The sequence below is a fragment of the Geodermatophilus sp. SYSU D01036 genome, assembly GCF_054050435.1.
This window is the reverse complement of the sequence record NZ_JBJGZJ010000004.1, coordinates 114,663-171,878: the sequence shown is the minus strand read 5'-3', so window position 1 is coordinate 171,878 and position 57,216 is coordinate 114,663. Positions and strand designations below refer to the sequence as shown.

At 77.0% G+C, this 57,216-nt stretch carries 50 protein-coding genes and 1 riboswitch (2 of these 51 running past the window's edge); of the genes, 21 read left to right on the top strand and 29 right to left on the bottom strand.

Features of this window, described 5'->3' with window-relative positions:
- A protein-coding gene (locus tag ACI8AR_RS06865; RefSeq protein ID WP_457050326.1) for a lysylphosphatidylglycerol synthase domain-containing protein crosses the window boundary here: on the bottom strand, window positions 1-119 show its 5' portion. The gene continues 2,314 nt to the left of window position 1, outside the view; only the first 119 of its 2,433 coding nucleotides appear in the window; its start codon is at window positions 117-119; its stop codon lies off the left edge, out of view.
- 186 nt (window positions 120-305) lie between these two features.
- On the opposite strand from ACI8AR_RS06865, the gene ACI8AR_RS06860 reads away from it, so the two are divergent.
- The 3 genes from ACI8AR_RS06860 (at window position 306) to ACI8AR_RS06850 (ending at window position 3,864) form a co-directional block, all read left to right on the top strand.
- The gene (locus tag ACI8AR_RS06860; RefSeq protein ID WP_456927291.1) at window positions 306-710 is read left to right on the top strand and encodes a cupredoxin domain-containing protein; all 405 of its coding nucleotides are present in this window, start codon (window positions 306-308) and stop codon (window positions 708-710) included.
- Window positions 711-868: 158 nt separating this feature from the next.
- The gene (locus tag ACI8AR_RS06855; protein WP_457050325.1) at window positions 869-2,509 is read left to right on the top strand and encodes an FAD-dependent oxidoreductase; all 1,641 of its coding nucleotides are present in this window, start codon (window positions 869-871) and stop codon (window positions 2,507-2,509) included.
- Window positions 2,506-3,864 carry a sensor histidine kinase gene (locus ACI8AR_RS06850; RefSeq protein WP_457050324.1) on the top strand — a complete coding sequence of 453 codons (1,359 nt, stop codon included), beginning with the start codon at window positions 2,506-2,508 and terminating at the stop codon, window positions 3,862-3,864. Before ACI8AR_RS06855 ends, ACI8AR_RS06850 begins: the two co-directional genes overlap by 4 nt.
- 7 nt (window positions 3,865-3,871) lie before the next feature.
- Here the strand turns inward: ACI8AR_RS06850 and ACI8AR_RS06845 are convergent, their stop codons facing one another.
- Window positions 3,872-7,126, bottom strand: coding sequence for an ATP-binding protein (locus tag ACI8AR_RS06845; protein WP_457050323.1), 3,255 nt, complete (start codon window positions 7,124-7,126; stop codon window positions 3,872-3,874).
- A 237-nt stretch (window positions 7,127-7,363) separates the two neighbouring features.
- On the opposite strand from ACI8AR_RS06845, the gene ACI8AR_RS06840 reads away from it, so the two are divergent.
- The gene (locus ACI8AR_RS06840) at window positions 7,364-8,248 is read left to right on the top strand and encodes a hypothetical protein (protein ID WP_457050322.1); all 885 of its coding nucleotides are present in this window, start codon (window positions 7,364-7,366) and stop codon (window positions 8,246-8,248) included.
- Between the two features lie 14 nt (window positions 8,249-8,262).
- Complete coding sequence (locus tag ACI8AR_RS06835; protein ID WP_457050321.1) at window positions 8,263-9,351, top strand: serine hydrolase domain-containing protein; 1,089 nt, start codon at window positions 8,263-8,265, stop codon at window positions 9,349-9,351.
- Window positions 9,352-9,387: 36 nt separating this feature from the next.
- Here the strand turns inward: ACI8AR_RS06835 and ACI8AR_RS06830 are convergent, their stop codons facing one another.
- From ACI8AR_RS06830 to ACI8AR_RS06820, 3 genes are read right to left on the bottom strand one after another with little or no spacing between them, the layout of a single operon-like run.
- A complete protein-coding gene (locus tag ACI8AR_RS06830) occupies window positions 9,388-10,239 on the bottom strand; it encodes an SDR family NAD(P)-dependent oxidoreductase (protein ID WP_457050320.1) in 852 nt (283 codons plus the stop codon).
- Window positions 10,236-11,210 (bottom strand): alpha/beta fold hydrolase, encoded by a 975-nt coding sequence (locus ACI8AR_RS06825; protein WP_457050319.1) that lies wholly within the window; start codon window positions 11,208-11,210, stop codon window positions 10,236-10,238. The genes ACI8AR_RS06830 and ACI8AR_RS06825 overlap by 4 nt, the downstream gene beginning before the upstream one ends.
- Complete coding sequence (locus ACI8AR_RS06820; protein ID WP_457050318.1) at window positions 11,207-12,715, bottom strand: flavin-containing monooxygenase; 1,509 nt, start codon at window positions 12,713-12,715, stop codon at window positions 11,207-11,209. Before ACI8AR_RS06820 ends, ACI8AR_RS06825 begins: the two co-directional genes overlap by 4 nt.
- Before the next feature lie 102 nt (window positions 12,716-12,817).
- Between ACI8AR_RS06820 and ACI8AR_RS06815 the strand changes: the two genes are divergently transcribed.
- A complete protein-coding gene (locus ACI8AR_RS06815; protein WP_457050317.1) occupies window positions 12,818-14,065 on the top strand; it encodes a PucR family transcriptional regulator in 1,248 nt (415 codons plus the stop codon).
- 101 nt (window positions 14,066-14,166) lie between these two features.
- Entirely contained in the window at window positions 14,167-18,792 is a 4,626-nt protein-coding gene (locus ACI8AR_RS06810) for an HAD-IC family P-type ATPase (RefSeq protein WP_457050316.1), read from the top strand.
- Here ACI8AR_RS06810 and ACI8AR_RS06805 read toward each other — a convergent pair.
- Window positions 18,699-19,583 (bottom strand): bile acid:sodium symporter family protein, encoded by an 885-nt coding sequence (locus ACI8AR_RS06805; RefSeq protein ID WP_457050315.1) that lies wholly within the window; start codon window positions 19,581-19,583, stop codon window positions 18,699-18,701. The two genes, ACI8AR_RS06810 and ACI8AR_RS06805, sit on opposite strands and share 94 nt — an antisense overlap.
- A 248-nt stretch (window positions 19,584-19,831) precedes the next feature.
- On the opposite strand from ACI8AR_RS06805, the gene ACI8AR_RS06800 reads away from it, so the two are divergent.
- The 3 genes from ACI8AR_RS06800 to ACI8AR_RS06790 all read left to right on the top strand — a co-directional run bounded on the left by ACI8AR_RS06800 (window position 19,832) and on the right by ACI8AR_RS06790 (window position 23,509).
- Window positions 19,832-21,658, top strand: a complete 1,827-nt coding sequence (locus ACI8AR_RS06800) for a protein kinase domain-containing protein (protein WP_457050314.1) — start codon at window positions 19,832-19,834, stop codon at window positions 21,656-21,658.
- Between the two features lie 44 nt (window positions 21,659-21,702).
- Complete coding sequence (locus ACI8AR_RS06795; RefSeq protein ID WP_457050313.1) at window positions 21,703-22,290, top strand: DNA-directed RNA polymerase subunit alpha C-terminal domain-containing protein; 588 nt, start codon at window positions 21,703-21,705, stop codon at window positions 22,288-22,290.
- A gap of 105 nt (window positions 22,291-22,395) precedes the next feature.
- Window positions 22,396-22,546: riboswitch (cyclic di-AMP (ydaO/yuaA leader) on the top strand.
- Between the two features lie 45 nt (window positions 22,547-22,591).
- Window positions 22,592-23,509, top strand: coding sequence for a hypothetical protein (locus ACI8AR_RS06790; RefSeq protein WP_457050312.1), 918 nt, complete (start codon window positions 22,592-22,594; stop codon window positions 23,507-23,509).
- Window positions 23,510-23,535: 26 nt separating this feature from the next.
- Here the strand turns inward: ACI8AR_RS06790 and ACI8AR_RS06785 are convergent, their stop codons facing one another.
- Entirely contained in the window at window positions 23,536-24,477 is a 942-nt protein-coding gene (locus ACI8AR_RS06785) for a YihY/virulence factor BrkB family protein (protein WP_457050311.1), read from the bottom strand.
- 150 nt (window positions 24,478-24,627) lie between these two features.
- Between ACI8AR_RS06785 and ACI8AR_RS06780 the strand changes: the two genes are divergently transcribed.
- A complete protein-coding gene (locus ACI8AR_RS06780) occupies window positions 24,628-25,428 on the top strand; it encodes a sulfite exporter TauE/SafE family protein (protein WP_457050310.1) in 801 nt (266 codons plus the stop codon).
- 115 nt (window positions 25,429-25,543) lie between these two features.
- Entirely contained in the window at window positions 25,544-26,440 is an 897-nt protein-coding gene (locus ACI8AR_RS06775) for a hypothetical protein (protein ID WP_457050309.1), read from the top strand.
- Window positions 26,441-26,480: 40 nt separating this feature from the next.
- Here ACI8AR_RS06775 and ACI8AR_RS06770 read toward each other — a convergent pair whose 3' ends face one another.
- Together ACI8AR_RS06770 and ACI8AR_RS06765 are read right to left on the bottom strand one after the other, a co-directional pair.
- Window positions 26,481-28,130 carry an AMP-binding protein gene (locus ACI8AR_RS06770; RefSeq protein WP_457050308.1) on the bottom strand — a complete coding sequence of 550 codons (1,650 nt, stop codon included), beginning with the start codon at window positions 28,128-28,130 and terminating at the stop codon, window positions 26,481-26,483.
- A 7-nt stretch (window positions 28,131-28,137) separates the two neighbouring features.
- Window positions 28,138-29,109 (bottom strand): cyclase family protein, encoded by a 972-nt coding sequence (locus ACI8AR_RS06765; protein WP_456936364.1) that lies wholly within the window; start codon window positions 29,107-29,109, stop codon window positions 28,138-28,140.
- 118 nt (window positions 29,110-29,227) lie between these two features.
- On the opposite strand from ACI8AR_RS06765, the gene ACI8AR_RS06760 reads away from it, so the two are divergent.
- Entirely contained in the window at window positions 29,228-30,499 is a 1,272-nt protein-coding gene (locus ACI8AR_RS06760; RefSeq protein WP_457050307.1) for a hydroxyacid-oxoacid transhydrogenase, read from the top strand.
- A gap of 20 nt (window positions 30,500-30,519) precedes the next feature.
- On the opposite strand, the gene ACI8AR_RS06755 is transcribed toward ACI8AR_RS06760, so the two are convergent.
- The 3 genes from ACI8AR_RS06755 to ACI8AR_RS06745 form a co-directional block, all read right to left on the bottom strand.
- Window positions 30,520-30,936, bottom strand: coding sequence for a PaaI family thioesterase (locus ACI8AR_RS06755; RefSeq protein WP_457050306.1), 417 nt, complete (start codon window positions 30,934-30,936; stop codon window positions 30,520-30,522).
- Entirely contained in the window at window positions 30,933-31,505 is a 573-nt protein-coding gene (locus tag ACI8AR_RS06750; protein ID WP_457050305.1) for a dienelactone hydrolase family protein, read from the bottom strand. Before ACI8AR_RS06750 ends, ACI8AR_RS06755 begins: the two co-directional genes overlap by 4 nt.
- Before the next feature lie 74 nt (window positions 31,506-31,579).
- On the bottom strand, window positions 31,580-31,906 hold the full coding sequence (locus ACI8AR_RS06745; RefSeq protein ID WP_457050304.1) for a WhiB family transcriptional regulator: 327 nt from the start codon (window positions 31,904-31,906) through the stop codon (window positions 31,580-31,582).
- A gap of 262 nt (window positions 31,907-32,168) precedes the next feature.
- On the opposite strand from ACI8AR_RS06745, the gene ACI8AR_RS06740 reads away from it, so the two are divergent.
- Window positions 32,169-32,510: a YciI family protein gene (locus ACI8AR_RS06740; RefSeq protein ID WP_457050303.1), complete on the top strand. Its 342-nt coding sequence runs from the start codon at window positions 32,169-32,171 to the stop codon at window positions 32,508-32,510.
- A 3-nt stretch (window positions 32,511-32,513) separates the two neighbouring features.
- Complete coding sequence (locus ACI8AR_RS06735; protein ID WP_457050302.1) at window positions 32,514-33,785, top strand: RNA polymerase sigma factor; 1,272 nt, start codon at window positions 32,514-32,516, stop codon at window positions 33,783-33,785.
- A gap of 4 nt (window positions 33,786-33,789) precedes the next feature.
- Here the strand turns inward: ACI8AR_RS06735 and ACI8AR_RS06730 are convergent, their stop codons facing one another.
- From ACI8AR_RS06730 to ACI8AR_RS06710, 5 genes are all read right to left on the bottom strand, one after another.
- Window positions 33,790-35,052, bottom strand: coding sequence for a D-arabinono-1,4-lactone oxidase (locus tag ACI8AR_RS06730; RefSeq protein WP_457050301.1), 1,263 nt, complete (start codon window positions 35,050-35,052; stop codon window positions 33,790-33,792).
- Window positions 35,053-35,075: 23 nt separating this feature from the next.
- Window positions 35,076-36,416 carry a cytochrome P450 gene (locus tag ACI8AR_RS06725; protein WP_457050300.1) on the bottom strand — a complete coding sequence of 447 codons (1,341 nt, stop codon included), beginning with the start codon at window positions 36,414-36,416 and terminating at the stop codon, window positions 35,076-35,078.
- Window positions 36,417-36,518: 102 nt separating this feature from the next.
- Entirely contained in the window at window positions 36,519-36,986 is a 468-nt protein-coding gene (locus tag ACI8AR_RS06720) for a heme-degrading domain-containing protein (RefSeq protein ID WP_457050299.1), read from the bottom strand.
- Window positions 36,983-37,264 carry a YciI-like protein gene (locus ACI8AR_RS06715; protein ID WP_457050298.1) on the bottom strand — a complete coding sequence of 94 codons (282 nt, stop codon included), beginning with the start codon at window positions 37,262-37,264 and terminating at the stop codon, window positions 36,983-36,985. Before ACI8AR_RS06715 ends, ACI8AR_RS06720 begins: the two co-directional genes overlap by 4 nt.
- 158 nt (window positions 37,265-37,422) lie before the next feature.
- Window positions 37,423-37,626, bottom strand: coding sequence for a cold-shock protein (locus ACI8AR_RS06710; protein WP_012948522.1), 204 nt, complete (start codon window positions 37,624-37,626; stop codon window positions 37,423-37,425).
- Between the two features lie 544 nt (window positions 37,627-38,170).
- On the opposite strand from ACI8AR_RS06710, the gene ACI8AR_RS06705 reads away from it, so the two are divergent.
- Complete coding sequence (locus tag ACI8AR_RS06705) at window positions 38,171-38,995, top strand: alpha/beta hydrolase (RefSeq protein ID WP_457050297.1); 825 nt, start codon at window positions 38,171-38,173, stop codon at window positions 38,993-38,995.
- Window position 38,996: 1 nt separating this feature from the next.
- Here the strand turns inward: ACI8AR_RS06705 and ACI8AR_RS06700 are convergent, their stop codons facing one another.
- Both ACI8AR_RS06700 and ACI8AR_RS06695 read right to left on the bottom strand, forming a co-directional pair.
- Complete coding sequence (locus ACI8AR_RS06700) at window positions 38,997-39,200, bottom strand: hypothetical protein (RefSeq protein ID WP_457050296.1); 204 nt, start codon at window positions 39,198-39,200, stop codon at window positions 38,997-38,999.
- Window positions 39,201-39,278: 78 nt separating this feature from the next.
- Window positions 39,279-41,522, bottom strand: a complete 2,244-nt coding sequence (locus ACI8AR_RS06695) for an MFS transporter (RefSeq protein WP_457050295.1) — start codon at window positions 41,520-41,522, stop codon at window positions 39,279-39,281.
- Between the two features lie 64 nt (window positions 41,523-41,586).
- On the opposite strand from ACI8AR_RS06695, the gene ACI8AR_RS06690 reads away from it, so the two are divergent.
- The gene (locus ACI8AR_RS06690) at window positions 41,587-42,198 is read left to right on the top strand and encodes a TetR/AcrR family transcriptional regulator (RefSeq protein WP_457050294.1); all 612 of its coding nucleotides are present in this window, start codon (window positions 41,587-41,589) and stop codon (window positions 42,196-42,198) included.
- Between the two features lies 1 nt (window position 42,199).
- Here ACI8AR_RS06690 and ACI8AR_RS06685 read toward each other — a convergent pair whose 3' ends face one another.
- Window positions 42,200-43,528, bottom strand: coding sequence for a cytochrome P450 (locus tag ACI8AR_RS06685; RefSeq protein WP_457050293.1), 1,329 nt, complete (start codon window positions 43,526-43,528; stop codon window positions 42,200-42,202).
- Window positions 43,529-43,733: 205 nt separating this feature from the next.
- Here ACI8AR_RS06685 and ACI8AR_RS06680 point away from each other — a divergent pair, with 205 nt between their 5' ends.
- Together ACI8AR_RS06680 and ACI8AR_RS06675 are read left to right on the top strand one after the other, a co-directional pair.
- Window positions 43,734-44,123: a DUF4326 domain-containing protein gene (locus ACI8AR_RS06680; protein ID WP_457050292.1), complete on the top strand. Its 390-nt coding sequence runs from the start codon at window positions 43,734-43,736 to the stop codon at window positions 44,121-44,123.
- Window positions 44,124-44,160: 37 nt separating this feature from the next.
- On the top strand, window positions 44,161-45,186 hold the full coding sequence (locus ACI8AR_RS06675; RefSeq protein ID WP_457050291.1) for an aldo/keto reductase: 1,026 nt from the start codon (window positions 44,161-44,163) through the stop codon (window positions 45,184-45,186).
- Window positions 45,187-45,212: 26 nt separating this feature from the next.
- Here ACI8AR_RS06675 and ACI8AR_RS06670 read toward each other — a convergent pair whose 3' ends face one another.
- A complete protein-coding gene (locus ACI8AR_RS06670) occupies window positions 45,213-46,388 on the bottom strand; it encodes a DUF222 domain-containing protein (RefSeq protein WP_457050290.1) in 1,176 nt (391 codons plus the stop codon).
- A 480-nt stretch (window positions 46,389-46,868) separates the two neighbouring features.
- Window positions 46,869-48,041, bottom strand: a complete 1,173-nt coding sequence (locus ACI8AR_RS06665; RefSeq protein WP_457050289.1) for an MFS transporter — start codon at window positions 48,039-48,041, stop codon at window positions 46,869-46,871.
- A 61-nt stretch (window positions 48,042-48,102) separates the two neighbouring features.
- Between ACI8AR_RS06665 and ACI8AR_RS06660 the strand changes: the two genes are divergently transcribed.
- Window positions 48,103-48,588 (top strand): cupin domain-containing protein, encoded by a 486-nt coding sequence (locus ACI8AR_RS06660; protein ID WP_456927253.1) that lies wholly within the window; start codon window positions 48,103-48,105, stop codon window positions 48,586-48,588.
- 34 nt (window positions 48,589-48,622) lie between these two features.
- Here ACI8AR_RS06660 and ACI8AR_RS06655 read toward each other — a convergent pair whose 3' ends face one another.
- The 5 genes from ACI8AR_RS06655 to ACI8AR_RS06635 form a co-directional block, all read right to left on the bottom strand.
- Complete coding sequence (locus tag ACI8AR_RS06655) at window positions 48,623-49,558, bottom strand: alpha/beta hydrolase (RefSeq protein WP_457050288.1); 936 nt, start codon at window positions 49,556-49,558, stop codon at window positions 48,623-48,625.
- 78 nt (window positions 49,559-49,636) lie between these two features.
- The gene (locus ACI8AR_RS06650) at window positions 49,637-50,485 is read right to left on the bottom strand and encodes an ABC transporter permease (protein ID WP_456936386.1); all 849 of its coding nucleotides are present in this window, start codon (window positions 50,483-50,485) and stop codon (window positions 49,637-49,639) included.
- Window positions 50,482-51,444, bottom strand: a complete 963-nt coding sequence (locus ACI8AR_RS06645) for an ABC transporter ATP-binding protein (RefSeq protein WP_457050287.1) — start codon at window positions 51,442-51,444, stop codon at window positions 50,482-50,484. The genes ACI8AR_RS06650 and ACI8AR_RS06645 overlap by 4 nt, the downstream gene beginning before the upstream one ends.
- Entirely contained in the window at window positions 51,441-52,523 is a 1,083-nt protein-coding gene (locus ACI8AR_RS06640; protein ID WP_457050286.1) for a hypothetical protein, read from the bottom strand. The genes ACI8AR_RS06645 and ACI8AR_RS06640 overlap by 4 nt, the downstream gene beginning before the upstream one ends.
- On the bottom strand, window positions 52,507-53,016 hold the full coding sequence (locus tag ACI8AR_RS06635) for a sigma-70 family RNA polymerase sigma factor (RefSeq protein ID WP_457050285.1): 510 nt from the start codon (window positions 53,014-53,016) through the stop codon (window positions 52,507-52,509). The genes ACI8AR_RS06640 and ACI8AR_RS06635 overlap by 17 nt, the downstream gene beginning before the upstream one ends.
- 222 nt (window positions 53,017-53,238) lie before the next feature.
- Between ACI8AR_RS06635 and ACI8AR_RS06630 the strand changes: the two genes are divergently transcribed.
- Entirely contained in the window at window positions 53,239-54,441 is a 1,203-nt protein-coding gene (locus ACI8AR_RS06630) for a cation:proton antiporter (RefSeq protein ID WP_457050284.1), read from the top strand.
- Between the two features lie 25 nt (window positions 54,442-54,466).
- Here the strand turns inward: ACI8AR_RS06630 and ACI8AR_RS06625 are convergent, their stop codons facing one another.
- Window positions 54,467-55,873 (bottom strand): ATP-binding protein, encoded by a 1,407-nt coding sequence (locus ACI8AR_RS06625; protein ID WP_457050283.1) that lies wholly within the window; start codon window positions 55,871-55,873, stop codon window positions 54,467-54,469.
- Window positions 55,874-55,964: 91 nt separating this feature from the next.
- On the bottom strand, window positions 55,965-57,216 hold the 3' portion of the coding sequence (locus ACI8AR_RS06620) for an alpha-amylase family glycosyl hydrolase (RefSeq protein WP_457050282.1). It continues 62 nt past the right edge of the window; only the last 1,252 of its 1,314 coding nucleotides appear in the window; its start codon lies beyond the right edge, outside the window — the gene reads right to left on this strand; its stop codon occupies window positions 55,965-55,967.

The following is a 57,216-nucleotide window of genomic DNA, read 5'->3' as shown; positions in this document are numbered from 1 at the left end:
TCCTCCTCGGAGGGGTCCGCGCCCCGGAGCGCGGGCGGCGCGGCCGCCGGCACCGGGCGAGGCGCCTCCGCCACCGGCGCCGCCGGGCCGCCCGTCCGGGGCGCTCCGGGACCGGGCATCGCTGGCTCCTCCGCACGTCGGGGCAGGGCTCGCGGCGGGCCACAGTGTGGCCCGCCGCGCGGGCGCGGGGACCGGACGGCGACGTCCCCTCGGACGGGCGCGGGCGTACTACCGTTCCCCTGCTGCGGCACCACGTCGGGACGCAGGACCGCCCCGGTGCCGGAGCGGGGTGCCGGGTGATGGCGATGAGGACTCCAGCAGCAGCTCCCCTGGCGGTGCTCCTCCTGGTGGCCGCGTGCGGCGGCTCCGGGGGCGACGACGCGGAGGCCGCGGCCACCACGGTGGCCGGCGCGCCGACGCTGCAGGGCAGCGTCGGGACCGAGGACTCGCCGGACGCCTTCGAGATCGCCCTGGTCGACGAGGACGGCGCGCCGGTGACCGAGCTGCCCGCCGGCGAGTACAACGTCGTCGTCACCGACCACAGCGACGTCCACGACTTCCACCTCGACGGCGGGGACGGCGCGGTCGACGAGAAGACCGGCGTGCTCGGCACCGGCGAGACCGTCTGGGTCCTCGACCTCCAGCCGGGCGAGTACCGCTACCTGTGCGATCCGCACCCGAGCATGAACGGCACGTTCACCGTCACCTGACCGGACGGCAGGAGCGCTGTTCGGGCCCCCCGTGATCCTCCTAGACTCCGCGCCCAACGGCCGCCAGCCACTCCACCGGGAGGTGGGCCCGTGGACGCCCCGTCCGGCCCGGTCACCAGCCGCCGCGTGCACGCCCCACCGGTCCCGCGGGACGAGCCGTGAGCCGCCCCGCCCTGCTCGCCGTCGACGACGACGGCCCGGTGCTCGCCGCGGTCGAGCGGGACCTGCGGGAGCGCTACGGCGAGCAGTACCAGGTGTACGCGGCGTCCTCCGGGGACCAGGCGCTGGACCTGCTGCGCCGGCTGCGACTGCGCGAGGAGCCGGTGGCGCTGCTCCTGGTCGACCAGCGGATGCCCGGGATGAGCGGCGTCGAGCTGCTGGCCGCCAGCCGGCGGCTGTACCCGGACGCCCGGCGGGTGCTGCTCACCGCCTACGCCGACACCGACGCCGCCATCAAGGCGATCAACGACGCCGACGTCCAGCACTACCTGCTCAAGCCCTGGGACCCGCCGGAGGACCGGCTCTACCCGGTGCTCGACGACCTGCTGCAGACCTGGCGCCGGCCGCCGCCGGTGGCCAACCTGCGCCTGGTCGGCGACCGCTGGTCGCAGGCCAGCCACGCGGTCCGCGAGTTCCTCACCCGCAACCTGGTGCCCTACCGGTGGCTCGACGTCGAGACCGACCCGCAGGCCCGCGAGCTGCTCGAGGTGGCCGGCATCGACGCCGGCTCGCTGCCGGCCCTCGTGCTCGACGACGGCGAGGTGCTGGTGCAGCCGGACCTGCACGAGGTCGGCGCGCGGATCGGGCTGCGGGCGCGGGCCGAGCGCGCCGCCTACGACCTCGTGGTGGTGGGCGCCGGGCCGGCCGGGCTGGCCGCCGCGGTGTACGGCGCCTCCGAGGGCCTGGCCACGCTGGTCCTGGAGAGCAACGCGCCCGGCGGGCAGGCCGGCACGAGCAGCCGGATCGAGAACTACCTCGGCTTCCCGGTCGGGCTCTCCGGCGCCGACCTCACGCTGCGGGCCCGCGAGCAGGCCGTCCGCTTCGGCGCGGAGATCCTGGTGCCGGCGGAGGTGGTCGGCGTGCGCCGGGCCGACCCGTACACGGTGGTGCGCCTGGACGACGGCGGCGAGGTCAGCGCCGGCTCGCTGATCGTCGCCACCGGCGTCGAGTACCGCACCCTCGACGTCCCCGGCGCCGCCGGGCTCACCGGCGTCGGCGTCTACTACGGCGCCGGGCGGGCCGAGGGCGTGGACCACGCGGGCGGCCACGTGTTCGTCATCGGCGCGGGCAACTCGGCCGGGCAGGCCGCGCTGTTCCTCTCCACGTTCGCCTCGTCGGTGACGCTGCTGGTCCGGGGCGGGGACCTGGCCACCTCCATGTCGCGCTACCTGGTCGACCGGCTGGCCGCCTCGGAGAAGGTCGCGGTCGAGTACCACACGGAGGTGACCGGCGCGCTGGGCACGCGGCGGCTGGAGGGCCTGCGGCTGCGGACCGGGACGGAGGAGCGCGAGGTCGCCGCCGACGCGCTGTTCGTCTTCATCGGGCAGGCGCCGCGCACCGCGTGGCTGGACGGCCTGGTCCGCCGCGACGACGGGGGGTTCGTGCTCACCGGCATGGACGTCGGCACCTGGGCGCCGGAGTGGCCGCTGTCGACCCCGCCGCTGCCGCTGGAGACGTCGGTGCCGGGGGTGTTCGCCGCCGGCGACGTGCGGCACGGGTCGGGCAACCGGATCGCCGCGGCCGTGGGGGAGGGCGCGATGGCGGTCCGCTTCGCCCACCAGCGGCTGGGCGCCCGGTGATCCGCACGGTCCCCGGCGCCGCGGACGCGGACGTCGCCGCGGCGCTGCGGCGCTCGCGGCTGTTCGAGCACCTCCCGGAGGAGGACCTCGCCGCCCTGGCCGACGCCAGCCGCGGCGTCGACCTGGCCGCGGGGGAGGTGCTCATGGCCGAGGGCTCGCCGCCGGAGGCCATGTACGTGGTGCTGGAGGGCGACCTCGAGGTCAGCCGGGAGGTCGGCGGCTCCGAGGTGCTGCTCAACGTGTGCAGCGCCGGCGACCTGGTCGGCGAGCTCGGCCTCGCGCACCGCCGGCCGCGCTCGGCCACCGTGCGGGCGCGGACCCCCAGCCGCGTCCAGCGGATCGGCGCCGACGCGCTCGACCGGCTGCTCACCCACCCCGCGTCGGCCCGGGCGATGCTGCTGGCCGCCACCCGGCGGCTGGACCGCGAGGAGGGCCTGGTCCGCCAGCACGAGCGGATGGCCGCGCTCGGCGCCCTGTCGGCGGGCCTGCTGCACGAGCTCAACAACCCGGCGGCCGCCGTCCAGCGCGGCGTCGCCCGGCTGCGGGCCCTGCTGTCCGGCGACGACGACCCCGACGCCCCGCTGCGCGCGCTCGCCGGCGCGGTGCCCGTCCCGGACGACCCGCTGGCGCGCGGGGACGCCGAGCGGGCGCTCGCCGACGTCCTCGCCGCGGGGGGCGTCGACCGCGGCTGGGCCGTCGCCCCCGACCTGGTGCGGCTGGGCGTGGACCCGGCGGGCCTGGCCGGCGCGCTGGCCGCGCTGCCGGCCGCCGGGCGCGGCCGGGCGGTGCGCGGGCTGGCCCGCTCGGCCGAGGTCGCCGCCCTGCTGGAGGAGGTCTCGGCCGGCGCCGACCAGCTGTCCCGGATCGTCTCCGGGGTGCGCCCGCTGGCCTACTCCTCCGACCAGTCGCTGGCCGACGTCGACGTGCACGCGAGCCTGGAGCAGGCGCTGGTGCTGCTGCGCCACGCGGTGCCCCCCGGCGTCCGGGTGGTCGTGGACCTCGACCCGCGGCCGCAGACGGTGCAGGGCTGGGCCGCGGACCTGGCGCTGGTGTGGACCAACCTGCTCGACAACGCGCTCGCCGCGGTGGACCCGGACGGCACCGTGACGGTGCGGACCCGCGGGGAGGACGACGCCGTGGTGGTCGACGTGGAGGACACCGGTCCGCCGGTGCCCCCGGAGGTGCTCGCGCGCGCGTTCGACCCGTTCTTCACCACCAAGCCGGTCGGCCAGGGCACCGGGCTGGGCCTGGCGACGTCGCTGGCGGTGGTCGCCCAGAAGCACCGCGGCCGGCTGACGCTGACCTCCGAGGACGGCGTGACCCGCGCGCGGGTGGTGCTGCCGCGCCGCCGCTGAGCGCCGGTCAGCCGGCCGGCAGCGCGTCCGCCGCGGCCGTCTCGGGGATCGCCGTCGTGGCCGGCAGGTCCGCGCGCGCCTCCGCGACGAAGGTCCGCCAGTCCTCCGGCCGGACCTCCGCCGGCAGGCGGGCGAGGTCGAGGGCGGCGCGCAGCCGGGACAGCCGGGCGCCCTGCGCCGTCGCGATCCACAGCGCCTCGGTCAGGTCGGCCGCCGCCCGGGCGGGGTCGCCGCCGCGGGCGAGCGTGGACCGGGCCCGCTGACGCAGCAGCTCCGGCAGGTGGAGGTCCTCGCCGCTGTCCCGGGCCGCGGCGAACGCCGCGGCCAGGTGCTCGTCGGCCCGGCCCGGCTCGCCGGCCTCCTCGTCCAGCCGGGCGAGGAGAGCCAGGTGGCAGGCGACGAAGGCCCGCTGGCCGATGAGCGCCAGGGCCGCGAGGGACTCCTCGAGGAACTCCCGGTCCGGTGCGCCGCCGGGGGTGCCGGTGGCCGCCCAGGCCGAACCGAGCGCCGTCCACAGGGCGTAACCGTGCTCCCGGCCGATGGCGACGGCCTCCTGACCCAGGCGCCGGGCCTCCCCGTCGTCGCCGAGCAGACGACGGACCCAGGCGCCCCAGGCCACCCGGGCGAAGGCGCGGCTGTACGGACCGTGGGGAGGACCGAGCGCCTCGGCCGCCCGGACGGCCTGCTGCTGCACGCGCTCACCCTCGTCCACCTCGCCGCGCGCGGTGAGCACGGCGGCGAGGGCGGCGGCCACGCCGGAGACCGGGTCGTTGGGCAGCGGCCAGATCGGGGAGACCGGTCGCCCGGCGGGCCGGGCGGCGAAGCCGGCCAGCGCCTGCTCCAGGTGCTCCTGGGCCGTGACCAGGTGCCCCCGGTAGAACTCGTGGACGCCCGTGACCGCGTCCAGCTCCGGCCCGAAGCCGGCGAACGCGGGCTCGCGGACCATGGCGGTGAGCTGGTCGAGCACGCCGCGACCGGTGGTCAGCCGGCCGCTGGTGAGCCAGTACGCCCACAACGCGATCAGCGCGGGCAGCGCCTCCGGGCGCCCGAGCCGGGTGGCGAGCTCCTGGGCCCGCCGGTAGTCGGCCTCCACCTCGGGATCCGCATAACCCCGCATCGCGCTCCTGGACAGGCCGCGCAGCATCCGGGCGCCCAGCTCGGCCAGATCGCGCTCCTCGGACGGAGGCAGGGGCGCCACGAGCTCCAGCTCCCGGGAGAGCAGCCGCACCGCCTCGGCGTGGGCGCCCTGGGCCTGCTCGGCCTGCGCGGCCTCGACGTAGCGGCCCGCTGCGGGCATCGCCGCACCGGCCAGGTCCAGGTGCTGGGCGATCAGTGCCGGCTCGGCACCGCGCGCGGCCAGCGCCTCGGCCACGGCGGCGTGCGTCCGGCGCCGCACGTCGAGGACCTGGGTCTCGTAGGCGGCGTCGCGCATCAGCGCGTGCCGGAACCGGTAGGCGCCCGTCGCCAGCCCCGCCGGCTCGACGACGCCGAGGTCGGCGAGCACCGTCATCTGCTCGGCCACGACGTCCGGGTCGCCCACCGCCGCGGCGACGGTCGCCGGGTCGAAGGTGGGCCCGATCGTGGCGGCGGCCTGGACCACCCGCAGGTCGACCCCGGGCGCCTTGAGCCGCCAGGTCAGCAGCTCCTGCAGCCGCAGCGGGATCGGCTCGGCCCGCCGCGCCTCGATGCCGGAGCGGGTCAGCTCCTCGACGAACAGCGGGATCCCCTCGGCGTGGTCGACGATCGCCGACCGCACCGCGGCGTCGAGCTCCCGGCCGGCCGTCAGGTTGCCGACCAGCCGGCCGGCGGCCCGGTCGTCGAGCCGGCCGAGCGGGAGCACGCGGGCGGCGTCCCGCCACGGGACGACGGCCTCGTCGCGGCTGGTGGCGAGCAGGAGCAGGCCGGGCGGCCGCCGCGCGGCGACACGGCCCAGCAGGTCGACGGTCGAGGGGTCGGCCCAGTGCAGGTCCTCGGCCACGAGCAGGTGCGGCCGGCGGACGGCGGCCGCGGCCATCCAGTCGACGAGCCGGTCGAGGGTCTCGTCGAGGAGGGCGCCCGGGTCCAGCTCGGGTGCCGGGAACTCCGGCGTCGGGGGCAGCCCGGCCAGCGGGCCGATCAGCGGGACGACGGCCGCCGGGTCCAACCCGAGGGACTCCAGGTGCGCGACCAGCGGGCGCAGCCGGTCCCCGCCCTCGCCGGCCCGGCTCACCAGGCGCTCGATCATCCGCGCGATCGGCCACAGCGACACGTTGGCGTGGTAGGGCAGGCAGGCGGCGCCGACCACCCGGCCGCCGCTGGCCTCCACCCGGTCGAGGACCTCCGCCGCCAGCCGCGACTTGCCGATGCCCGGCTCGCCGACGACGAGGAACGCCGCGCCGGTGTCGCCCCGCCGCACGGCGTCCCACGCGCCCAGCAGGCGGGCGCGGGGCTCGTCCCGGCCGACCAGCCCGGCCTTGCGGTACCGCTCGGACTGGAAGCGGGCCGCGGCGTAGCGGGGGCGGTCGACGCGGAACACCTCGACCGGCCGGCTGATCCCCTTGAGCGCGCGCTCGCCCAGGGACTGCAGGTAGAAGTCGGCGTCGACCAGCTGCTGGGTGACGTCGCTGATGACGACCGTGCCGGGGTCGGCGGTCTGCTGGACCCGCGCGGCGAGGTTGGGCACCAGGCCGACGACGGAGTCCCGCTCGGCGACGGCGCCGTCGTCGACCAGGTCGGTGACCACCACCCGGCCGGTGTGGATCCCGACCCGGACGTCGAGGGCCACGCCGAACCGGTCGGTCAGCCGCGCCCGGGCGTCGTGCAGCGCCACCACCAGGTCCAGGCCCGCGAGCACCGCCCGCCGGGCGTCGTCCTCGTGCGGGACCGGGTGGCCGAAGCCGGCCAGGATGCCGTCGCCGGAGTAGTGCATGAGGGTGCCGCCGTACCGGTCGACGGCCTCGCGCGCCGCCGCGCGGTAGAAGGCGAACAGGTCCCGCAGCTGCTCGGGCTCGACCTGCTCGGACAGCAGCGTGGACCCGACCAGGTCCGAGAACAGCAGGGTCATGAGGGCCCGCTCGCCGGCCGGGCCGACCTGGCGGCGGGCCACCCGCTGCAGGACGAGCGCGGCGCGCCGGTTGTCGGGGTCGACCGCGCGCACCTCCTCGGCCGTGGTACGCGCGGGCTCGAGGTCGCCGGCGGCCAGCGACGCCTCGGCGGCGGTGAGCAGCCGCTCCAGCAGGCGCGCGAGCCGGGTCTCGGCCGAGAGCGCCACCCCGGCGGTCACGCCCGGCCGCCCGGGGGACCGGGGAGCGGTGGCGTCATCGGGATCCGCCTCGCTGCACGCGTCGAGCATCGCTGGGTGGAGCACTGCCGGGTCGAGCATCGGCAGGATGGCCCGCCGCGCCGTAGAGGCGTAGGTCCCGAGGGCGGTACCGGACGGGGACGGAAGTCCGGTGACAGTCCCCGGCGCCGGTGCTCCAATGGGGCGCGCACGGGGGCGGAGCGACCACGGAGGTCCGCGGTGGACCCTGCCCCCCCGGCCGTGCGGCGGCCTGCGACCGGGCGGCGCGAGCTGCTGCCGGCCATGCGGGCGCTGCTGCTGGCCTTCAGCGTCCTCACCGCGCTCGGCTTCGTCGCGCTGTTCGTCCTGTCGACGCGGACCAGCGAGAGCTTCGCGTGGACCATCGAGCCGCCGGCGACCGCGGCCTTCCTCGGCGCGGGCTACGCGGCCGGCTTCACCCTGGTGGTGCTGTCGTTGCGCGACCCGGTGTGGGCGCACAGCCGGGTGCCGGTGCTCACCATCCTGGTGTTCACCGTGCTCACGCTGGTCGCCACGCTGGTGCACGTCGACCGGTTCCACTTCCAGGCCGAGTTCGCCGCGGCGCCGGCCCTCGCCCGCGGCGCCGCCTGGTTCTGGACCGCCGTCTACGTGGTCATCCCGCTGGCGATGCTCGTCGTCCTGCCGGTCCAGGAGCGGGCGCCGGGCACCGACCCCCCGCGGACCCGGCCGGTGCCGGTCGTGCTGCGGGCGGCGCTGGCGGTGGAGTCGGTGGTCCTGCTGGCCGTGGGTGCCGCGATCTCGGTCGCCCCGTCGTCGGCGACGACGCTGTGGCCCTGGACGCTCACCCCGCTCACCGCCCGGGTGGTGGGCGCCTGGCTGGTCGCCTTCGGCGTCGCCACCGCGCTGGCCGCGCTGGCCGGGGACCTCGAACGGCTGCGCACCGCGGCGATCGCCTACACCGTGTTCGGTGTCCTGGAACTCGTGGTCGTCCTGCTGCACCGCGGCGACGTCGCGTGGGACCGGCCGGCTGCCTGGCTGTACGTCGCCGTCGCGGCCGCGATCGCGCTCACCGGCGCGACCGGCTGGCGCCTGGCCCCGCCACCCCGGGGGCTCCACCACTCCTGAGGGTCGTGGCCCTCGTGGCCGCTGCCGGGCTCCTCGCGGCGTGCACCTCCTCCGCGGGTGGCGACGGGGACGAGGCCGCACCGGCGACGGCGGCCGCACTCGAGGAGCAGGTCGCCCGCAGCGACGCGCTGCTCGAGGAGGTCCTCACCGCCGACGAGCCGGGCTGCTCCGCGGCGGTCGGGGTCGACGGCGAGGTGGTCTGGGCGGCGGCCCGGGGCCTGGCCGACACGGGAACGGGGCGTCCGCTCACCACGGAGACCACCTTCGACGTCGCGTCGGTGGGCAAGCAGTTCACCGCCACGGCCGTGCTCCTGCTCGAGCAGGACGGCGTCCTGTCGCTGGAGGACCCCGTCTCCCGGTGGCTGCCGGACCTCCCCGCATGGGCGGACGGGATCACCCTCGACCAGCTGGTGCACCACACCAGCGGCATCCCCGACTACCTCACCGACTTCGAGTCGGCCGGGATCGCGCTGACCGACCGGACGACGCAGGAGCAGGCGGTCGCGGCGATCGCCGCCCACCCGGAGCTGCCGACGACGGAGGGCTTCGCCTACTCCAACTCGAACTACGTGCTGCTGGCCGAGGTGGTCCGGGTCGCGTCCGGGCAGCCGTTCGCGGAGTTCCTCCGCAGTCGCGTCTTCGAGCCCCTCGGCCTCACCCTCGCGGTCGACCCCTCCGCGTCCTCCCCGGACGCCACCGACCCGGCCTCGGCGCGCGGCCACGTCAAGGACACCGCCACCGGACCGTGGCGGCCGGCCGGCTCGCGGTTCGAGCAGGTCGGCGACGGCGCCGTCCGGGCGACGCCGTCGGAGCTGGTGCGCTGGGCCGACGAGTACCGCACCGGCCGGCTCGGGGGCGAGGCCCTGCTCGCGGCCCGGCTCGCCGACCCCGCCCCGGTCAACACGGCGCGGGACTACGCCGCGGGGGTCTTCGTCACGCGGGCCGGGGACCTCGAGCACGGCGGCAGCTGGGCCGGGTTCCGCAGCGCCTTCCGCGTCTCGGCGGACCGGCACACCGCGGTGGCGGTCACCTGCAACGGCGAGGAGCCGGGCGTGACCGACCTCGACCGGATCTGGCGGGTCCTGCCCGGCGTGTGGCTCTGAGCCCCGGCCGCCGGGCGGCGGCCGGGGCCCCGGGCCTCAGGCGCGGCCGAACAGCTTCCGGTCGTACCAGGCGGACAGCACCGGGTACCGGGCCGGCAGCAGCCGGACCAGCCGGTCGACCAGGACGGCGTCCTTCCCGACCCGCACCCGCGGCTTCCCCGCCTCGACGCCGTCGACGACGATCCGCGCCGCCTGCTCGGCGGGCATCGTCAGCAGCTTCTCGTTGTAGACGCGGTTGCGGGTCAGCTCCGCGGGGGAGAGCTCGAGGCCCTGCGCCTGCGCCTCGGCCACCGTCGCCGACGCGATGTTGGTCTTGACCCCGCCCGGGTGGACGACGGTGACCTGCACCGGGTGCCCGCCGGCGATCATCTCGGTGCGCACCACCTCGGTGAACCCGCGGACGGCGAACTTGCTCGCGCAGTACGCCGACAGCGTGGGCTGGGCCATGAACCCGTTGAGGCTGGAGACGTTGACGACGTGGCCGTCGCCGGAGGCGATCAGGTGCGGCAGGAACGCCTTGGTGCCGTTGATGACGCCGTACAGGTTGACCCCGAGCGTGCGGTCGTAGGTCTCCCAGTCGGTGTCGAGCACCGAGCGGCCGCCGCCGGAGATGCCGGCGTTGTTGTAGACCTGGTGCACCACGCCGAAGTGCGCGGCCACCGCGTCGGCGTAGGCGACGACGGCCGCCCGGTCGCTGACGTCGAGCCGCGCGGTGTGCACCTCCGCGCCCAGCGCCTTCGCCCGGTCGGCGGTCTGGCCCAGGCCCAGCTCGTCGACGTCGGACAGCGCCAGCCGCGCCCCCCGCTTGGCCAGCTCGAAGGCCAGCTGCCGGCCGATGCCGGACCCGGCGCCGGTGACGACGGCGACCTTGCCGCGCACGCTGCTCATCGGTTCTCTCCCGTCAGGTGGGCGCCCGCTCCGCGGGCGGTGTCACTGCGGCCCGCTCCGCGGGCGAGGTCGGTGGTGAGCTCGACGAGCCGGTCGACGACGCCCGGCGCGAGGTGGTGGCCCATGCCGGGGATCTCGACGTGCCGGGCGCCGGCGATCGCGTCCGCGGTGGCCCGCCCGCCGCTGGGGTGGACCATCCGGTCGACGTCGCCGTGGACGACCAGCGTCGGCGCGGTGATCCGCGCCAGGTCGGCGGTGCGGTCGCCCGTGGCCTGGATGGCGCCGATCTGGCGGGCCACCTCCCGCGAGCGGTCGCCGCCGCCGCGCTCCCACACCGCGGCCGCCCAGGCGCGCTCGAGGTCGTCGTCGGGCGGGAAGCCGGGGCCGCCGATGTGGCCGAGCATCGCCAGGTGCCGCTCGACCGACTCCTCGACGGTGCGCGGCGCGGCCGTCGCCAGCCGCAGGACCGTGGAGCGGGCCGGCTGCCCGACCCGGCGCGACCCGGTGGTCGAGAAGATCGAGGTCAGGCTGGCCACCCGGTGCGGGTGCCGGGCCGCGACCACCTGGGCGATCATCCCGCCCATCGACATGCCGACCAGGTGCACGCGGCCGAGGCCGAGGGCGTCGAGGACGCCGACGGTGTCGGCGGCCATGTCGGTGAGGTCGTAGGCGTCCGGCCGGGGCCGGGCCAGCAGCTGCCGCGCGCGGCCCGGCGGCGGGGTGGCGATCCGGCCCGACCGGCCGGCGTCGCGGTTGTCCAGCCGGACCACGCGGAAGCCGCGGCCGGTGAACCCGTCGACCATCCGCCGCGGCCACGAGGTCAGGTCCAGGCCGAGCCCGGCGACCAGCACCAGCGGCTCGCCGTCGTCCGGGCCGTCGACGCGGTAGCAGATCCGCGGGCCGGCCGGCAGGTCGGCGAAGCGGTCCTCCGCGGCGGCCGCCGGACGGGCCGGCGCCTCGGCGGCGGTCACGCGGGCACCGCCTCGGCGGCGGTCACGCGGTCGGCCGCCCGGGTGAGCCGGAGCTCGGGGTCGACGACGCTGTCGGCCCGGAGCAGCTTGACGTCGGAGTGGTAGTCCATCGAGGTCAGCCACGGCATCCGGTCGCCCTGCCGCGGCAGCCGGCCGACGGCGCGCTGGATGTAGCCGGCGGCGAAGTCGAGGAAGGGCCGGGTGGGCATGTCCGGGTCGGCGAGCACCGGCCGCGCGGTGTCCAGGCCGCGCTCGTCCATGTGCCGCAGCAGCCGGACGAAGTGCTCGCAGAGCAGGCCGACCTTCAGCGTCCAGGACGAGTTGGTGTAGCCGATCGCGTAGGCGAGGTTCGGCACCCCGGACAGCATCATGCCCTTGTAGGAGACCGTCTCTGACAGCGTCACCGGCGCGCCGTCGACGGTGATCGCGACCCCGCCGAAGGCCTGCACGTTCAGCCCGGTCGCGGTCACGATCACGTCGGCGTCCAGGTGCCGCCCGGAGGCGAGCTGGATGCCGGTCTCGTCGAAGGCGACGACCCGGTCGGTGACGACGTCGGCCCGGCCCTCGCGGATGGCGCGGAACAGGTCGCCGTTCGGCACGGCGCACAGCCGCTGGTCCCACGGGTCGTACGGCGGGTTGAAGTGCGTGTCGACGTCGAAGCCCTCGGGCAGCTGCTTGGTGTTGACCCAGCGGATGACCTTGCGGGCGGCCTTCGGGTGCTTCTGGCAGAAGCTCCAGATCGCGCGCTGCTGGGCGATGTTCTTGCGGCGGGTCAGCGCGTAGCCGCGCTCGTCGCCGAACCACTTCCGCAGCAGCGCGGCCACCTTGTCCTCGCGCGGCACCGGCAGCACGTAGCTGGGGGTGCGCTGCAGCATCGTCACCGACGCGGCCGTGCCGGCGATGGCCGGCACGATCGTCACGGCGGTGGCGCCGGAACCGACGACGACGACCCGCTTGCCGGTGAGGTCGAGGTCCTCGGGCCAGGCCTGCGGGTGCACGATCTCGCCGCGGAAGCGGTCGCGGCCCTCGAAGACGGGGGTGAAGCCCTCGTCGTAGCGGTAGTAGCCGCCGGCGCAGAACACCCAGCCGGCGGTCAGCTGCAGCCGCTCACCGGTGTCGGTGCGCTCGACGTCGACCGTCCAGCGGGCGTCCTCGCTGGACCACGCCACCGCCAGCACCCGGTGGTGGTAGCGGATCTTCTCGTCCAGGCCGTTCTCGGTGGCGGTCTCCCGCAGGTAGGCCAGGATCTTCGGGGCGTCGGCGATCGACTGGCGGTCCCGCCACGGCTTGAACTCGTAGCCGAAGGTGGACAGGTCCGAGTCCGAGCGGATGCCGGGGTAGCGGAACAGGTCCCACGTGCCGCCGGAGGCGCCGCGCGCCTCGAGGATCGCGAAGCTCTTCGCGGGCAGCTCGGTGGTCAGGTACCGGCCGGCGCCGATGCCGGAGATCCCGGCGCCGACGATCAGCACGTCGAGGTGCTCGACCGGCGTCTGCGTGGTGGTCAATGCGGTGCTCCGTCCTCGGGACACGGGTGCAGCGGCCTACGAGACTGCGTGGTCCCGGTCACCCGGTGCAACGACGAACTGCACCGTCCCGATACTGGAGCGGTGCAGAGTGCTCCAGGGAGCGTCGAGTGGCCGGCCGTCTCGCCCCGCACGCGGGAGCTGTTCCGCCGGGGCGCGGAGGTGGCGCTGGACCCCCGCGCCGACTGGATCGAGGAGCTGCACCGCGCGTCGCTGGGCACCGAGCGGATGCGCCCGGTCGCCGAGGACCCCGTGCTCGCCGCCGCCACCCGCCGGGCCAACCTCGCGAACCTGCTGCACTGGGCGGCGGCCAACGTGCAGCACCCCGGCCGGCGGGTGCCGGCCAACACCGGCGGGGAGGTGCTGGACACCGCCCGCGACCTGGTCCGCCGCGGCCTGGACCAGAGCGGGCTGGACGCCTACCGGACGGCGCAGGGCGTGGCCTGGCGGCGGTGGATGGAGATCTGCTTCGAGCTGACCGGCGACCCGGCCGAGCTGCGCGAGCTGCTCGACGTCTCGGCGCTGTCGATCACCACGTTCATCGACGACACGGTCGCGGCGCTGTCCGAGCGGATGGCCGCCGAGCGGGCCGAGCTCACCCGCGGCGCGCACGCCGAGCGCCGGGCCACGGTCACCCTGCTGCTGGAGGGCGCGCCGATCGGCCGGGCCCGCGCGGAGGCGCAGCTGGGCTACGGGCTGACCGGGCCGCACACCGCCGCCGTCGTGTGGACCGGGTCGGGCAGCGCCGCGCCGGGCCAGCTGGAGGCCGCCGCGGAGGCGGTGATGCGCGCGGCGGGCGCGACCCGGCGGCTGACCGTCGTCGCCAGCGCGGCCGCGCTGTGGGTGTGGCTGCCGGTGGGCACCGCGCCGCGGGCGGCGGAGCTGGCCGGGCCGCTGGCCGCGCACCCCGACGTCCGGGTGGCGGTGGGCCGGCCGGGGCACGACGTCGACGGGTTCCGCCGCAGCCACCTCGACGCGGCGACGGCGCAGCGGATGCTGGCGCGGCTGACCTCCCCGCAGCAGGTGGCCCGCTTCGAGGACGTGCAGCTGGTGTCGCTGCTGACCACCGAGCCGACCCAGCTCGAGGAGTTCCTGGCCGGCACGCTCGGCCGGCTGGCGACCGCCGACGCCGACACCCGCCAGGCGGTGCTGACCTACGTGCGGGAGCTGGGCAACGCCTCCCGCACCGCCGAGCGGCTGTACACCCACCGCAACACCGTGCTGCGCCGGCTGGCCCGCGCCGACCAGCTGCTGCCCCGGCCGCTGGCCGAGAACGTCCTCGGCGTGGCCGCCGCGCTGGAGGTGCTGCGCTGGCGCGGAGCGGCGGACTGACGGGATGCGGACGACCGTGGACCGGTACCCGGTCGTGACTCCGGTCACATTCGGGTGGACGATGGGTGGACAGCAGGTGTCGTGCAGGGGGGAGCCCGCCGATGCGCGTCCTCCACCGCGCCGCCACCGCCCGGCGCGCCCTGGCCTCCACGGCGCGACTCGCGGTGACCGGCGCGCAGGTCGCCGCCGCGCCGGCCGTGCTCACCGCCGGCCTGCTCGGCGTCTCCACCCGCGCCGCGGTGCGCACGGCGGAGGGCCTGACCAGCCGGATCGCCGGCCGCCCGGTCGACCTCACCCAGGCCGCCGTCTCCGGCGTCCGGGCCGCGGGCACGCTGCTCACCGGCGCCGACCCGCTGCCCACCGGCCGGCTGCGGGAGCTCGCGCGGGTCGCCGCCGGCATGTTCGAGCCCGACGGCGGGCGGCAGACGCCGCGGGTGTGGGCCGACGCCGGCCTGCTGCAGGTCGAGCTGCCCGAGTGCGCCCCCGGCGCGCCGCCCGACGCCGGCCGCACGCTGCGCGCGCGCCTCGAGCGGCTCGACGGCGTGCAGTGGGCCACGGTCAACGAGGTCCTCGGCCGGGCACTGGTCGCCGTCGACACGCGGCGGGTGGGCGTGGACGACGTCCTCGGCACCGTGCGCACGCTCCAGGACGCCGGCGACCGGCGGGACGTCCTGCGCGAGGCGGCCGACCACCCCGCCGACCTCGAGCCGCTGCTGGCCACGGCGACCGCGCTGGCGGTGGACGCGCTCGGCGTGCTCACCGCGCTCACCGCCCGGGCGCTGCCCGTCCCCGCCCTGTCGCGGCACGCCACGCTCGCGGTCACGCTCATCGACACCCAGGACTGGATGACCGAGCTGCTCGCCCGGCGGATCGGCCGGTACGGCACCCGGCTGGTCCTCGAGGGGCTCTCCGCCGTGCTGCACTCGGCCACCCAGAGCCCGGTCATCCCCGCGCTCAACGCGGCCGCCTCCGCCCAGCAGGTGCTCGAGGTCCGCGCCCGGCGGCAGGTGTGGCGCCGCCGGGAGGAGCAGCTGTGCCGGCCCGAGCCGGACGGGGCCGAGCCGGAGGACGCGGCCCCGGCGGCCCGCGCCGGGGAGCGGCCGGTGCCGCTCCCGCCCGGCGTCGTCGACCGCTACCAGGGCCGGATGGGCCCGACGACGACCGGCGCCGTGCTGGCCGTCCTCGCCCTGACCGGCCGCCCCGGCCGCGCCGCCGACCTGGTCAAGGCGCTCACGCCCAAGGCCGCGCTGGCCGGACGCGAGTCCTTCGCCGCCACCCTGGACTGGCTGCTGTGCCGCGCCGGCGTGCTGCCCCTGGACGGCACGGCCTACCGCCGGCTCGACCGCGTGGACTGCGTGGTGGTCGACGGGGCGACCCTGTGCACCGGCCCGCCGGCCGTCCTGGAGGCCACCGCCGAGGCCGACGGGTGGGACCCCGCCGCCGTCTGGACGGCCGCGGCGCGGCTGCTGGGCGACGGCGGCGGCGCGGACGGCACCCGGCTCGGCCCGCCGCGGGAGGCGCCGGACGCGCCGGGGGCCGCGCTGCGGACGCTGTACGCCGGGCGCCGGCGGGTGGGCTCCGTGCTGGTCGCCCCCGAGCTCGACCCGCACGCCGAGGCGCTGCTGACCACCGCCGCCGGCACCGGCGCGCGCCTGGTGCTCACCCCGCACGCCGGCACCCGGGAGATCGCCGGCGTCGCCGGGGAGGTCGCGCCCGCGGACGAGCCGCCGGTCGCCGTCGTCCGCCGGCTGCAGGCCGACGGGCACGGGGTGCTGCTGGTCTCCTCCGGCGACGCGGCCGCGCTGCTGGCCGCCGACGTCGCGGTGGCCCCCGTGCGGCCGGACCGGGCGCCCGCCTGGGCGGCGGACCTGGTGACCGGGGCCGGCCTGGCCGACGCCTGCCGGGTGGTGCGGGCCGTGACCGACGCGCGGCGGCTGGCCCGCCGGTCGGTGCAGAGCGCGGTCACCGGCAACGTGCTGGGCGGGCTGCTGGCCGCCGTCGGCTCGGCCCGCGGCGGGCAGCGGCGCGCGACGACCCCGGGCAAGACCGCGGCACTGTGGACGATGCTCGACGGCACCGTGACGGCGGTCCGCGCCGCCCGCCGCCCCCCGCCGCCCCCGTCGGTGCACACGCCGTGGCACGCCCTCGACCCCGACGACGTCCTGCGCCGGCTGGCGGACCTGCCCCGGGACGAGGACGCCCCGCCCGGCCCGCTGACCCGCGCCTGGCAGCGGGGGACCGGCACGGCCGCGGTCCGGGTGCCGGTCCGGTTCGGCCGCACCGTCGCCGCGGAGCTCTCCGACCCGCTCACCCCGGTCCTGGGTGCCGGCGCCGGCGCCACCGCGGTGCTCGGCGAGACCGCGGACGCGTTCCTGGTCGGCGGGGTGACGGTCGGCAACGCGCTGCTCGGCGCGGCGCAGCGGATGCGCGCGGAGACGGCGCTGGCCTCGCTGCTGCTGCAGCAGGACGCTCCCGTCCGCCGCGAGACCGACGGCGGCGCGCAGGAGGTGCCGGCGAGCGCGCTGCGGGTGGGCGACGTGGTCCTCGTCGGGTCCGGCGACGTGGTGACCGCCGACGCGCGGCTGCTGGCCGCCGAGGACCTCGAGGCCGACGAGTCCAGCCTGACCGGCGAGTCGCTCGCGGTGGCCAAGTCGGTGGCGGCGACGCCGGGGGCCGAGGTGCCCGACCGGCGCTGCATGCTCTTCGACGGCACGACCGTCGTCGCCGGCACCGGCCGCGCGGTCGTCGTCGCCGTCGGGCCGGCCACCCAGGCGGGCCGGGCGGCGCGGGCGGCCGGGCGCGGGGCGCCGCCGGCCGGCGTCCAGGCCCGGCTGGCCGAGCTCACCCGCTCGGTGCTGCCGCTGACGCTGGCCGGCGGGGGGACCGTGGCCGCGCTCGGCGTGCTGTGGCGGCGGCCGCTGCGCGAGGCGGTCAGCTCCGGGGTCGCGGTCGCCGTCGCGGCCGTCCCCGAGGGGCTGCCGCTGGTCGCGACCGTCGCCCAGCATGCGGCGGCCCGGCGGCTGTCGCGGGACGGGGTGGTGGTGCGCAGCGCCCGGGTGCTGGAGGCGCTCGGCCGGGTGGACACCGTCTGCTTCGACAAGACCGGCACGCTCACCGAGAACCGGCTGCGGGTCGCCCGGCTGCTGCCCCTCGGGGACGGCACGGGCGGCGGGGGCGACGGCGAGGACGGCCTGCTGCGCCTGGCCGCGGCCGGGATCGGCGCCGGCGACACCGACGCGCACGAGACCGACCGCGCCGTCGACGCCGCCGCCACCGACCGCGGTGTCGCCGGCGACGGCGAGCCGGAGGCCTCGGTGCCCTTCGCCACCGGGCGCGGCTTCTCGGCGGCGCTGCGCTCGGGCCGGCTGGTGGTCAAGGGTGCGCCGGAGGTCGTGCTGCGGCTGTGCACCGACCCGGGTGACGCCGCGGACCGGGTGCGGGAGCTGGCCTGCGACGGGCTGCGGGTGCTCGCCGTCGCCGACCGCGCGGTCGACGGCCGCCCCGACGACCTCGAGGCGGCGGCGACCGGGCTGACCCTGCGCGGCCTGGTGGGCCTGGCCGACACGGTGCGCGGCTCGTCGGCCGCGGCGGTCGAGCAGCTGGCCGCGGCGGGCGTCCGGGTGCTCGTGGCCACCGGCGACCACCCGGAGACCGCCGCCGCGATCGCCGCCGAGGCCGGGGTCCCCGACGCCGGCCGGGTGGTCACCGGCGCGCAGCTGGCGCGGGCGTCGGAGTCCGAGCGGACCGCGCTGGTGCGCGAGGCAGCGGTGTTCGCCCGGCTGACGCCGGAGCAGAAGGTGCTGCTCGTGGGCGCGCTGCGCCGCGCCGGCGCCACGCTGGCCATGACCGGCGACGGCATCAACGACGCCGCCGCGATCCGGCTGGCCGACGTCGGGGTCGGCGTCGCCGGCGCCGAGTCGCCCGCCGCCCGCAGCGCCGCCGACCTGGTGATCACCGACCGGGACCTGACCCGGCTGGTCGACGCCGTCGCCGAGGGCCGCGCGCTGTGGTCCCGCGTCCGGGACGCCGTCGCCATCCTCGTCGGGGGCAACGCCGGCGAGGTCGCGTTCACCGTGCTCGGCTCCGCGCTGGGCGGCCGGGCGCCGCTGGGCACCCGGCAGCTGCTGCTGGTCAACCTGCTCACCGACATGTTCCCGGCGCTCGCCGTCGCCGTCGCCCGGCCGCGGGCGGCCGCCCCGGCCGCGGACGGCGGGCCGCTGGCCGGGCACCCGCTCGCGCCGGTGCTGCTCGCCGGACCGTACCGCGGCTTCGCCGACGCGGTGCGCCGCCTGGTCGCCGTCCGCGGGCTGGCCACCACCGCCGGCGCGACCGGCGCGTGGGCCACCGGCCGCGTCACCGGCCTGCGCCGGCGGGCCAGCACGATGGGGCTCGCCGCGCTGATCGCCACCCAGCTCGGGCAGACCGCCTGGGCCGGTCGGCGCAGCCCGCTGGTGCTGGCGACCGCCGCCGGGTCGCTGGCGGCCCTGGCCGCGGTCGTGCAGACCCCGGGGCTCAGCCGGTTCTTCGGCTGCACCCCGCTGGACCCGCTGGCCTGGCTGGTCGTCCTCGGCTGGGCCGCGGCCGGCACCGCCGGTGCGGAGGTCGTCCCAGCCCTGGTGCGCCGGCGGGCGGGTCAGGACGCGACGCGCTCCGGCGCCCCCGACCGGGAGGACCGGGTCATCGCCCAGCCGGCCAGCGCGGCCACCGGGAACATCAGCACGCCGTAGACCGCCGCGGGGACGGCCAGCTCCACGCTGCCGAGGACGCTGATCGCCACCGTGATCGCCAGCGTGCTGTTGTGCACGCCGATCTCGAAGGCGCAGGCGACCGCCTGCCGGTGGCCGACGCCCAGCGCGCGCGGCACGGCGAACCCGGCCAGCAGGCTCAGCGCGCAGAAGGCGAGCGCGACCAGCCCGACCTCCCGCAGGTACCCGGCCACGTTCTCCCGCTCGGCGACGACGGTCCCGGCGATCACCAGCGCGAGCACGACCGCGGACAGCACCCGCACCGGCCGGTCCATCCGCTCGGCGAACGCCGGCGCCGCCCGCCGCACGAGCATGCCGAGCGCCACCGGCACCAGCACGATCGCGAACACCTGCACGGTCTTGCCGAACTGCAGGCCGATCGACCCGGCACCGGGCGGGTCGAAGACGGTCACGGCGAGGTTTGTCACCAGCGGCAGCGTGACGACGGCGAGCAGCGAGTTGACCGCCGTCAGCGAGACGTTGAGCGCGACGTCACCGCGGAACAGGTGGCTGAACAGGTTCGCCGTCGTCCCGCCGGGCGAGGCGGCCAGCAGCACCATCCCCACCGCGAGCACGGGCTCCAGCCCGGCGGCGACCACGAGGCCGAGGCACAGCGCCGGCAGCACCAGCAGCTGCAGGCCCAGGGCCACGACGGCGGCGCGCGGCCGGCGGGTGACCCGGACGAAGTCGTCGACGGTGAGCGACAGCCCCAGCCCGAACATGATCACGGCCAGGGCGGCGGGCAGGGCGACGGCGCTGAGGGCCGAGTCCACGGGCGACCTCCGGAACGGCCGCGGCCCCGTCGCCGCGGATCGCCCGGATCCTGGCCGACCGGGGGCCGGTCGCGCGAGCACCGGCACGCGACCGGGGGAGCCGCCGGTGGGCGGCCCGGTGGTTGACGGGGCCTCCGGACGGGCACCGACCCGGGGTCGGCCGCCCGGCGGGGAGCGGTCGCACGGGCTCCTGGTGGGGGCCGGAGGAGGCGGGCGCACCCGCCGAGCGGACGGGACGGAGTCGCGCAGTGACCACGGTGGAGCAGGGGAGCCGGACCCTGGGGGACCGCTACGAGCTGCAGGGACTCATCGCCACCGGCGGCATGGGCCAGGTGTGGCGGGGCCGGGACCACCTGCTGGCCCGGCCGGTCGCGGTCAAGGTGCTGCGCAGCGAGTACGCCGACGACCCGACCTTCCTCGCGCGCTTCCGCAACGAGGCCCGGCACGCGGCCGCGCTCACCCACCCGAACATCGCCACCGTCCTGGACTACGGCGAGGGCACCGACGACGCCACCGGCGAGCACCTGGCCTACCTGGTGATGGAGCTGGTCGAGGGCGCGCCGCTGTCGACCCTCATCCACACCGAGGGGCCGCTGGACACCGACGCCGCGCTGTCCGTGCTGCGCCAGGCCGCGGCCGGCCTCGCCGAGGCGCACCGCCACGGCGTGGTGCACCGCGACGTGAAGCCCTCGAACATCCTCGTCCGGCCCGACGGTCGGGTGAAGCTCACCGACTTCGGCATCGCCTGGTCGGCCGAGTGCGTGCCGCTCACGCAGACCGGCCAGGTCATCGGCACCGCGCAGTACATGTCCCCGGAGCAGGCCGCCGGGGAGCGGGTCAGCCCGGCCAGCGACGTCTACGCCCTCGGCCTGGTCGGCTACGAGTCGCTGACCGGCCACGCCGCCTTCACCGGCACCAACCCGGTCACCGTCGCGCTCAAGCAGGTCCGCGAGCAGCCCGAGCCCCTGCCCGAGGACCTGCCGCCCGACGTCCGGGAGCTCATCGGCGCCGCGCTCACCAAGGACCCCGGCGCCCGCCTGCCCGACGGCGCCGCCTTCCTGTCCGCCGTCGAGGAGACGCTCGACCACCAGGCCACCCCGGTGCCGCCCACCCGCCCGGTGGCGGCCCCCGCCCCCGTGCCCGAGCCGGCACCCGCCGCGCCCGTCGTCGGGCCGGAGCCGCACCGGCGTCGCCGGGGACTGGTCCTGCTGCCGCTGCTCCTGGTCCTGCTCGTCGCCGGCGGCGTGCTGTTCACCGTGACCCGCGCCGGCGACGCGCCGGTGGCCGACGCGGCCGAGACGCAGCAGGCCGGGATCGTGCTGCGGGCCCCGGACTACGTCGGCCGCCCGGTGGCCGAGGTCGCCGACGACCTGACCGCCCTCGGCCTCACCGTCGGGCAGCGCAGCGAGCAGACCGCGGACGCGGCTCCGGGCACCGTCGTCCGGCTGGACCCGGTGGACGTGGAGCTCGCCGCCGGGGACCGGGTGCAGGTGTTCGTCGCCGTCGCCCCCGACACCGCGGTGCCCGGGCCCGGCACGCCCGCCGGCGGTGCCGGTCCCGGCTCGCCCGGCGAGGCCGCGCCGGAGCCCCCCGCCGCGACGCCCGAGGCGCCCGCCGCGGACGGCGGCACCCCCGGGGCCACGACGCCGGAGGCGACGACCCCGGAGGCCACGACCCCAGAGGCGACCACCCCGGAGGCCACGGGCCCGGAGGCCGGGACCCCGGGGACTCCCGCCCCGGAGGCCACGACCCCGGAGAGCACCACGCCCGGGTCCACGACTCCCGAGGCCGGCACCGCGGAGGGCACCGGTTCCGCGGGCGCGACGCCGGAGGGCACCCCGGAGGCGACCGGGACCCAGCCGTCGGGCGGCACGACGCCGGAGCCCACTGCGCCGGCGACCGGGACACCCGGGGACACCGCCCCGCCCACCACGGAGGAGCCCCCGGCCCCCGACGCGGGGACGACGTCGACGGGCGAGGCGCCGGCGACCTCCCCGGCCCCGGACGCCGGCACCGCCCCGGCCGGTCCCGCGGAGCCGGCCCGGGACGGCTCCCCGGCGGGCGCCTCGGGGTGAATCCAGGGCTAGGGTCCGACGCCATGTCGACGAGGTCGCGGGGCGTGCCGAGGGGGAGCGTCCGGGAGCTGGGCCTGCCCGCGCGGGCGGTGGGCGCGCTGACCCGCGCCGGCGTCACCACCGTCGAGGAGCTGTCCGCGCTGACCCGCCGCGAGCTGGCCGCCGTCCCCGGGCTGGGGCCGGCGATGGTGGCCGCCGTCCGCGCCGTCGTCCCCGAGCCGGTGGCGGTGGGCCTGTGGCCGCTGCCCGACGAGGACGACGCGCCGCCGTCCCCGGCGATCCCGTCGTTCGACTCGCTGCGCGCCCCGCGCCGCCGGACCGCGTTCGACGTCCTCGTGCCCGAGGAGGAGCCGGGGGAGCCCGTGCCGTCGGCAGCGCTGCCGGCGGACGCGGCGACCGGCGGGACGCCGGAGCAGGACGAGGAGCCGGAGCAGGACGAGGAGCCGCCCCCCGCCGGGCCGCCCCCCGCCGCCGCGCCGGCCGCCCCGGCGCCGCGGCCGGCCGAGTGGGCCGACCTCGCCGCCCTCGGCGCGCGCGGCGTCCGGGCCGCCGCGGCCCTGCCCTGGCGGGTGACCGGGTGGTGGCTGCGCCTTCCGCTGCGCGTCGCCGGGCGGCTGCTCACCCGCCCCTGACCGGGACGTGGTCCCCGCCACGGAACACGGCCGCGGTTTGTCACGGACGCATAACGGCCGTTACCGTGGCCGAGGCCGTCCGGCCCCGTCCCCGCCAGGGGACCCGGGCGGTCGCCGCCGAGTCGCCCCCTGGGCGAGCCGGGGACCCACCGCAGTACTGGGGTGAATCCCGCACCGGAACCGTGCATCCGGGCGGGTAGGGCCGCTTCCCGCCCGAACCCGTCAGCTAACTCGGTAGGCGGCTGACGGGAGACCTGCACCCATGCCCTCGAGCACCACCCCCGGCCGCCCCGGTGCGGCCGTGAACCGTTCCAGCCGCCGCCGTCCGCTGGCCGCGCACCGCCGTCCGGGTCTGTACCTGGGCGTCGCCGCCGCCGGCGCGGTCCTGGTCAACGTCCTGGTCGGCCCGCAGCCGGCCGCCACCGCCGAGGCCGGGACGGCGAGCGAGTCGGTCGCCGTCGCCGAGGCGCTGGGGCTGTCGGCGCAGTCCGGCCCGGTGACCGCCACGACCCCGCCGGACCTGGCGCCGCTCGAGGACCTCGCCGCCACCCGCAGCTCGCGGGAGGCCGCCGAGACCGCGGCGCAGCAGTCGCAGGCCGCCGCCGACCAGGCCATCGTCGACCGGCAGCGGGCCGAGGCCGAGGCCGCCGCCCGCGCCGCCGCGGAGGCCGCCGCCGCCGCCGAGGCCGCCGCTGCCGCGGAGGCCGCCGCCGCTGCCGAGGCCGCCGAGGCCACGGAGACCACCGCGGCCGCCGGGACCACCGCGGCCGCCGGGACCACCGCGGCCGCCGGGACCACCGCGGCCGCGGACGAGGAGGCCGGCCCCGCGGAGACCGCGGGCACCACCGCCGTCTCGGTCGTCGCCCGGATCACCAACAGCGCCGGTCCCGTCGAGTCGCAGGTGCAGGCCGCCGCGAACGCCGTGGTCAGCAACGTGCCGGGGGCGGACTCCATCACCCTCGGCGGCACCCGCGCCAGCGCGGCCGACCCGGGCGGCCACCCCTCCGGCAAGGCGCTGGACTACATGGTCATGAGCGACGCCGCCCTCGGCGACGCGATCGTCGCCTACCACCGCGCGCACTGGGACGAGCTCGGCGTCGACTACCTGATCTGGGAGCAGCGGATGCTGTCCTCGCCGAACGGGTCGTGGCAGACGATGGAGGACCGCGGCGGCACGACGGCCAACCACTACGACCACGTGCACGTCAACTACCTCTGACCGCCCTCAGCTACCTCTGACCGCCCTCAGCGCTCGCCCGGGTAGGGCGGCGCGCTGTCGGCGACCACCGCGCCGCGCTCGCCGCGCGGCCGCTCGGGGCCCACGGTCGAGTCCCGGGCGGTCTGCCGCTCGGTCTCGGCGTTCACGACCGCGCCGACGATCACGAGGAAGACCGTCGTCCACAGCCAGAACATGCTGATGGCGACGCCGGCGAGCGACCCGTACGTCGCGGAGTAGTCGCCCAGGCTCCGGACGTAGCTGAAGAAGCCGATCGTCGTCGCCAGCCACAGCCCGGTGGTCAGCACCGCCCCGGGGGTGATCCACCGCCACCGGGCCTGCGCGCGGTCGGGACCGAAGCGGTAGAGGACGGCGAGCACCGCGCTCATCAGCACCGCGGCGAGCACCCACGTCAGCACGGGGGCGACGTCCCGGACGGCGCCCGGTGCCCCGGCGAGCGCACTCGAGACCTCGCCGGCGCCGGCGATGATCCCGCCGAGCAGGACCGCACCGCCGAGCACGAGGACGAGGGCCAGCGCGCTGCGGCGGAGGAAGCCCCGCGTCTCGGTCTCGTGGTAGGCGAGGGTCAGCCCGTCGATGAGGTAGGTCATCGCGGTCGTCGCCGTCCACAGCGCCGCGGCCAGGCCGCCGAGCCCGCGCCAGGTGTTCACGTGCGTGGAGGCGGTGGTGATCGTGGTCAGCTGGTCGACGACCAGCGACCGCAGGTCCTCCGGCAGCATCCCCGCCACCCCGGACAGCTGGTGCAGCGCGTCCTCGGGGCTGTTGACGACGCCGTACACGGACACCGCCGTGACCAGCACCGGAGCGACCGACAGCAGCGCGAAGAACGCCACCGCCGACGCCTGCACCATGAGCCGGTCGCTCAGCACGTGCCGCGCGACGCGGCGCAGCACCCGGCGCCAGTCGCGGGCGGTGAGCCGGTGCGGCGAGTGGGCGTCGGTCGCCGCCACACGGCCGGGTGGCTCCTCGTCCCGGGTGTGCGCCATGCCTGATCGCACCGCCGGACGGCACCGGCCGCAACGCGGCTCCCCGGACCTGGCGCCGGCGTCCGCCCCGGCGTCGGGGAGGCTGGCTGTCCGTGACCGCATCGGGACCCGCGCGTGACTGACCTGCTCCTCCCGGAGGGCCTGACGCCCTCCCTGCTCGCCCTCGTGCTCGTCGCGGCGCTGGCCGCCGGCTGGGTGGACGCCGTCGTCGGCGGCGGCGGGCTGATCCAGCTGCCCGCGCTGCTGCTGGTGCCGGGCCTGGCCCCGGTGCAGGCGCTGGCCACCAACAAGCTGGCGTCGGTGTTCGGCACCACCACCAGCGCCGTCACCTACCAGCGGCGGGTGCACCCGGACCTGCGGACGGCGCTGCCCATGGCCGCGGTCGCCCTGGTCGGCTCGTTCTGCGGGGCGTCGGTGGCGGCGCTGCTGCCGGCCGCGGTGTTCAAGCCGGTGATCGTCGTGGCGCTGGTCGGCATCGCCCTGTTCACCGCGTTCCGCCCGGCGCTGGGCGAGGTGACGGCGCTGCGGCACACCGGCCGCCGCCACCACGGCACCGCGCTCGCCGTCGGGGCGGTGATCGGGTTCTACGACGGCGTCCTCGGCCCCGGCACCGGCTCGTTCCTCGTGTTCGCCCTGGTGTCCCTGCTGGGCTACGACTTCCTCAACGCCAGTGCCAAGGCCAAGATCGTCAACGTCGCGACCAACGTGGGCGCGCTGGCGTTCTTCGTGCCGCACGGGTCGGTGGTCTGGGGTCTGGGCCTGTGCCTGGGCGCGGCCAACACGCTCGGCGGCTACGTCGGCTCCCGGACGGCGACCTCCCGCGGCACCGGCTTCATCCGGGCCGTGTTCCTCGTCGTGGTCACCGCGCTCGTCGTCCGGCTGGGCTGGGACGTGTGGACGGAGAACGTGCGCTGACCGGCCCGGTCGTGCCCCGGGGCCCTTGTCCCGGCGGCGGCGACGCGTCAGCCTGGGACGCCGGTGCAGGCACGGTGCCGGTGTGTGCGCGAGCCCGATCGACAGGCGGCAGCGGATGGAACCCGTCGCACCGCGGACGACGGACCCCGCCGAGGAGGTCCGCCCCGGCACCCGGTGGCTGCTGACGGCCTTCCTGGGGCTCACCCTGCTCGCCGTCTCCGAACTGCTCCTGCTCGCCGACGTCGCCGACCGCTTCTGGGCCTGGTCCATCCGCACCGAGGCGACCGCCGCGTTCCTCGGCGCCGCCTACACCGCCGGCGCGGTGCTGTCGGTGCTCTCCCTCCGGGAGGACCGGTGGAGCCGGATCCGGGTCCCGGTGCTCACGGTCACCCTGTTCACCGTCCTCACCTGCGCCGCGACGCTGATCCACACCCACCGGCTGCACCTGCTCACCGGCGGGCCGGTCGCCCGGGCGGCGGCCTGGATCTGGCTGGGCGTCTACCTCGTCGTCCCGGCGCTGTGCCTGGCGGTGGTCCTCGGGCAGGAGGTCCGCCGGGGCCGGCCCCCGCCCGTGCGGCTGCCGATGCCGGCCCGGCTGACCGGGCTGCTGCTCGTCGAGGGGGTGCTGCTGGCCGCGGCGGGCGGGGTCCTGTTCGCCGGCGGGCTCACCGTGCACCACCACGTGGAGACCGTCGCGTCGTTCTGGCCGTGGGAGATCACGCCGCTGAGCTCGCAGGTGATCGGCGCCTGGCTGCTCGCCCTCGGGTTCGCCGCGGCCCTGTCGGTCCGGGAGCGGGACCTGGACCGGCTGGGCGTCGCGGCGGTCACCTACACCGTGTTCGGCGCGCTCGAGCTCGTGGTGGTGTTCTGGTACCGCCGGGACGTCGAGGCCGACGACCCGTGGCTGTGGGCCTGGGTGGCCCTGCTGGTCGCGGTCGTGGGCACCGGCGCGGCCGGGATCCGGGCCGCCCGTCCCACGTGGGCGCACCGGCCGGGCGCGCCGGTGCGGTGACCGGGTCCCCGCCCCTCGGGGAGCGGGGACCCGGCCGGGATCACGTCCCCCGCAGCTCGCGGCGGAGGATCTTGCCGGTGACCGTCTTCGGCAGCTCGTCGAGCACGACCACGCTGCGCGGGTACTTGTAGGCGGCCATCCGCTCCCTGCAGTGCGCGATCAGCTCCTCCGGGGTGGTGCTGGCCCCCGGCCGGAGGCTGACGAACGCCTTGACCGTCTCGCCGCGCTTCTCGTCGGGCACCCCGACGACGGCGGACTCGCGGACGGCGGGGTGCTCGGCCAGGACGTCCTCGACCTCGCGCGGCCACACCTTGTAGCCCGACGCGTTGATCATGTCCTTCTTGCGGTCGACGATGAACACCCAGCCCTGCGGGTCCATGAACCCGACGTCGCCGCTCTTGAGCGCCCCGCCGGGCAGGTTGGCCGCGGTCTCCTCGGGCTTGCCCCAGTAGCCGGCCACCACCTGCGGGCCCTCGGCCACGATCTCGCCGACCTCGCCGAGCGGCAGGTCCTGCCCGTCGTCGCCCTGGATGCGGACGACGGTGTTCGGCGCCGGCACGCCGACCGACAGCGCGCCCGAGGTCGGGTCCACCGGCGACGGCGACCCGAACGGCGTCACCGTCATCGGCGACGTCGTCTCGGTGAGGCCGTAGGCGTTGTGCACCTGCTTGCCGGTGGCCTCGAAGAACCCGCGCTCGGCGGCCGGGGAGATCGCCGCCCCGCCGGAGTAGATCGACGTGAACGAGTCGAAGTGCTCCTTGGAGAACCCCGGGGCGTTGAGCAGCGCGCTGAACGCGGTGATCGCGCCGATGGTGAACGCCGGCCGGTGCTCGAGGAACGCGTCGAGCACCACCTGCGGCTCGAACCGGTAGGCCAGCACCAGCGGCGCGGGCACCAGCATGCTCACCGCCACGTGGCCGATCAGGCCGGTGATGTGGAACAGCGGGGCGATGCCGAAGATCGCGCCGTCCCGCCCGGCGTGCACCCAGTCCCGGTAGACCTGCGCGGTGAACACGACGTTGCGGTGGGTGTTCATCGCGCCCTTGGGCACGCCCGTCGTCCCCGACGTGTAGGTCAGGAACGCGACGTCGTCGGGGCCGAGCTCCACCGGCGGCGGGGTCTGCCCGCGGTACCGCTCGACGAACTCGAGCAGGTCGGTGGTGCCCTCGTGCCGCTGCCGGGTGACGCCGGCGAACAGCCGCTCGTCGTCGCGGGTCTGCAGGTCCAGCCCGCTGGTGGTGAGCACCAGGCGGACGTCGGTGCCCGGGACGACGTCGCGGGCGACCTCGTCGTAGAGGGTGTCCAGGCACAGCAGCACCGTCGCGCCGGAGTCGGCCAGCAGGTAGGACAGCTCCCGCGCCCGGCTCATCGGGTTGATCGACACCATGACGCCGCCGGCCTTCCAGGTGGCGACCATGGCCATGACGAACTGCGGCACGTTCTGCAGGTAGACCGCCAGGCGGTCCCCCGGCCGGAAGCCCGACTCCAGCAGCCCGGCGGCCATCGCGTCGGTCACCGCGTCGAGGTCGCGGCGGACGACGGTGCCGTCGAAGTAGCGCAGCGCGTCGCCGTCGGGGTCGCGCTGCACGCCGGCGCGGAACATCGACAGGGCGTCGCCGAACTCGATGTCGTAGTCCGGCGGCTGGTCGCCGTAGAGGGCCAGCCAGGGGCGGTCGTCGTAGACGCTCACGAGGGCCTCACTTGAGGACGACGGGGTTGACCGGCGAGCCGCTGCCCTTGTGCACCTTGAGCGGCGCGGCGACGTAGAGGCCCTCGTACTGCCCGTCCTCGGCGGAGTCGGCGGCCAGCGCCTCGAGGTCGGCGATCTCGGTGAGGGTGACGCCGAGGTTGCGCATGAGTGCGTTGTGCAGCACCAGCGCGACGCCGTTGTTGGGGTCGGTGGTGACCTCGTTGGCGATGGTGTCGGTGACCAGGTTGGGGATCTCCATGTCCTGGAACCACTGCACCAGCTCCGGGCTGTAGACCAGGCCGGGCTCGTTGAAGCCGTCGTAGAAGGCGTCGCCCTGCTCGAAGAACAGCTGCAGGAAGTTGGTCCGGATGATCAGGATGTCCCGCTTCCGGATCTCCACGCCCTGCTCCTCCGCGCAGGCCAGGAGGTCCTCGTGGGTGAACGTCTCGCCCTTGTCGAGCGTGGGCTTGCCGCGGAAGCGGGCCATGTCCAGCAGCACGCCGCGGCCGACGACGCCGCGCTGGGCGATCGGCTCGACGCTGGCCTTGTCCAGCCCGCCGACGGTGGTGCGGGCGTCGTAGCCGTTCCAGATCTTGCCGCCGTACCAGACGTGGCCGAGGCCGTCGTACTGCGTGGAGCCCTGCAGGAAGGCGTTGATCTTGTCGTCGGCGTAGTGCAGGCCGCCGGGGTACTGCGGCGCGTCGTCGGAGTCCCAGGTCGACTCGTCGAGGATCTGGGTGCGCTCGGCGGGGGAGCGACCGGGCCACACCGGGTCGCCCTTCGGGTCGCCGATCAGCCGCTGCAGCGTGAACACCTTGCCCTGCCGGACCAGCCCCACGGCGGCCAGCACCTGCTCGGGGCCGAGGTAGTTGAGGGCGCCGACCTCGTCGTCGTCGCCCCACTTGCCCCAGTTGGTGGGGGAGTCGGCGAGCAGGTCGTCGAGGGCGGGGACGGCGGTGGTCTCGGGTTCTGCGGTCACGGCTGACCTCCAGGGGGAAGGTTGGTGGGGGCACCCGACCCTGCCGCGCTGTGGTCCCCGCCACAAGGAGGGTGCAACGATCCGTGCAACCGGATCCACCCGAGCCGAGGAGGCCGACATGACCGCCGAGTCCGTGTTCACCTACGGGGCGCCGCAGCTGAAGTTCGGCAGCGGGGCCTCGGAGGAGATCGGGTACGACCTCAGCCGCTTCGGCGTGCGGCGGGTCCTGGTGGTCACCGACGCCGGCGTGTCGGCCACCGGCCTGCCGCAGCGGGTCGCCGACCAGATGGGCCGCTTCGGCATCGAGGCGCGGGTCTACGACGGCGTGCACGTCGAGCCGACCGACGTCAGCCTGACCGAGGCGATCGAGGCGGCCCGCGCGTCCGGGCCGTGGGACGCGTTCGTCGCCGTCGGCGGCGGGTCGAGCATCGACACCGCCAAGGCGATCAACCTGCTCACCACCAACCCCGGCGAGCTGCTGGACTACGTCAACGTGCCGGTGGGGAAGGGGCAGGCGCCGACCGAGCAGCTCAAGCCGCTGGTCGCCGTCCCGACGACGACCGGCACCGGGTCGGAGAGCACGACGATCTGCGTGATGGACGTGCTGGCGCAGCGGGTGAAGACCGGCATCAGCCACGCGCGGCTGCGGCCCACCCTCGCCGTCATCGACCCCGACCTCACCGTCACCCAGCCGCCCGGGGTCACCGCCGCGGCCGGGATGGACATCCTGTGCCACGCGCTGGAGAGCTACACCGCGCGCTGGTACACGACCTACGACCGCAAGGCCCCCGAGCAGCGGGTGCCCTACTGCGGGTCCAACCCGATCTCGGACATGTGGTCGGAGAAGGCGCTGTCGCTGCTGGCCGGCTCCTTCCGGCGGGCGGTGCGGCACGGCGACGACACGCAGGCGCGGGGGGACATGGCGATGGCCGCCACCTTCGCCGGGATGGGCTTCGGCAACGCCGGGGTGCACGTCCCGCACGCCAACGCCTATCCGATCGCGGGGCAGGTGAAGGACTTCCACCCCAAGGACTACCCGGCCGGCGAGCCGATGGTGCCGCACGGGATGTCGGTGGCGCTGACCGCGCCGGAGGCCTTCCGGTTCACCTTCGAGGCCGCGCCCGAGCGGCACGTCCGGGCCGCGCAGCTGCTCGCCCCCAACGCCGGGCAGCCCGACGACGCGGCCGAGTTCCTGCCCACCGTGCTCACCGACCTGATGCGCGACATCGACATCCCCAACGGCATCGCCGCGGTCGGCTTCGACGAGGGCGACGTCGACGACCTGGTCGAGGGCACGATGAAGCAGCAGCGGCTGCTGGCCACCTGCCCCCGGGAGGTCACCGCCGAGGACGTCGCCGGCATCTTCCGCCGCTCGATGTCGCTGTGGTGACCTCGCTGGGGTGAGCCCCCTCAGCCCGCCGGGACGATCGTCTTGGTGACCTGCGCCGAGGCGACGAGGGCGCCGTCCACCGTCGCCTCGGAGCGCAGGAACGCCACCGCGCGGCCGCGGCGCAGCACCGAGCCGGTGACGTCGACCCGCGCGCCGGCGCGCACCGGCCGCAGCAGCGACGCGGTGAGGTCGTGGGTGACCGCGTGCTCGCCGTCGCCCAGGGAGGGCAGCAGCGACAGGAAGGCCGCGACGTCGAGGAAGGTGTAGACGACGCCGCCGTGCAGCAGCGCCGCCTGGTTCTGCGCGGCGGCGCCGACGGGGAACCAGATGCCGGCGGTCGGGTCGGCGGGGTCGCGCAGCTGCATGCCCAGGTGCCGGTGCAGCGGGATGTCGAGGACCGCCTGCACCCGGGCGGCGGCCACCTCCGGCGAGCTCACGCGCGCGCCAGCAGGTCGAGCACCCGGCGGGTGAGCAGCGCGGCCGCCTCCGGGTCGTGGGAGGGCAGCGTGCGGTCGGCGAAGCAGTGCTGGTCGCCGGGGTAGAGGAACACCTCGGCGTCGTCGGTCCGCTCCGCGAGCGCCCGGGCCGCCGCGAGGTCGCCCTCGTCGACGAACAGCGGGTCGGCGTCCATGCCGTGCACCTGCACCGGGACGCCGGCCGGCCAGGAGCCGAACTCCTCCGCCGGGAGGCACGAGTGGAGGAGCACCGCGCCGCGGGCGCCGGGCCGGGTCTGCGCCAACTGCTGCGCCGGGAGCACGCCGAGCGACATGCCCGCGTAGACCAGGTCCGCCGGGAGGTCCGCCACGGCGCGGGCGCCGCGGTCCGCCACCTCGCCGAGGCCGACCTCCCGCGCGTGGGCGACCCCGTCCTCGACCGAGCCGAACGTGCGGCCCGCGAACAGGTCGGGGGTGTGCACCGTGTGCCCGGCCGCGCGCAGGTCGTCGGCGAACGCGGTGACGCCGGGCGTCAGCCCCAGCGCGTGGTGGAACAGCACGACCTCGGCCACGGCGGCTCCTTCATCGGGCGGCAGTCCGGCGTCGGACCGTAACCCGCGGGTCCGGCGCCGCCCCGCTCAGGCCGTCAGGCGCTGAGCGGCATGCTGCGGCGGGCCAGGCGCACCCGCCGGCGCTCGCGCTCGGACAGCCCGCCCCAGATGCCGAAGCGCTCGTCGTTGGCCAGCGCGTACTCCAGGCACTCGGTGCGGACGTCGCAGCCGGCGCACACGCGCTTGGCCTCGCGGGTCGAGCCGCCCTTCTCCGGGAAGAAGGCCTCGGGGTCGGTCTCGGCGCACAGCGCGTCCAGCCGCCAGCCGGCGTCGCCGCCGGACAGGACGCTCCAGGCCGAGCCGGCGAGGGCGTCGGGCTGCGCGGAGGACTCGGTGATCAGGCTGAGGCGGGAGGACGGCACGGGGAGCTCCTCGGGGTCTCGGAGGTGGCGCGACCCGTGCGTGACGGACGGGTACGCCCTGACTGCTGACAGTGACGTTACGGAGTCCCCGCCTCGTCGCGCACCGTCAGAACATCCGCGGAACCCGGCCGTCCGGTTGTCAGATCATGCCGGAGACGGAGCGGCGGGAAGTCCTTCCGCGGGGGCTGTCGATCTGGTGCGGTGCTGCGTGTCGTAGAGGTGGAGGGCCCGGCAGGCGGGCCCCCGGAGCCCGGAGGACACCATGACGAAGTACCTGGTCCTGATCTACGAGGACGAGGCGCAGTACGCCACCGCGACCCCCGACGTCTACGGCGAGATCATGGCCGAGCACGACACCTTCTCCGCGGGCGTGGAGCGGCACGGCGCGAAGCTGCTCGGCGGCGAGGCGCTGGAGCCGACGACGACGGCGACCAGCGTGCGCGGCGGCGAGGTCACCGACGGCCCGTTCGCCGAGACCAAGGAGGCCCTCGGCGGCTACTACCTCATCGACGCCCCCGACCTCGACACCGCGCTGGCCGTCGCGAAGACGGTGCCGGCCCGCTTCGGCGGCGTCGAGGTCCGCCCGGTGATGACCTTCGACTGACCGGTGTCCTCCCCGACCGCCGGTCCCCTCGGCCCCGCCGTCGCGGCCGCGGTCGCCGATGCGCACCGTCGCGAGTGGGCCTTCGTGCTCGCCGCGACGGTGCGCGTCACCCGCGACCTCGACCTCGCCGAGGAGTGCGTCCAGGACGCCTTCGCCGCGGCGCTGACCGACTGGGCCGCGCACGGCGTCCCCGCCCGGCCCGGCGCCTGGCTGACCACGACGGCGCGGCGGCGGGCGCTCAACGTGCTGCGGCACCACGGCGTCGAGCGCCGGTACCTGCCGCTGCTGGTCGAGGAGGACCGTGTCGACGGCGGGATCGCGCCCGCCGTGGTCGACGAGGCGCACGGCTACCCCGACGACCGGCTGCGGCTGGTGGTCACCTGCTGCCACCCGGCGCTCGACCGCCCGGCGCAGGTGGCGCTCACCCTGCGCCTGGTGTGCGGGCTGAGCACCGCCGAGGTCGCGCGCGCCTTCCTCGTCCCGACGGCGACCATGGCCGCGCGGATCACCCGCGCCAAGAAGAAGATCGCCGTCGCGCGCATCCCGTACCGGGTGCCGCCGGCCGCGGAGCTGCCCGAGCGGGTCGACGCCGTCCTGTCGGTGGTGCACCTGCTGTTCACCACCGGCCACACCACCCCGGCCGGGGAGGACCTGGTGCGCCGGGACCTGGTGGAGCGCGCGGTCGGGCTGGCCCGGATGCTGCGCCGGCTGCTGCCGGGCGACCCGGCGGTCGCCGGGCTGCTCGCGCTGCTGCTGCTCACCGACGCCCGCCGCGAGACGCGCACCGGCGCCGACGGCCGGCTGCTGCTGCTCGAGGAGCAGGACCGCACGCGCTGGGACCGGGCCGCCATCGCCGAGGGCGTCGCGCTGGCCCGCGAGGGGCTGCGTGCCCGGCCGCCGTCGCGGTACGCGCTGCAGGCGGCGATCGCCGCGGTGCACGCCGAGTCGCCGTCGTGGGCCGACACCGACTGGGCGGAGATCGTCGCGCTCTACGGCGTCCTCACCGCGGTGTGGCCCTCGCCGGTGGTGGCGCTCAACCGCGCGGTCGCCGTCGGGTTCGCCTCCGGGCCCGCGGCGGGGCTGGCCGCCCTCGACGAGCTCGCCGCCGAGCCGCAGCTGGCCGGCTACGGCTACCTGCCCGCCGCCCGCGCGGACCTGCTGCGGCGGCTCGGCCGGGTCGCCGAGGCCCGCGAGGCGTACACCGAGGCGCTGCTGCTGACCGGGAACGCCGTCGAGCGGGAGTTCCTCGCCGGCCGGCTGCGCGAGCTGGGCTGAGCGGTCAGCCGAACGCGGCGACCGTCCGGTCCAGGTAGTCGTTGCGGAACGCGCCGCGCGGGTCGTACCGGCGCACCAGCGCCCGGAAGTCGGCCATCCGCGGGTAGAGCCCGGCCAGTTCCGCGGCCTCCGTGGTGAACAGCTTGCCCCAGTGCGGGCGGGCGCCGAACGGGCGCAGCGCGGCCTCGATCGCCGGCAGCACCGCGGTGACGGCGGGCTGGTCGGGCACCCAGGTGAAGTGCAGCGCCATGACGTCGCCGCCGGACGCCGGGCTCAGCCACAGCTCGTCGCCGGCGACGGTGCGGATCTCGCTGACCTGGAGCAGCGGCGCGACCCGGTCGGCGAGCCCGCGCAGCGCCTCGACGGCGGCGCGGCCGTGCCGGCGGGGGACGAACCACTCGCTCTGCAGCTCGTCGCCCTTGCTCGGGGTGAACTCGGCGCGGAAGTGCGGCAGCCGCTCGTGCCACTCGCCGGGGACGCCGAGCTGCTGGGTGAGGTTCTCGACCGGGGTGGCCGGGAGCATGTGCGTCGGCTCGGTGGCCGCGCGGGCGCCGAAGAAGTCCTCGGGTGCGGCGGGGTCCTCCGGCCGGGACTTGACCCACACCGAGGTGACCCGGTGCCAGTCGGTGAAGACGCTGACGCTGTAGGCGGCGTCGGCGACGGCGTCGAGGTCGGCGAACAGCCGGTCCCAGGTCATGTCGACGTACACGGTGTTGGCGACGTCGAAGGTCGGCTGGAACCGCAGCGCGACCCGGGTGACGACGCCGAGCGCGCCGAGGTGCACGACCGCGCCGGGCAGGTCGGCGTCGTCCTCGCCGAGGACGACGGCCTCGCCGTCGGAGCGCACCAGCTCCAGCCCCGCGACCGACGTGGCGAGCGAGCCGTTGCGGTTGCCCGAGCCGTGGGTGCCGGTGGCGGTGGCGCCGGCGACGGTGATGTGCGGCAGCGACGCCAGGTTGTGCAGCGCCCGCCCGGACCCGGCCAGCTCGCGCACCAGCTCGCTGTAGCGCATCCCGGCCGGCACCCACAGCACGCCGCCGCCGTCGTCGTCGGCCCGGGCGACCTCGACCCCGGTCTCCAGGTCGTCGAGGACCACGAGGTCGGCGGTCGTGTCGGCGATGTCGTTGAAGCAGTGCCGGGAACCCAGCGCCTTGACCCGCTCGCTGCCGGCGACGACCTCCTGCACCTCGGCCACGGTGCGCGGCCGGTGCACCCGCGCGGCGCGGTACGTGAGGTTGCCGGCCCAGGTGCGCAGCGGGGTCTCCACCGGCGGCACGCTACGCGGCCCCCTCAGCGGGCGAGGTCGGCGGCCGGGGACCGCGCCGGGGCGAGGGAGACCGGCAGCGACTCCCAGCCGCGCAGGATGACCGTGCTCCGGCGGTGCCCCGCGCCGGCGGCGGCGAGGTCGGGGAACCGCTCGAACAGCGCCTGCAGCGCCACCTCGCCCTCCATCCGCGCCAGGGCGGCGCCCAGGCAGAAGTGGATGCCGCCGGAGAACGCGACGTGGTCGCGGGCGTTGCGGCGGGTGACGTCGAAGGCGTGCGGGTCGTCGAACACCCGCGGGTCGCGGTTGGCCGCGGCGAGGACGAGCAGCACCAGGTCGCCCTCGGCGATCGGCACGCCGTGCACCTCGGTCGCCCGCTTGGCCCGTCGCCCGGTCCGCTGCACCGGCGACTCCAGCCGCAGCACCTCGTCGACGGCGTTCGGCCACAGCGACGGGTCCTCGGCGAGCAGCCGGCGCTGGTCCGGGTGGGCGAACAGCAGCGCGGCGCCGTTGCTGACCAGGTTGACCGTCGTCTCGAAGCCGGCGCCGAACACCAGCGCGGCGGTGGCCATGAGCTCCTGCTCGGTGAGCGCGGCGCCGTCGTCGTCGGCCGCGGTGACCAGGTTCGACAGCAGGTCGTCACCGGGCTCGCGGCGCAGCCGGCGCAGGTGGCCGCGGAACCAGGCGTCGAGCTCGCCGAGGTTGCGCTCGACCTCGCGGTGGGTGCGCCGGGCCAGGCCCATGTCCAGGCTGGGGGTGGCGCCGTCGGCCCAGGCGAGGAACTGCTCGCGCATGGCCACCGGGACGCCGAGCATCTCGGAGATGACCGTGACCGGCAGCAGGCTGGCGTAACGGGCGACGAGGTCGGCCCGCCCGCCGGTGGCCGCGGCCTCGCGCTCGAGGTCGTCGAGCAGGTCGTGCGCGATCTCGCCGGTGCGCTCGCGCAGCCGGGCGACCGCCCGGGCGGTGAAGGCGCGGCTGACCAGCCGGCGGTAGCGGGTGTGGTCGGGCGGGTCGACGGCGAGCATCGACGGCGGGTCGATCGGCCCGACGCTGGGCCGCGGGCCGGCCAGGCGCAGCGCCAGCCGCAGCACCGGCGGCAGGCCCTCGGTGCGGTTGCCGCCGATCTGGCCGAAGTCGTCGCTGCGCAGGACGTCGGTGCAGACGTCGTGGTGCACGCTGACCCGCGCGAACGCGCCGCCGGCGAACGGCGCGGGCGTGCGCAGCCGCTCGTAGTGGGCGTAGGGGTCCTCGCGCACCACCGGGTCGCGGAGGACCTCGGCGTCGGCGTTGCCCGCCCGGGCCCGCGCCCGGATCGCCAGCCGCATCGCGCCGTGTGTCGCGGCCCAGCGGACCGCACTGCGCACCGTCACGTCCCTCAGCCCTCCGGGGTGCCGTCGCGGGCCTCGTCGCCGGCGACGGCGCACATCCTGTGACACGGAGCCCACAGGTACCAGTACCGACCCGTATCAGCGGCCGAGGTGCGCCCGGATCGCCGCGACGACCATCCGGTGGTCCTCCAGCTGGGGCAGCCCGGACACCACGACGACGCCGACCGGGCCGACGTCGCGCACGAGCACCGGCACGGCGCCGCCGTGCGCGGCGTACCGACGCGGATCCAGCCCCGAGGACTCCTCGAAGGTGGTGCCGCGCTCGATCCACGACTGCCGGACGTACAGCGAGCTGTGCCCGAAGCGGTGCACGGTCCGGGCCTTGCGCGCGATCCAGTCCGCGTTGTCCGGGGTGGCGCCGGTCAGGGCGGCGGAGAACAGCCGGTGCCCGTTGCGCCGGATCTCGACCGCGACCGGCGCGTCGGCGCGGCGGGCGGTGGCCACGAGCGCCGAGCCGAGGTCCCAGGCGTCGTCGTTGGTGAAGGTCGTGAACCGCAGCTCGTCCTCCTCGGCGGCGAGCTCGGCGACGGTCGGGAAGCCGCTCACGACTGCTGCCCCCCGACGACGACGTTCCACGGCCGGACCGTCCAGCCGGTCACCAGGCCGTGGACGACGTACGGGTCGGACTCGGCGAAGCGCTCCACGGCCTCGTGGTCGGCCGTCCAGACCAGCACGGCCCGGTCGAACGGGTCGGGCAGCGCGCCGGCCAGCAGCAGCTCACCCCGCTCGTGCGCCGCGCGGGCGAGCGCGAGGTGGTCCTCCCGCAGCGCCGCCCGCCGCTCCAGGTAGTCGTCGGTGAGGGAGTACTCGAGCAGCAGGTACATGGCCGCCACTCTCACACGGGGGCGTGCCCGCCGGGCGTCCCGCGGTCCGGTTCCGGGCCCGGGGACGACGGGACCCCCGCGGCCTGAGGGCCGTGGGGGTCCGGTGGTGGTGCGGCGGGAGGACGCGGCGCGGTCGCGCCGCGTGCTCCCGGTGGTGCTCAGATCGCGCGGACGTTCTCCGCCTGGGGGCCCTTCTGGCCCTGGGTGACGTCGAACTCGACGCGCTGCGCCTCGTCCAGCGACCGGTAGCCGGAGCCGCTGATCGCCGAGAAGTGGCAGAAGACGTCGGGACCGCCGCCGTCCTGCTCGATGAAGCCGAAGCCCTTCTCCGCGTTGAACCACTTCACGGTGCCCTGGGTCATGTCGTTCTCTCTTCCGTGCTGGGGTGTCGGTCCGGCAGGTGCCGGCGCCGGGTCGCCGCACCGACCGGCAGGACCGAGAGGAACGTCAGGCAGAGACGACTGCGGACGTCCGAGAACGAAGCAGAGGCACGACAGCGACCGGACGCCACTGTACCGGCTCCCGGCGGGGGGACGGCGGCCGTCCCGCCACCGTCACCAGCGGAGCGGGTCGGTCAGCCGGGACTGCGCCGTGCGGCAGACCCGGCAGTTCCCCCAGGTGAGCAGGGACAGCGGGGTGGTGAGGGAGCCGCACTGGGGGCAGTCCACCGGTTCGCCGGACCGGGCACGGGCGTCGCGCATCTCACTCGCGCGTCGCTCGTGGACGGTCTCGTCGCCCCGGCAGGGGCATCCGAGGTGGGCTTCGGCGCAGCGTCCGCGGTGTGTGGGAACGGGACCTCCTCCGGTCCGCCCCGACGCTACCGGTCGCGGGCCCGCCCCGGTGCGTCCCGCGGCCGCCGCCCGGTCCGGGAGGGTGGTGGTGCGGGCCGTCCGCGACCATCGGGTCGTGCGCTCCGGACCGCGGGCGGCGCTGGTCGTCGTCGTCCTGTTGGCTGTGGTCGTGGGCCTGCTGTGGACCTTCCAGCGGCGCCTCGTCTACCTCCCCGACGACGGCCCCGTGCCGGCCGCGGCCGTCGCGGTCCCCGGCGCCCGGGACGTCGGGCTGACCACCGCCGACGGCCTGACCCTGGGCGCCTGGTTCGTCCCCGGCCCGGACGCCGGCGCGCCCGCCGTCCTGGTGGCGAACGGCAACGGCGGGCACCGGGGGCTGCGGGCGCCGCTGGCCCGGGCGCTGGCGGACGCCGGGCTGGCGGTGCTGCTGTTCGACTACCGCGGCTACGGCGGCAACCCGGGCAGCCCGAGCGAGGAGGGCCTGGCGCTCGACGTGCGGGCGGCGCGGACCTGGCTGCTCGAGGAGGCCGGCGTGCCCGCCGGCCGGCTCCTCTACTACGGCGAGAGCCTGGGGGCGGCGGTGGTGACCGAGCTGGCCGTGGAGCACCCGCCGGCCGGGCTGGTGCTGCGGTCGCCGTTCACCGACCTGGCCGCCGTCGGCGCCGAGCACTACCCGTTCCTCCCGGTGCGGCTGCTGCTGCGCGACCGCTACCCGGTCGCCGAGCGGGTCGCCCGGGTGCGGGTGCCGACGACGGTCGTCCTCGGCACCGCGGACACCATCGTGCCGCCGGCGCAGAGCCGGCGGGTGGCCGGCGCGGCCGCGGGTCTCCACCGGCTGGTGGAGGTCCCCGGCGCGGACCACAACGACCTCGTCCTGCTCGACGGCGCGGCGCTCGTGGACGCCGTCGTGGAGCTGGCCGCGCTGACCGCGGGGGAGTGAGTCAGCGCGGCTCGTCCGGCAGGACGCTGCCCACCAGCCGCCGCCCCACCCAGTGCAGGACCTCGTCCTCGGGCGCAGGGGTCCCGGGATCCGGGTCCCAGCCGTCCGGGGAGAGGTACGTCTCCCACAGGTACACCTGGGCCTGCCAGTAGCGGGTCACCGCCCGCCGGACCCGGCCCGCCGTGCTCGGGGTCACGATGTCCATGCCCCAGGATCGGTCGCCGCGCCGTGCCGCGACAGGGGTGTCCCTGCCGGGGACCGCAGCGGTCCTGCCGGATCCGGCTCAGGGGCTCGCCGGCGCGGAGGTGGTCGTCTCCCCGGTGGTCGTGCCGCCGGAGGTCGTGGTGCCCGGGGTCGTGGTGCCCGGGGTCGTGGTGCCCGGGGTCGTGGTGCTGCTGCTCGCCGAGGTCTCGGCCGGCGTCGCGGTCGGGGCGGGCGTCGGGGTCGGGGTCGTCGTCGGGGCCGGTGGCGTCGTGGTCTCCGCCGCTGCGGCGGTGGTCTCCGCCGGGGTGGTGGTCCCGGCCGCCGGGGCCGTCGTGGCGGCGGGCGTCGTGGTCTCCGCCGTCGGGGTGGTCGTCTCCGCCGGTGCGGTGGTGGTCCCCGCCGCCGGGGTCGTCGTGGCGGTGGTCGGGGCCGTGGTGGGCGCCGGGGTCGGCGGCGGCGTCGTCGGCGGCGGCGTCGTGGTGGGTGCGGCGGCCGTCGTCTCCGGAGCCTGCTCGGGGGTCTCGGTCCGGGCCGGGGGCGCGACCGCGGCCGGGGCACGGGACTGCTGGGGCCGGGCGGTCTGCGGCGCCGCGGTGAGCGCCGCGGGGGCGGTGCCCGCCATGGGGGCGTCGGTGGCCCGCGAGAGCGTGTGGGTGAGCAGGACGACCCCGCCGAACACGCCCAGCACCACGCCGCCGGCCAGCAGCGCCTCCACGCCGCGGGGCAGACGACGGGTGGGCACCGCCACGGACACCCGCGCCACGCTCACCACCGGGCGGCGCGGCGGCGCGACCGGGCCCGGCTGCCCGGCACGGTGCTGGGCCGCGCGCCGGGAGGGCGCGAGCACGCCGCACAGCAGCGCGCCGCCGAGCAGCACCGCGGCGCCGATCAGCAGCGCGGTGGCGTAGCCCGCGCCGAACGCGTCCCGGGCCCCGCCGGCCACCGCGGCGCCGTCGGGACCCGACCGGCCGGCCACCTCGACCGCCTGCGCCAGCCCCGCCCCGGCCCACTCGCGAGCCTGCGCGGGGAGGCCGGAGACCACGGGGACCAGCTCGTCCCGGTAGACGGCGAGCAGCACGCTGGCCGCCACCGCGCCGCCGAGGGCGCCGCCCACCTCGCGGGTCACGTCGTTGACCGCCGCGGCGAGCGTGCGCCGGTCGGCGGGCAGCCCCTCGATGATCAGCGCCGTGCCCGGGGTGAGGGCCAGGCCGAAGCCGACCCCGAACACGAACAGCGCCGCGGCGAAGTGCCACAGCGGCGCGTCGCCGTCGGCCTGGCGGGCGAGCAGGAACAGCCCGGCGCCCATCTGGGACAGCCCCCACGCCGCGACGGTGCGGGCGCCGAGCCGGCGCAGCAGCACGGGCGCGAGCTGCGCGGTCGGGCCGATGCCCAGCGCCATCGGCGCCAGCCAGAGCGCGGCCTGCAGGGGCGAGAGGCCGTGCACGTACTGCAGCCACTGCGGCGCGAGGAAGAACAGCCCGAAGGCGGCGAAGAACTGCAGGAAGACGGAGATGCTGCCGGCGGACAGGCCGCGGTGGCGGAACAGCCGGACGTCGAGCATGGGGTGCCGGCTGCGCAGCTCGTGCACGGTGAACAGGAGCAGGCACAGCCCGCCGGCGGCGAGGGCGGTGAGCGTCGTCCGGTCGGTCCACCCGCGCTCGGGACCCTCGATGACGCCCCAGACGACGCCGCCGAGGCCGGCGAGGGCGAGCAGCCCGCCGAGCGGGTCCAGCGGCAGGTCCGGGTTCCGCGACGCCGGGACGACGACCAGGCACAGCAGCAGCACCAGCCCCGACAGCGCGCCGAAGGCCACCTGCACGCTGCCCCACCAGGCGAACTCGAGCAGCACGCCGGCGAGCACCAGCCCGAGCAGCGCGCCCGCGCCGGAGACCGCGGCCCACACGCCGATCGCTGCGGCGCGGCGCTCGGCGGGGTAGGCGTCGACGAGCACCGACAGCGTGGCCGGCATGACCGCCGCCGCCCCGACCCCGGCCAGGCCGCGCAGCACGATCAGCTGGACCGGGTCGGTGACCAGGCCGGACGCCGCGCTGCAGGCGGCGAACACCGCGAGCCCGAGCAGCAGCGCGCCGCGCCGGCCGAAGCGGTCGGCGGCGATGCCCAGCGGCAGCAGCAGCGCGGCGAACGTCAGGGCGTAGACGTTGACCGCCCAGGTGAGCTCGGTCTGGGTGGCGCCGGTGGCGCGGGCGAGCTCCGGCAGGGCCAGGGCCAGCGACGAGCCGGCGCCGATGACCAGGGCCAGGGCTGCGCACATGACGGCGAGCAGCGCGCCGAGCCCGCCCCGGACTCCTCGAGCGTCGGGCATGCTGTGGCTCCAGACGATCGCCTGATACGCCCGTCTCAGGGCGGTGACCCAGGATGGAGGGGCCGTGACCGGGACCGCAACCCCAGCCCGGTTGCTGGACGCGGCCGAGGAGCTGCTCGCGACCGCCGGTGCGGCGGGCACCTCGGTGCGTGACGTGCTGCGGCGGGCCGGCGTCGCCAACGCCGCCGCGGTCGGCTACTACTTCGGCGGCAAGGACGGCCTGGTCGCCGCGGTGGAGCGCCGGGTGGTGGACGGCGTCGTCGCCGACCGGGAGCGGGTGCTGGCGGGCCTGGGCGGGGACGCCGGCGTCGAGACGCTCGTCGACGGCTGGGTGCGGCCGATCGTGGCCCTGCGCTGCGCGGGCCGGGGCCGGTACGCCGCGCGGGTGTTCACCCGGATCTTCGACCAGCCCCCGGACCGCTGGGAGGTCAACGGCGCGGCGGCGGTGCGGGCGACGGCCGGGCGGTACTGCGCTGCCCTCGCGCCGCTGCTCCCGCACCTGGACGCCCGCGAGCTCGCCTGGCGCTGGCAGTGCGTCACCGCGACGACGGACTTCTACGCGATCGGCGCCCTCGACTTCGGCGAGCCGCCCCCCGGCCCGGACGACGTCGACGCGCACGTGCGCCGCCTCGTCGTCCCGGGCGCCGCGCTGCTGCGGGCCGACCCGGCCGGCTGAGTCAGAACGTCACCGGCAGCGCGTCGACGCCGTAGACGAACGACAGCCGGCGGAAGGCGAGCCGCCCGGGCGGGACGGCGAGGGCGAGGTCCGGGAACCGCCGGAGCAGCGCGGGCAGCACGATCCGCAGCTCCAGCCGGGCCAGCCCGGCGCCGACGCAGCGGTGGATGCCGTGGCCGAAGGCCAGGTGCCCGCCGCGGGTCGGCCGCCCGGGGGCGAGCGCGTCGGGGTGCGCGCCGGCCCAGGCCGGGTCGCGGTTGGCGGCGCTCAGCGAGACCAGGACCGCGTCGCCGGCCCGCAGCCGGTGCCCGGCGACCTCGGTGTCCTGCCGGGCGAAGCGGGGGAAGGCCACCTGCACCACCGAGAGCAGCCGCAGCAGCTCGTCCACCACCGTCTCGACGTCCCGGCGCGAGCCCTCGCGCACCACCGCCGCGGCGGCCGGGTCGCGCAGCAGGACCAGCGTGCCGAGCGAGATCGTCGCGGCCGTCGTCTCGAACCCGCCGGTGACGATCCCGTCCGCCAACCCGGCCAGGTCGGCGTCGGAGACGGCGTCGCCGTGCTCGCGGACGATCCGCCCGAGCAGCCCGTCGCCGGGGTCCCGGCGCTGCCGCGCGACCGCGTCGAACAGCAGCCGGCGCTGCGCGGACACCGCGCCGAGCGCGCCGGCGGTGCCCCGGGCGGCGTCGAAGCGCCGGGTGGCCAGCCGGGTGACCAGCTGCTCGTCGGGACGGTCGAGGCCGAGGAGGTCGCAGACGGTCCGCATCGGGACCGGGCCGGAGACGTGCCGGGCGAGGTCGGCCGGCGGTCCGGCCGCGGCGAGCTCGTCGAGCTGCCGGGCCACGGTCGCCTCGATCGCCGGCTCGAGGCGCTGCAGGCGGGCCCGGGTGAACTCGGGGGCGACCAGGCCGCGCAGCCGGGTGTGGTCGGGCGGGTCGGTGAACCCCAGGCCGCCGACGTCGTCGGCCGTGGCCGGGCCGGTGCCGCTGAACAGGTGGCGGACGTCGGTGCCGAAGCCGTCGCGGTCGGCGAGCACGGCGCGGGCCTCCGCGGCGCCGGTCACCAGGAGCACGGAGAGGTCGAACGGCAGGTCCAGCCGCCGCACCGGCCCGCCGTCGCGGAGTTCGGGCACCGGGTCGACGTCGACCCGCCGGAGCGGGACCGTCGCGGCGGCCGGGAGGAACGTCAGGCGGGAGAGGTCCAGCCCGCGGCGGCGGACACGGCGCAGCGCCAGGCGGCCGAGCCAGCTCCGGACGCGCGCCGCCGGACCGCGGCGGGGAGGGGGCGGAGGGGAGGGCTGGGGGAGGTCGAGGGTGCACTCGGGAGCGGACACGGCGCCTCGTCGTCGGGCCACGGGGGTGGAGCCCGGCGGGACGTGACCTCGGCCCCGCCGGGCAGCTCGAGCCTCGCGACGGCGCCGCGCGCGGACCATCGGGTGACGCCCCCGAAAGCGCTGGTCGCACTGGGGGTGTCCCCGGACGGTGGAGCCCCCGGGGCCGTGGCGCGGTCCTGTCACACCCGCGCGGCAGCATCGGCCCATGACCGGTCCGGTGCGTGTGCAGCTCTCCCGGGCGCGCGGCTGGCGGAAGCCGCCGAACACCGTCGTCGTCGCACGCCCCTCGCGCTGGGGCAACCCGTTCCGGGTGGGGGAGACCTACCTGTGGCTGCCCGGCGACGACGAGAGCGCGTGGCCGCTGCCGACCGCGCGGGAGCCCGGGGAGCAGGAGGACGGCAGCCGCGTCGTCCGCTGCGCCGACCGCGCCACCGCGATCGAGTGGTTCCGCCGCTGGGCCGCCTCCGGTGACCTCGCCGCCCAGGCCCGCCGGCAGCTGCGCGGGCGCAACCTCGCCTGCTGGTGCCCGGCCGGCGAGCCGTGCCACGCCGACGTGCTGCTGGAGCTGGCCAACCGGGTGCCGGCCCTGCGCTGACCTCGCGCGGCCCCGCGTCCTGTGGCTTGCTGGGCGCATGGACCTGCGCACCCTCGGCCGCAGCGGCTGTGCCGTCTCCTCCCTCGCGCTCGGCACGATGACCTTCGGCGCGGAGACCGACGAGGCGGGGGCGCACGAGCAGCTCGACGTGTTCGTCGAGGCGGGCGGCACGCTCGTCGACACCGCCGACGTCTACTCCGCCGGCGCGTCGGAGGAGATCGTGGGGCGCTGGCTGGCCGCGCGCCCGGCCGACGTCCGCGACCGCGTCGTCCTCGCCACCAAGGGCCGCTTCCCGATGGGCGAGGACGCCAACGCGCTCGGCACCTCGCGCCGGCACCTGCGCCGGGCGCTGCACGACTCGTTGCGCCGGCTCGGCGTCGACTCCGTCGACCTGTACCAGTTGCACGCGTGGGACCCGCTCACGCCGTTGGAGGAGACGCTGCGCTTCCTCGACGACGCCGTGTCCGCGGGCGAGATCGGCTACCCGGGGCTGTCGAACTTCACCGGCTGGCAGGTGCAGCGCGCCGTGGACGTCGCCGAGCGGGCGCACCTCGCGGTCCCGGTGACCCTGCAGCCGTCGTACAGCCTGCTGGTGCGGGACGTCGAGGCCGAGATCGTGCCCGCCTGCCTGGCCAACGGCCTGGGGCTGCTGCCCTGGGGCCCGCTGGGCGGCGGGTGGCTGTCGGGCAAGTACACCCGCGACCAGCGGCCCGCCGGGGCGACGCGGCTCGGCGAGGACCCGGCGCGCGGGATGGAGGCCTACGACCGGGTCGCCGCGCGCGAGCGGACGTGGGACGTGCTGTCCGCGGTGCAGGACGTCGCCGAGGCCCGCGGCGTGACGATGCCGCAGGTCGCGCTGGCCTGGCTGCTGGCCCGGCCGGGCGTCAGCTCGGTGATCCTCGGTGCCCGCACCACCGACCAGCTGCGCGGCAACCTGGGCGCCGCCGGCCTCGTGCTCACCGAGGAGGAGACCGCGCGGCTCGACGCCGTCAGCGACCCGGGCTGGGCCGACTACCCCTACGGCGAGATCGGCGCGGAGCAGCGCAGCCGCTCGCTGAGCTGACGCGGGCGCGCGTCCACGTCACGCGGTCAGGCGGCGGGGGCGAGCAGGGGCGCCGGGGTGGTGATCTCGGTGCCGTCCGGGCGGTAGGTGTGCCATCGGCCGTCGGGTTGTCGTTCCACGCGGAAGCCGTGGTGGACCTTGGTGTGGTGGCGCTCGCAGAGGAGCGCCGCGTTCTCGAGGCTGGTGTCGCCGCCGTCGATCCAGTGGACCAGGTGGTGGACGTCGCACCACCAGGTCGGGGCGTCGCATCCGGCGAACACGCACCCGCCGTCCCGGAGTTCGGCTGCCTTGCGGATGTGCCGGCTCATCAGCCGCTGCTCGCGGCCGAGGTCCAGCGGGGCGCCGTCGGGGCCGAACACCACCCGGGACACGGCGCCGTCGCAGGCCAGCCAGCGGACCCGGGCGGCGGAGATGGTGGCGCCGAAGCCCATCCGCCCGGCGTTCGGGCTTCCGGCCGGGTCCACCAGGTCGTCCAGGTCCACGACCACGGCGATCTGCGGCTTGTGGCCGCGCAGCGTCGGCAGGCTGCCGGCGGCGAGGGCGTTGTCGGCGACCTGCACGAGGGCGTCGCCCAGCCGCTGGGCGCGGGTGCGCTCGTCGCCGGCGGGTCGGTCGGCCTGCACGTGCGCCTCGAGTGCGGTCTGCAGCCGCTCCCCGCCCACGGCGTCCAGGTGCCCGCGGAGGGACAGGCTGCCGTCGGCGTGCCTGGCCAGCGTCAGCGACCGGCCCTCGGTCGGATCCGGCTCGGGCCCGTCGGGATCCAGGTCGGTGCAGTAGTGCTGCACCACCTGCACCAGGTCGGCGTGCGCGCGCTCGACCGCCACGCCGGTGAGGACCGCGTCGATCACCGCCAGGTCCACCCCGGCGGCCGCGGCTGCGGCGAGCCGCTCGGGGGTCACCGCCCGCGCCGCGACCGCGACCTGCTCGGCGGACACCAGACCGGCGTCGTGGGCCTCGGCGAGTGCCGGCAGGTGCTCCAGTGCCCGGCCGTTGCGCACCAGCCGCGCGGCCTCCGCCGTCGAGAGCCGGCAGTGCCCGCGCAGCCACGAGGTCATCGATCTCAGCCCGTCCCGCTCGGGAGCCTGGGACAGCTCCGCGGCGCGGACCGCGTGTGCCAGCCGGGCGTCGCTCCGGTTGTGCTCGGCGACCAGCGCGGCGACGTCGTCGAGGACGTCACCACTCCCCACCCCAACCGAACACATGATCGAAGTCTAGCCGATCGGACACCGTCCCGCGCCGTGAATCCGCAGCTCAGGCGCCTGTCCACAGTCTAGGCGGGGGCCTTGACACGGGTCCCGGAGCGCGGCCGTCCGGTAGCGTCCCGCGACCGTGCACCCGACCGCCGGTACCGGCGATGCTGCCCGTCCCCGCGGGCCGGGTGACCCTCTCCGACCGCCGCACGCAGCGCCACGGGGCGACGGGCTGCCGACCGAGGCCGAGTGGGAGCACGCCTGCCGCGCCGGCACCACGGCCGCCCGGCACCGGCCGCTCGACGACGTCGCCTGGTACCGCGGCAACTCGGGGGAGCGGCCGCACCGGCCCCTACCGGGTGCTGCGCGGCGGCGGGTGGTTCGACGAGCACTGGAGCTCCCGCGCCTCGGTGCGACGCCGGAGCCACCCCCGCCTCCGGATCGACGACGTCGGCTTCCGGATCGCGCGGTCCGTGACCGGCGGTCGTCACCTCACCCGCGGGCGGTGGAGCGCAGCTCCCACCACAGCCAGACGGCGAGCGCGAGCGGCACGGCCACGAACGCCGCCAGTGCCGGGACGGTGCCGAACACCGAGCCCAGCCAGGCGAGCAGCAGCGGGGTGCCGAAGCCGACGTAGGCGAAGGCGTAGAAGGCGCTGTTCATCGCCCCGCGGGTGTGCGGGGGCGCGAGCTGCGCGGTCAGCGTCAGCCCCGCGGTCAGGCACAGCCCGCCGCCGGCGCCCATCAGTGCCGCGGCCGGCAGCAGCAGCGGCTCGAAGGTGGTCGCCACCGCCACCACTCCGAGGGCGAGGCCGACGGCGCCGAGCGTCATCCCGAGCGGACCGCCGCCGCCCCCGGCCCGCCGACCGAGCCGCGCCGCGACCGCGCTCGCCGCCAGCGCCAGCCCGCCCACCAGCCCGGCGTACGCGACGCCGACGCCGTCGGGCACCACCAGCAGCGGCAGCACGGTCGCCGCCACCGCGGGGAAGGCGAACACGCCCGTCGCGGTCGGCGCGAGCACCGCGCGGAACGGCCGCCGCGCCTCCGGCGGCAGGCCGAGGGTCATCAGCCGGCCCGGCCGGCGCTCCCGCACGGTCTCCGGCACGGTCAGGAGCGCGGCCAGCCCCACCAGCAGGACGGCGACGTGCACGAGGTAGGGCAGCGTCGTCGGCGCCGGGCCGTACTCGGCGAGCACCCCGCTCATCGCGGGCGCGATCGCGAAGCCCAGCGACGTCGACACCGCGCCGCGGGTGGCCGCCGACTGCTGGGCGGCGGGCCCGGCCAGGTCCTGCAGCCACGCGTTGGCCACCGAGAACACGACGCCGGACACCGCGCCCTGCAGGAGCCGCCCCGCGTACAGGAGCGGCAGGTGCTCGGCCGCGGGCACGAACAGCAGCGAGACCAGCCCGGCCAGCACCGCGAACGGGAGGACGACGGTGCGCCGGCCGAACCGGTCCGAGGCGGCCCCGGACACCGTCAGCGCGGCGATCAGGCCGATCGCGTAGCAGCCGAAGACGGCGGTGAGGTCGGCGTCGGACAGCCCGAGGGTGCGGCGGTAGACCAGCAGCAGCGGCGTCGGGACGTTGGTGCCCAGGGCGACGGTGAACAGCCCGAAGGTGAGGGCGTCCAGCCGCCGCCCGACCTGCTCCGTCGCAGCGTCCGGCACCCGGCGGACGCTACCGGTCCGCTGCCACGATGGGCGTCCGGCGACGAGAGGAGCAGGACCCGTGTCCCTGCACCGCCACTACCCGCCCGACCTCTACCGCGGCACCACCGGCGAGGCCACCGCCTGGCTGCGCCGCACCGACACGCCGCCGGACACCGTCTCGGCCGCCGGGATCACCTGCGAGTTCCTCGCCACGGGGGACCAGACGACCGGCCGGTTCGGCCTCTACCGGTGGACCTTCGGCGCCGACGCGTCCGGCCCAGGCCCGCACTTCCACCGCTCGATCTCCGAGCAGTTCTACGTCCTGCGCGGCGAGGTGGAGCTCTACGACGGGCGGAGCTGGGTGACCGCGGGCGCGGGCGACTTCCTCTACGTCCCGGAGGGCGGGGTCCACGGGTTCCGCGGCGGCGACCACGCCTCGATGCTGCTGATGTTCGCGCCGGGCGGGCCGCGCGAGGAGTACTTCCGGACGCTCGCCCGGGGTGCGCAGATGACGCCGGAGGAGCGGGCGGAGTTCATGCTCCGCCACGACACGTACTGGGTCTGACGGGCCGGCCGCCGGGGGCGGCCGGCCCGCCGTCTCAGCCGCGGAGCAGCTCGCCGAAGCGCGCGCAGCTCTCGTCGATCGCGGCCTGCGCGGCCGGGGACCAGGCGCCCATGTCGAAGAAGCCGTGGATCATCCCGTCGTAGCGGCGCACGTCTGCGGCCACGCCTGCGGCCTCCAGCGCCTCGCCGTAGGCCTCGCCCTCGTCGCGCAGCGGGTCGAACTCGGCGGTGACCACCAGCGCCGGCGGCAGGCCGGCCAGGTCGGCGGCGTGCAGCGGGGACAGCCGCGGGTCGCGGGCGTCCTCCCACGTCCCGGCGTAGTGGCCGTGGAACCAGTCCATCGTGTCCTGCTCGAGGAAGTAGCCCTTGCCGTTCTCCACCCGGGACGGGTACTCGCCGGCGACGTCGACCGACGGGTAGACGAGGAACTGCGCGGCGGTCTTCGTGCCCTCGTCGCGGAGGACCTGGGCGACGACGGCGGCCAGGTTGCCGCCGGCGCTGTCGCCGGCCAGCCCGAGCCGGGAGTCACCGCCGAGCTCGTCCAGGTGCTGCGCCACCCACCGCGCCGCGGCGACGGCGTCCTCGGCGGCGGCGGGGAACGGGTGCTCGGGGGCGAGCCGGTAGTCGACGGCGACCACCACGGCCCCGGCGCCGCGGCAGACGTTGCGGGCCATGTTGTCGTGGGTGTCGAGGTCGCCGATCACCCAGCCGCCGCCGTGGAAGAACACGACCGTGGGGAACGGGCCCTCGCCCTCGGGCCGGTACACCCGCGCCCGCAGGTCGCCCTCGGCGCCGGGGACGGTGCGGTCCTCGGCGCTCGCCACCGGCACCACGTGCTCGGGCGAGCGCGCGCTGTGGGTGAGCGCCAGGTACTGGGCGCGGCCGGCCTCGGGCGTGCCCTCCCACATGGGCGGCGCGCCGGACTGCGCGAGCAGGGACAGCAGGGCGGCGATGTGCGGGTCGACCGGCACGGGGCAACTCCAGACGGCGTCGTCGGGTGGGGGCGGGGCCGTGTGGCCCCAGCTCCGGACGGTACCGAGCCGGGACGGCTACAGGTCCCGGCGGGAGAACGCCATCCCCGCGAGCCCCAGGACGACGGCGACCCACAGCGCCGCCCACGCCAGGTAGGTGGCGGTGAGCGGGGCCTCGCCGAAGAACGGCGACCCGCCGAGCTCGGTGAACTGCCCGACCAGCGTCGGGTCCTGGAAGGCGTTCATCGCCCCGCGCCACAGCCCGTCGGTGGGCAGCAGCATCCGCGACACCGCGCCCACCCGCGCGACGCCCTCGTTGCCCAGCGCGTCGCCGATCCCGCCGACGACACCGGCGATCCAGGTGGCGCCGAACAGGCCGACCGCGACGACGCCGGAGGCCATCGGCGAGATCACCGTGGACAGCAGCAGCGCCAGGGTGAGCAGCACGGCGGTCTGCGCGGCGAGCAGCGCGAGCCCCACCAGCGGCCGCGGCGGCCAGTAGCCGACCGTCACCTGGACGACGACGAACTGCGCCAGCCCCGCCAGCGCCACGAACGCACTGCCGAACGCCACCAGCCCCAGCCACTTGCCCACCAGCACCGCCGACCGGCGGACCGGCCGCGCCAGCACCGCGAGCGCCGCGCCGGACTCCACCTCCCCGGAGACGGTGGGGCCGGCGAGGAACGCCGTCCCCAGCGCGGCGATGAGGCTGAACCCGAACATCACCAGGTTGAGCACGGTGGACGCGGCGATCCGCGCCTCGCCGCTGGTCAGCCCGCCGAACTCGGCGTCGAGCCGGGCGAAGCCCCACGCGGACAGCCCCAGCAGCGCCAGCGTGAGCACGGCGAGCGAGCGCAGCACCTTCCGCCGCGCCGCCTCGCGCAGGGTCAGGCCGGCGATCGTCAGCACGACGCGGGCGGTGCTCACCGCTGCGCCGCCGACCCCGAGCGGAGGACGTCGAGCAGCCGCTCCTCCAGGCTGATCCGCCCCGGCTCCACCGCGTGCACCCGGACGCCGAGCGCGACCAGGTCGGCGACCAGCGCCGGCACCGCGGCGTCGGCGTCCTCGGGCAGCGTGACGGTGAACCGGTCGCCGCTGCGGGTCAGCCGGCCGGTGGCGGCCAGCCGGGCCTCGGCGCGGGCGTCGACGCCGTCGAGCCGCAGCCGCACCTCCCGCTGCCCGAGCAGCTCGGCCAGCGTCCCGGCCGCCGCGACCCGCCCCTTGTCGAGGATGACCACGCGGTCGCAGACCCGCTCCACCTCGCCGATGAGGTGCGAGTTGAGCAGCACCGCGACGCCGCGCTCGCGCAGCGACAGCACGACGTCGCGGACGTCGACGCGGCCGATCGGGTCCAGCGCGCTGGTGGGCTCGTCGAGCACCACCAGCTCCGGGCGGGCCACCAGCGCCACGGCCAGCCCCAGCCGCTGCTGCATGCCCTTGGAGAAGCCGCCCACCCGGTCGCCGGCGCGGTCGGCCAGGCCGACCAGCGCCAGGGCGTCGCGCTGCCCGGCCGCCGGCACCGCCGCGCCGGACAGGCGCGCGTGCAGGGTCAGCACCTCGGCCGCGCTGAGCCACGGCTGGTAGCGGAACAGCTCGGGCAGGTAGCCGACGCGGGCCCGCGCCTGCGGGTCGCGCGCCGGCCGCCCGAGCAGCAGGACCTCCCCGGCGTCGGGCCGGACGAGGCCGAGCAGCATCTTGATGACGCTGGTCTTGCCCGCGCCGTTGGGCCCCAGCAGGCCGAGCACCTCGCCGCGGCCGACGGTGAAGGACACCCCGTCGACCGCGGTGCGCCGTCCGTACCGCTTGCGCAGCCCCTGGCACCACACCGCCGGCGACGGCGGCAGGTCGGCCAGCAGCCGCTCCGCGGCGGCGGTCGGTGAGGTCACTCCCCGAGACCCCGGGCGACGGCGAGCACCTCGTCGGCGCCCAGCGACCCGGCCACCGCGGTGACGACGCCGTCGGTCACCCACACCACGCCGGCGACCGAGCCGTCCCGCGAGGTGAGCACCGTGGCCTCCTCGCCGCCGACGTCGGCGGTCGAGCTGGTCGCCAGGCCCGCCGGCACCGGCAGCGGCAGCGTCGTGCCGTCGCCGAAGAAGGACCGCAGCTGGTCGGCGAGGTCCTCGGGCAGGCCGGGCAGGGACAGCAGGTAGTCGCGGGCGGTCGCGAACGGGACGCCCGAGGACTCGGCGGTGGGGGCCACGACCCGCGCGACGACGAGGCCCGGCGCGCCGCTGCCACTGGACCAGACCGCGGCGACGCCGGGGCCGGCGGTCAGCCGGAACCGGCCGCCGTCGAGCCCGGCCGGCGGGGGCGGCAGCGTCTCGCCGGACGCCGCGGCCGCCTGCGCCGCGCGCTCGGCGGAGAAGGTGAACTCCACGGCTGCCCGGTCGCCGACCTGGTAGGACGGGTCGCCGCCCACCCCGCCGGGGAGCTGCCCGACCGACGGGACGGCGAGCCCGGTGACGTCCTCCGCGGCGGCGGCGTCGGCCACCGGGCGCACGTCGGGCTCCTCCAGCACCTGCACGGTGCCGTAGGCGGACAGGTCGGGCAGCGCCACCAGGTCGGCCTGGGTGACGGTGACCGGCGCGATCTCCTCGGTGCGGAAGACCTGCAGCCAGTCCGTCGCGGCGGCGACGCCGCCGCCGGCCAGCAGCGCGACCACGCCGGCGGCGGCCACGAGCGGGCTGCGCAGCCGGGCGCGCCGGCGGCGGGCCGGGGCGGGGGCGGCCGCGCGGCGGCGCTCGTCCAGGGCGACCGCGGACGACAGGCGGTGCCAGGCGGCCCCGGTGTCGGGGGCGGTGTCCGGGGCCAGGGCCGCGGAGACGGCGGCGGCGTCGCGCTGGGCGGCGGCGAGGCCGGTCAGGCACGTCGCGCAGCCGGCGACGTGCTCGCGGTCGGCGTCGGGGACACCGGCCGGCTCGTCCACGAGCCGGCGCAGCGTGCCCTCAGTCGGATGACGCATGGCGGGTCAACTCCTCGCGCAGGGCGGACTCGGCGCGTCGCACGGTCGTGCCGACGCTGCCGGGGGACAGGTCGAGCGCGGCGGCGACCTCGGCGTAGCTGAGGCCGCTGTGCCGCAGGACGAGCGCGACGGCCTGGCGGCGGGGGAGCCGGGCCAGGGCCGCCCGCACGCGGCGGCGCTCGTCGAGGGTGACGACGTCGTCGGCGACGTCGGGCACCGCGGGGCCGGGGCCGCCGGCCGCCTCCTCGCGGGTGGCGCGGCGGCGGCCGGAGCGGAGGTGGTTGAGGGCGGTGTGGGCCGCGGCCACCGAGAGCCAGCCCGGCGCCTCGCCGGCCGGCACCGTGGTGCGGGCGAAGGAGAGGAACACCTCCTGGGCGACGTCCTCGGCGCCGTCCCGGGAGCCGAGCACCCGGGCGGCGACGCCGACCACGCGCGGGTAGGAGGTGCGGAAGACCTGCTCGAGGTCGGCGCGGACCGCTCCTCGTCCCGACACGGCCCCGCCGTCCTCCCGATCCGCCCGTCCCGCGCGCCGGCTCCGGCCGGCCCGGGACAGGACGGCCGGCACGGCGGCCGCCGGTGCGGGGACACCGTGCCTCATCGCGCTCACGTCCAGGTAGCACCGCCGCGCCCGCGGATGTGACAGCACCGGTCCGGGTTCCCCCGGCAGGGGGTGCGCGGGAGGATCGGCCGGCACCCCGGGCGAGGGGAGTACCGGGTGGACGACGTCGTGGTGATCGACACCCTGGCCGCGGTCACGGCCGTCTCCCTGCTCGCCGCCGTCCTCGTCGGGCTGCTCCCGCGGCTGCCGGTGCCCCAGGTGGTGCTGCTGCTCGTCGGCGGGATGCTGCTGGGCCCGCACGTCCTCGACGTCGGCACGGCGCAGGACGTTCGGGTGCTCGCCGACGTCGGGCTGGGCTTCGTCTTCCTGCTCGCCGGCTACGAGCTCGACCCGCGGCTGTTCCGGGAGGACGCCGGCCGCCGCGCGCTGCTCGGCTGGACGGTGTCCCTCGTGCTGGCGCTCGGCGTGGTGGGCCTGCTCGCCGCCGGGGACGTCGTGGAGGCGTTCCTCCCGGTGGCGCTCGGGCTGACCACCACCGCCCTGGGGACGCTGCTGCCGGTGCTGCGGGAGAAGGGGCTGCTCGGCGGCCGGCTCGGGCGGTACCTGCTGGCCGCGGGCGGCGTGGGGGAGCTGCTGCCGGTCCTCGCGATCGCGGTGTTCCTGGGCAGCCAGGGCCGGGTGGCCGCGCTCGTGTCGCTGGGCGCGGTCGCCGCGCTCGCCGTCGCCCTCGCCGTGCTGCGCCGCGGCATCCGGGACGGCGGCCGGCTCGCCCGGGTCGTCGCCGCGGGCCAGGACGCGACCGCGCAGATCACGCTGCGCGCCACCGTGCTGCTGCTGATCACGCTGATCGCGGTCACCGAGCAGTTCCACCTGGACGCGGTGCTCGGGGCCTTCCTCGCCGGGATGGTGCTGCGGCGCTGGGTCGGCGGGGCGGCGCCCCAACTGGAGGCCAAGCTCGACGCGGTCGGCTACGGCTTCTTCGTGCCGGTGTTCTTCGTGGCCTCGGGCATGGCGCTGGACCTCGGCTCGATCGCCGACGCGCCGCTGCGGCTGGTGCTGTTCTTCGGGCTCATGCTCGCCGTCCGGGGCGGCCCGGCGCTGCTGGTCTACCGCCGGGTGCTGCCGCTGCGGCAGCGCGCGCAGACCGCCCTGGTCAGCGCGACCGCGCTGCCGGTGCTGGTCGCGCTGACCGAGATCGGCCTGCGCAGCGGCCACATGCTGCCGGAGAACGCCGCGGCGCTGGTCGGCGCCGGCGTGGTCACCGTGCTGCTGTTCCCGGCCCTGGCCGTCGCCCTGGACCGGCGGGCGGCCACCCCGGCGCCCGTCCCGGCCGCCGGGGGCGCGGCCGGCCCCGCGTGAGGCGCCCCGGCCGGTGGCGCCCCGGTCAGTGCCGTCCGGGACGCCGGACGGGCAGGCGCACCCGGAGCACCGTCTCGCCGGGCCGCAGGTCGATGTCGATGTCGCCGCCGTGCCGGTCGACGATCCGCCGGGAGATGTCCAGGCCCAGCCCGGTGCCCTCGCCGACGCCCCGCGTCGTGAAGAAGGGGTCAAAGGCGTGCGCCCGGACCTCGGGGGTCATCCCGGCGCCGGTGTCGCCGACCTCGACGACCACCGCGTCCCGGTCCACCCGCGTCGACACCCGCAGCGTGCCGCGGTCGCCCATCGCGTGCAGGGCGTTGTCGACCAGGTGGGTCCACACCTGGTTGAGCTCGGCGGCGCGCGCCTCGATGCGCGGCACGCCGGGCGCGTGGTCCCGGACCACGGTCACGCCCGGCGGCACCCGCGGGGCGAGCATCGCCAGGGTGCTCTCCAGGCCCTCGGCCAGGTCGGTCTCGCGCACGGCGGCCCGGTCGAGCTGGGAGTAGGACCGCACCGCCGCCACCAGGTCGGAGATGCGCCGGGTGGACTCCTTCACCTCCGCCAGCAGCCCGCCCGCCTCCAGGGTGCTCGCCACCCACTCCAGCGCGGGCTCGAGCCGGTCGGCCCCGACGACGGCGGCCACCTGCTCGCCCCAGGCGACGTCGGCGCCCGCCCCGCTGAGCGCGGGGGCCAGCGCCCACTCCCGCGCCACGCCCTGCCGGGACAGCCAGTCGGCGAAGGCGTCCTCCCGGTCGGCGACCTCCAGCGGGTCCCCGCCGGGCCGGCTGCCCAGCTCCTGGCGGAGGGTGTCCAGCCGGGTGAACTCGTCGGCGGTGACGGGGGCGGCGGCCAGCCGGCGCAGCGACGACAGCATCGCCGCGTGGGCCTCGGCGAGGGCGTCGACCGCCCGGGTCGCGGCCGCGGCCGGGTTGTTGAGCTCGTGCGCGAGGCCGGCGGCCAGCGTCCCGAGCGCGGCCAGGGCCTCCCGCTGCCGGGCCATCGTCTCGTAGTTGCGCGCCGACCGGGACACGCCCTCGGTGAGGTACAGCCCCAGCGGGAAGCGGCTGGTCCACAGGTCCCGCAGCGCGCCGGCCGGCACCCGCAGCACCCGCCCGTCCGTGGCCGCCCGGCCGGTGGCGAGGTAGACGCCGTGCTCGTCCCAGGCCCGGAAGCCGCCGGCCCAGCGGCCGGGCACGTCCATGACCCCGAGCCGGGTCTCCTCCGACCCGAGGTGGCGGACCAGGTCGATGCTGCCCTCCAGCAGCACCCACCAGGACTCCGCCGGCGCGTTCTCCACGAACAGGACGTCGCCGCCGGTGAACGACACCTCGGTGCCGACGGCGGCCAGGGTGCGCAGCTGGTCGTCGTCGGTGCCGTCGAACAGCCCGATCCCGCGCAGGGCGGGGACGGCGGGATCGGTGGTCTCGGTCATCCGGGCGACCTCCTGACGCCCGGTCTCCCCGGGCGTGCCCGGAGCATGCCGGGCCCGCCGGGGCCCCGACAGGCCCCCGGGCGCGGCGACCTCAGCCGGTGAGGACGGCCCAGCCGTGGGCGGGCAGCCCGACGTCGCCGTGGCCCACCGACGCGCCGCCCGCCTGCACCGACCCCGCGCCGGGGGCGGGCACGCGCACCGCGGCGTCGGCGAGGTTGAGCGCGACCAGCAGCCGCTGCCCGTCCCCGGCGACGGCGTACACCAGCTGCTCGTTGGCCACGTGCACCTGATCGGGCGCCGCGGTGTGCAGCCAGCGGTGCCGACGGCGCAGGCCGACCAGCTCCCGGTGCAGCGCGAACGTCGGCGCGCCGAGCGGCGAGAGCCCGGACGGGTCGGCGGGGAACGGCGGGCGGACGGCGTCGTCGCCCCCGGCGCGGTGCTCCTTCACCCCGCGGAAGGCGTGCTCGTCGCCGGACCACACCGCCGGCGTCCCGCCCACGGTGAACAGCACCGCGAGGGCGTGCGGGAGGTGCCGCACGTCGGGGAGCTGGCTGGCGATGCGGGTGACGTCGTGGTTGCCCACGAACGTCCACGGCACGAAGGAGCGCAGGAAGCCGGCGTGCCGCTGCAGCGACCAGGCGAGCTCGAACAGGTTGCGCTCGGCGATCCCGTGCCAGACCGCCTGCCACAGCTCGTACTGGGTGACCGCGTCCAGCCCGCCCTCGGCCACGAGCCGCGGGTAGTCGCCGTGGATGACCTCCCCGACGACGTAGGCCTGCGGGTGACGGGCGCGCACGGCGGGCAGGACCCGCGCCCAGAACGACGGCGGGACGGCGTAGGCGGCGTCCAGGCGCCAGCCGTCGGCGCCGCGGTCCAGCCAGTGCGTCATCACGCGGGTCACCAGGTCCGCGACGGCGGGGGAGGAGTGGTCGAGCTCGACGAGCAGGTCGTGGCCCTCGAAGACGTCGGCGCCCGGCGCGGTGCCCGGTGTCCAGTCCGGCGGCCAGTGCAGCCGGAACCAGTCCGCCGTCGGGGCGTCGCGCCCCTGCTCGACGACGGCGCGGAACGCGGGGTGGTCGCGGCCGACGTGGTTGAACACGCCGTCGAGCAGCACCCGGACGCCGCGCTCGTGCGCCGCGGCGAGCAGCGCGTCGAGGTCGGCGTCGTCCCCCAGGCGGGGGTCGACGCGGAAGTGGTCGACGGTGTCGTAGCCGTGGGTGCCGCTGGCGGACACCGGCCCGAGCGCCAGGCCGTTGCAGCCCAGCGCCAGCAGGTGGTCCAGCCAGCGCTGCAGGTGGGGCAGCCGGTGCCGCAGCTGCCCGGGCGGGAGGGCGGCCGGCTCC

Excerpts from the sequence above, each read along its gene's own strand:
- ACI8AR_RS06860 (WP_456927291.1), top strand. The coding sequence starts at position 306 with ATGAGGACTCCAGCAGCAGCTCCCCTGGCGGTGCTCCTCCTGGTGGCC.
- ACI8AR_RS06830 (WP_457050320.1), bottom strand. The coding sequence starts at position 10,239 with ATGAGCAGCGTGCGCGGCAAGGTCGCCGTCGTCACCGGCGCCGGGTCC.
- ACI8AR_RS06810 (WP_457050316.1), top strand. The coding sequence starts at position 14,167 with ATGCGCGTCCTCCACCGCGCCGCCACCGCCCGGCGCGCCCTGGCCTCC.
- ACI8AR_RS06775 (WP_457050309.1), top strand. The coding sequence starts at position 25,544 with ATGGAACCCGTCGCACCGCGGACGACGGACCCCGCCGAGGAGGTCCGC.
- ACI8AR_RS06760 (WP_457050307.1), top strand. The coding sequence starts at position 29,228 with ATGACCGCCGAGTCCGTGTTCACCTACGGGGCGCCGCAGCTGAAGTTC.
- ACI8AR_RS06740 (WP_457050303.1), top strand. The coding sequence starts at position 32,169 with ATGACGAAGTACCTGGTCCTGATCTACGAGGACGAGGCGCAGTACGCC.
- ACI8AR_RS06715 (WP_457050298.1), bottom strand. The coding sequence starts at position 37,264 with ATGTACCTGCTGCTCGAGTACTCCCTCACCGACGACTACCTGGAGCGG.
- ACI8AR_RS06710 (WP_012948522.1), bottom strand. The coding sequence starts at position 37,626 with ATGACCCAGGGCACCGTGAAGTGGTTCAACGCGGAGAAGGGCTTCGGC.
- ACI8AR_RS06700 (WP_457050296.1), bottom strand. The coding sequence starts at position 39,200 with ATGGACATCGTGACCCCGAGCACGGCGGGCCGGGTCCGGCGGGCGGTG.
- ACI8AR_RS06695 (WP_457050295.1), bottom strand. The coding sequence starts at position 41,522 with ATGCCCGACGCTCGAGGAGTCCGGGGCGGGCTCGGCGCGCTGCTCGCC.
- ACI8AR_RS06680 (WP_457050292.1), top strand. The coding sequence starts at position 43,734 with ATGACCGGTCCGGTGCGTGTGCAGCTCTCCCGGGCGCGCGGCTGGCGG.
- ACI8AR_RS06675 (WP_457050291.1), top strand. The coding sequence starts at position 44,161 with ATGGACCTGCGCACCCTCGGCCGCAGCGGCTGTGCCGTCTCCTCCCTC.
- ACI8AR_RS06670 (WP_457050290.1), bottom strand. The coding sequence starts at position 46,388 with ATGTGTTCGGTTGGGGTGGGGAGTGGTGACGTCCTCGACGACGTCGCC.
- ACI8AR_RS06640 (WP_457050286.1), bottom strand. The coding sequence starts at position 52,523 with ATGCGTCATCCGACTGAGGGCACGCTGCGCCGGCTCGTGGACGAGCCG.
- ACI8AR_RS06625 (WP_457050283.1), bottom strand. The coding sequence starts at position 55,873 with ATGACCGAGACCACCGATCCCGCCGTCCCCGCCCTGCGCGGGATCGGG.